Below are 52,493 nucleotides of genomic sequence, written 5' to 3' on the forward strand. Positions count from 1 at the left end.
CCGGCCAGCTGCACGCGCGCGAGGCGCAGCGAAGCGAGCCGCACGGTGGTCGAGTCCATGCCGATCTCCGGATAGATCAGCACGTCCAGCTGCGCGTCGCTCACGGCCTTGGCCCAGGACGTCCAGCCGCCCAGGTCATGGTGCAGGTGCGCGACCCTGGAGGCCGCCCATTTGGTCTCCGCGTCCTCCAGCATGCCGGTGTGGAACAACTGCAGCTCGAACCGGTCCGCATCCAGGTGCTCCACCCATCCGCGCAGCAGCGCATGCCAGACCGAGTGGCTGTGGATGTGCGCGGAAACGATGCCGACCTTGAGCTTGCCGCCACGCGCCGGCGCGGGTTCCGGCACCTTGACCCGGCGCGCCCACTGGCCCATGAGCTCGGTGCACAGCGCGCCGTAGCGCTTGAGGACCTCGCGGTGGTTGTCCTCGATGTAGGCGATGAAGAAAGGCTGTTGCGATCCCACCGCCTCGTGCACGCCTTCGGGCGCCTTGGTGCGGCACCACAGCGCCAGCTTGTCCAGCTCCGTGCCGAAGTCGGCCAGTCCCGCCTGCTGCTCCGAAACGCTCATGGGCACCGCGGGCAGCTGCGACATGACCAGCGCCCAGCGCGCGCGCGCGTGCTGGTTGTCGGCACGCAGCGCAGCCTGGCAGGCGGCACGGGCGCCGGCGACGTCGCCATCGCCGACCAGCGCATTGGCCAGCCAGTACTGCGCGTCGGCATCGCGCGGGCGCGCAGCGACGTAGTCGCGCAGCAGGCGTTGCGCGCCGCTCCAGTTGCGGTCCTGGATGCGCAGCATGGCGAGGTTGAAGGCCGCCTCCACCAGTGCCGGCTGCAGTTCCACCGCGCGTTCGAGCAGCCGTGCCGCCTCGTCGAAGCTGCCTTCGTCCTTGCGCAAGGCGCCCAGGTTGGCATGCGCGACCGCATCGTTCGGGTCGGTCGCGATCGCCTGCTGCAGGTGGCGCGCGGCGGCTTCACGCTGCTGGCGGTGCAGCAGGTCCGCGCCCAGTTCGCTGTGCGCCTTGGCCACGCGCGGACCGCCGCCGCGCACCCGCTCCAGGTGCTTCGCGGCGTCATCGACCCGGCCTTCGGACAAGGCGTGCAGAGCGAGTTCGGCGCGCACCGAGGGCTCGTTGCCCGCCAGCTTCGCGGCGGACGCGAGCGCCTCGCCCGCGGCCTTGCGCCGCCCGACCGACGAGTGCGCGCGCGCGATCACCAGCCAGGCCTGCGCGTCCTTGCGTGCCGGCGCCAGCAGGCGCTCGGCGATCTCGATCGCGTCCTTGCCGCGGCCCCGGTCCACCAGCAGCATCGCCTGCGCCAGCGAGGCCTTGCGGTCGGCGGCATTCTTCTGCAGCCGCTCCTCGGCCAGGCGCTCGGCCTCGACGAAGGCGCCGGCGTGGTACAGCGCCAGCGGGTCGGAGGCCTTGCCGGTGATCCGGGACAGAAACCAGCCCAACATAGTTGTCCTTTCAGCCCTGCGCACGCAGGCGGTCGATCACACCATTGAGCTCGTCGAGCGACCCGAACTGGATCGAGACTTCGCCCATCTCCTCGACGCGGCCGTGCCGCTTCACCCTCTTCTTCACGCGCACTTCCACCTGCGCGGTGAGCAGGTCCGAGAGCTCCTCCTCGATGCGGCGCAGGTCGCGCGACTTTTCCTTCTTCGGCTTGGGGCTCGTCAGGCTGAACTCCGCGCCCAGCTTCTTGACCAGGCTTTCCGCCTCGCGCACCGACAGCTTCTTCTGCGCGATCTGGTTGGCGGCGGTGATCTGCGCGGCGCGTTCCAGCGCCAGCAGCGCGCGCGTGGCCCATGTCGATGTCGCCCGCCATCAGCATGGTCTGCACCGGGTCGGCCAGGTTGAGCAGGCGCAGCAGGTTGGAGGCGGCGCTGCGCGAGCGGCCGACGGCCTGCGCCGCCTGTTCGTGCGTGAGGCCGAACTCCTTCACCAGGCGCTGCAGGCCATGCGCTTCTTCCAGCGGGTTGAGGTCCTCGCGCTGGATGTTCTCGATCAGCGACATCGCCGCGGCGGCTTCGTCGGGCACGTCGCGCACCAGCACCGGCACGCTGTCCAGGCCCGCGAGGCGCGCGGCGCGGAAGCGGCGCTCGCCCGCGATGATCTCGTACTTGCCCGCGTGCTCGCCATCGCCCAGGCGCCGCACCAGGATCGGCTGCATGATGCCCTGCGCCTTGATCGACTCCGCGAGTTCGTAGAGCGCGCCCTCGTCCATGCGCGTGCGCGGCTGGTACACGCCGGGCACCATGTCCTGCAGCATCAGCGATGCAGGCTGGCCCGGACTCGGCCCCGTGCCCTCGCCGCTTTCCGTGGCGTGCTCCTGGACCTTGGGTCCGAGCAGTGCTTCCAGGCCGCGGCCCAGGCCCTTGGGTTTCTTGGTCACCATCTCTATCAGTCTTTCATGAGGTCCTGCAGCAGGACGTGGCCTTCGGGCCAGCTGGCCAGGCCGGAATCGGCGTTGATGTGGCCGCAGTCGCCGTAGTCCATGAACTGCGCGTTCCAGGCGTGCGCGAACAGGCGCGCGCGCTCGAACTCGCAGTGGGGATCGTCGCGGCTGGCCAGCAGCACGGAGGGAAAGGGCAGCGCCTGCAGCTCGATCGGCGACCACGAGGGCAGCAGCTCGCGCACCTGCGGCCGCTCGACGTCGCCGGGCGCGACCAGCAGCGCGGACTTCACGCGCGCGGTGTTCCGTGAGTGCGCCGCCCAGGCCGCGACGAGGATGCAGCCGAGGCTGTGCGCCACCAGCACCGCGGGCTCGTCGCAGGAGAGCACCATGTCCTCCAGCCGCGCCACCCAGTCGCCGCGCAAGGGCCGCAGCCAGTCGTGCTGTTCCACGCGGCGATAGCCGTGGCGCTGCTCCCAGAGGGTCTGCCAGTGTTTCGGACCGCTCCCCTCCCACCCCGGGAGGACCAGCACATTGCTTGGCTTCACTGCTCTTGTTTATGTAGCAAGGAGGTGAGGCTGACGGCGTTGTCGGCGGGTGTGGCCGCGCGCGTGGCGGGCGGGTTGCGCATGCTCCCGAGCCGGTCCACCATCTCCTTGGCGAATTCCACGAAGGCCTGGCTGCCGCGCGCGGCCGGATCGAAGGCCACGCCGGGCAGGCCGTAGCTCGGGGCTTCGGCCAGGCGCACGTTGCGCGGGATCACCGTGTTGAACACCTTGTCGCCGAAGTGCGCCTTGAGCTGGTCGCTCACCTGCTGCTGCAGCGTGATGCGCGGATCGAACATCACGCGCAGCAGGCCGATGATCTCCAGCTCCTTGTTCAGGTTGGCGTGCACCTGCTTGATGGTGTTCACCAGGTCGGACAGGCCTTCGAGCGCGAAGTACTCGCACTGCATCGGCACGATCACGCCGTGCGCGGCGCACAGGCCATTGAGCGTCAGCAGCGACAGAGCCGGCGGGCAGTCGATCAGGATGAAGTCGTACTCGCTGGCGACCTGCGCGATCGCTTCCTTCAGCCGGCGCTCGCGGCGCTCGACGTCCACCAGTTCCACTTCGGCGCCGGCCAGGTCGCGGTTGGCGCCCAGGATGTCGTAGCTGCAGCCGGCTTCCTTCAGCCGCTCGCTCTGCACGCGCGCCTCGGCCACGGTGGCCGACTCCAGCAGCACGTCGTACACGGAGTATTTCAGCTGGCGCTTGTCCACGCCCGAACCCATGGTGGCGTTGCCCTGCGGGTCGAGGTCCACCATCAGCACGCGCTGGCCCACCTTGGCCAGGCCCGCGGCCAGGTTCACCGCCGTCGTCGTCTTGCCAACCCCGCCCTTCTGGTTGGCGACGCAGAAAATCTTTGCCATGGGATCCTATTTGCTGACCGCGAGCTTCACGCCGAAGCCGATGAGGAAAACGCCCGCCACTTTCTCGAGGACCCGGCCGATGCGCGGGTTGGCGCGCATGCGCTCCGCCAGGAAGTGCGTGAGCAGGACGGCGACCAGTCCGTAGAGGAAGGTGAGGACCGCGATCGTCGCGGCCATCACGGCGAAGGTCAGCATGCCCTGGTGCCGCGCCGGGTCGACGAACAGCGGGAAGAAGGCCATGTAGAACACGATGGCCTTGGGATTCAGCAAGGTAATGACGGCGGCCTGCCGGAAATAGTGGCGCGGTTCGATGTGCAGCACCGGCGCGTCGCCCGGCTTGGCCAGCAGCATCCGGAAGCCGAGCCAGGCCAGGTAGGCGGCTCCCAGCCACTGGACGGCGGAAAAGGCGGCGGGATAGGTGACCAGCAGGGTCGCGACTCCGGCGACCGCGGCCCACATCAGGACCTGGTCGCCGGCAATGATGCCGAAGGTGGCGCCCAGTCCGGCGGGGACGCCGCCCTTGCCGGTGGAAGTGATCAGGGCCAGGTTGCCCGGGCCGGGGATGGCGAGGAAAACGAGGATCGCGACGACGAACGCGCCGTAGTCTGCAACGCCAAACATGGATCCCCTCCTCCTGATGAAGGCTGAGTTTACCGTCAGGCCTTCGCGGAACCTGTGTCGCTTTCCTCACGCGGGGGTTTGCGCATCCAGACAATGCAGCGTTCCGCCGACAGTTCCGGCACGCTCAGCTGTTCCACGTGGAACACTTCAGCTGCCGCAGGCAGCTCGGCGATCTCTTCCGTGGGGACCTTGCCCTTCATGGCGAGCCAGACCCCCTGCTCGGCCAGGGCGCCGCCGGACCAGGCGACGAAGTCGGGCAGCGAGGCGAAGGCCCGGGAACTGATCACGTCGTACGGTCCGGCCAGGTTTTCCACCCGGTCGTGCACGCCGCGCAGGTTGGGCAGGCGCAGCTGGGCTGCCGCCTGCTGGACGAAGGCGGCCTTCTTGCCGACCGTGTCCACGCAATCCACCTGGACTTCGGGGCAGCAGATGGCGATGACCGCGCCGGGCAAGCCAGCGCCGGAACCCACATCCAGCAGCCGCACAACCCTGCCCCCGGTTTGCCCGCGCAGCGGATTCACCACCGCCAGGCTGTCGAACAGGTGCTGGACCAGCATCTCGTCCGGCCGCACGGCGGTCAGGTTGTAGACCTTGTTCCACTTCGCGATGAGCTGCTGGTAGGCCAGCAGTTGCTCGACCTGCTGCTCGGTGAGCGCAAGCTGGAGCTGTCCGGCGGCCGCCTGCAGTCGGGCCGCGGTGTCGATCACTGCCATCATGCGGCGGCCTGCCCGGTCTGGTTCGCGGCTTCGTTGAAGCCCTTGAACTTGTTCTTCTTGAGGTGCACCAGCAACAGGGAGATCGCCGCCGGGGTGACGCCCGAGATCCGGGACGCCAGCCCGAGCGTTTCCGGCCGGTGCTTGTTGAGCTTCTGCCGCACCTCGATGCTCAGCGCCGCGACCTGCATGTAGTCCAGCTCGGCCGGCAACTTCAGGTTCTCGTAGTAGGCCGCCCGCCCGATCTCGTCCTTCTGCCGCTCGATGTAGCCCGAGTACTTGGCCGCGATCTCGATCTGCTCCACCACCGGCGCATACAGCGCGCCCAGTGTTTCACGTGAAACAGCATCGCCACGCCAGCGCCCGGACTCCAGCGACATCAGCTGTTCGTAGCCGACATCAGGCCGGCGCAGCAGGTCGCCCAGGTTGTATTCGTGTTCGATGGAGGTCCCCAGGACACGCTGCGTCTCCTCCGCCGAGACGATCCGGGGTTCACCCAGGTCGCCTTCAGCCGCTCTGTTTCACGTGAAACAGCATCGCGCTTGCGGCAGAACGCGTCCCAGCGGGCATCGTCCACCAGGCCCATCTTCCGGCCGGCCTCGGTCAGGCGCAGGTCGGCGTTGTCTTCCCGCAGCTGCAGCCGGTACTCGGCCCGGCTGGTGAACATGCGGTAGGGCTCGGTCACGCCCTTGGTGATGAGGTCGTCGACGAGAACACCGAGGTAGGCCTGGTCACGGCTGGGCAACCAGGCGCCCTCACCTTTCACCAGCAGCCCGGCATTGATGCCGGCGAACAGGCCCTGGGCCGCCGCCTCTTCATAACCGGTCGTGCCATTGATCTGGCCGGCAAAGAACAGTCCGGCAATCGCCTTGGTCTCGAAGCTGCTCTTCAAGCCGCGGGGGTCGAAGTAGTCGTACTCGATCGCATAGCCCGGCCGCAGGATGTGCGCATGCTCCAGTCCGGGCAGCGTCCGCACCAGGCCCAGCTGGATGTCGAAGGGCAGGCTGGTCGAGATGCCGTTGGGGTAGAACTCGTTGGTCGTCAGCCCTTCCGGCTCCAGGAAGACCTGGTGGCTGGACTTGTCCGCGAAGCGGTTGATCTTGTCTTCCACGCTCGGGCAGTAGCGCGGGCCGACGCCCTCGATCCTGCCGGTGAACATCGGGCTGCGGTCGAAGCCGGAGCGGATGATGTCGTGGGTGCGCTCGTTGGTGTGCGTGATCCAGCACGGCACCTGTTGCGGGTGCATCGCGGCCGAGCCCATGAAGCTGAACACCGGCACCGGGTCCAGGTCGCCCGGCTGCTCCTCGCACCTGGAAAAGTCGATGGTGCGACCGTCGATGCGCGGCGGCGTCCCGGTCTTCAGCCGCCCCTGCGGCAGCTTCAGCTCCTTGAGCCGGGCCGACAGCGAGACGGCCGGCGGATCCCCTGCCCGTCCAGCGGCATAGTTCTCCAGGCCGACGTGAATCTTGCCGTCCAGGAAAGTGCCGGCCGTCAGCACGACGGCGCGGGAACGGAAGCGGATGCCGATCTGGGTGACGGCGCCGACCACCCGGTCGCCCTCCACCATCAGGTCGTCCACGGCCTGCTGGAACAGCGTGAGGTTCGGCTGGTTCTCCAGCCGCCGGCGGATCGCCGCCTTGTACAGGATGCGGTCGGCCTGGGCCCGGGTCGCACGGACCGCCGGCCCCTTGCTGGAGTTGAGGATGCGGAACTGGATCCCGGCCTCGTCGGTGGCGATCGCCATCGCGCCACCCAGCGCGTCGACTTCCTTGACCAGGTGCCCCTTGCCGATCCCGCCGATCGAGGGATTGCAGGACATCTGTCCCAGGGTCTCGATATTGTGGGTGAGCAGCAGCGTGCGGCAACCCATGCGCGCGGACGCAAGGGCTGCTTCGGTGCCGGCGTGGCCGCCGCCAACGACGATGACGTCGAATTCTTCGGGGTAAAGCATGGGTGGGCGCCGAACCGGGCGCGGGGTGGCCAAGGAGCTGGCCGTTCACAGGAGGGGGTGATTTTACGGGCGGGGCCGCGATCCTGCCCGCTGTGATGCAATGCGCCCATGAAAGTCCTCGTCTTCGCCGGCAGCACGCGCCTCGCGTCCTTCAACCGCAAGCTGGCCCGCGAGGTGGCGGCGATGGCGCGCGCCGGCGGGGCGGAGGTCACGCACCTGGAACTGGGCGACTACGACATCCCCATGTACAACGCCGACCTCGAGGCGCGCGGCACGCCACCGGACGTCATGAAGCTCAAGCAGTTGTTCTACGAGCACCCGGCCTGGCTCATCTGCACGCCGGAGTACAACGCCAGCTACCCCGCCCTGCTGAAGAACACGCTCGACTGGCTGTCCAGCCCGGTCAAGGGCGACGCGGTCTGGAACGACGACTTCCGCTTCAGCCGCGGCAAGGTGGTGGGCGTGCTGAGCGCTTCGCCCGGCGCGCTAGGCGGGCTGCGCTCGCAGAGCCACTTGGTTCCGCTGCTGCTGAACCTGCACTGCTGGGTGGCGCCGCAGACCTACGCCCTGGGCCGCGCCGGCAGCGCCTTCGACGCCGACGGCCACTTGGTCGACGAAGCCGCGAAGACCCGCGCGCAGTCCGTGGTGCAACAGGTGCTGTGGGCGGCCGGGCGCCTGCAGCAGGCCTGACCTGCTACAGAAAGAAGAGCAATGGAATGTCGGCCGGGTTGCGGTGCCTGCTGCATCGCGCCCTCGATCACCTCGCCGATTCCCGGCATGCCGCAGGGCAAGCCGGCCGGCGTGCGCTGCGTGCAGCTGGATGACGAGAACCGCTGCCGGATCTTCGGGCGGCCGGAGCGGCCGGCGTTCTGCGAGGGACTGCAGCCGTCGGTGGAGATGTGCGGCGAGACGGATGCTCAAGCGATCCGCTGGTTGACGGCACTCGAGCGCGCCACGTCGCCGTAGGCTGGTGGTGAGCGCAGCGAACCCCAGCATCGCGCACCAGCCGCTGGGGTTCGCTCGCGCTCACCACCAGCCTACGAATCCACCAATCATCGATCCACTCCAGCCGCTTCGAGCAAGGCCACCGACGCAATCGCGATCCGCCCATACCCCAGCGTCACCGCCCCCGCCTGCGCCAGCGCCTGCAACTCCTTGCTGAGCGTCTGCCGCGACACGCCCAGCATCATCGCCAGCGCCTCCTGCGACACGGGCACCACCGGCCGCGGCTCGCGTGCCTGGGTGGCGTCGCCCCGCGCCAGCAGCAGCAGGCGCCGGGCGACGCGGGCACGCGTCGAACGCAGTGTTGCGTCCTCCACCATCCCGTACAGCGAGCGCACGCGCGCGGCGAGCATGCGGCACACGGCCTGCGCGAAGGCCGGCCGCTTCATCAGGCGGTCGAAGGCGGGCCGCGGCAGCGCCAGCAGCTCCGCATCGCTCACCGCCGTCGTCGTCGTGCGTGCGCGGCTGCCGGTCGATCAGCGAGATCTCGCCGAACCAGTTGCCCGCTTCCAGCACCACCAGGATCGCTTCCTTGCCGTCCTCGCGCAGGCTCGAGGCCTTGATGCCGCCACTGAGCACGCCGTAGAAGGCGCCACTCCCGGGCGGCACCTCGTCGCCCTGGCGGAACAGCATCTCGCCCGGCGCGAGCCGCAGGCGCTCGCTGCCGGCGAGCAGCACGCGGCGCTCCGCCAGCGGCAGGCCCGCGAACCAGGGGTTCACGTTCAGGTGCCGCAGGAGCTCGGCGGTGGAAGCGGGGGACACGCGGGTGACAGGCCCAGGCCAGGAGTTCCCCACATTGTCCAAATCTTGACAGTGGCCGGTCAAGCACGCCCCAAGAATGGGGCGAACAGGAGACAAGTCGTGAGCCAAGCACACAAGGAAACGCCATGAACATCGCATCGCTGCGCGAAGTGGTCAGCGCCGAGGAATGGCAGCTGCGCGTGGACCTCGCCGCCTGCTACCGGCTGGTGGCCCTGTACGGCTGGAGCGACCTGGTGTTCACGCACGTCAGCGCGCGCATCCCCGGGCCCGAGCACCACTTCCTGATCAATCCCTACGGCCTGATGTTCGACGAGATCACCGCGTCCTCGCTGGTGAAGGTGGACCAGGACTGCCGCAAGGTGATCGATTCGCCCTTCCCCGTGAACCCCGCGGGCTTCAACATCCACAGCTGCATCCACCAGGCGCGCGAGGACGCCGGCTGCGTGCTGCACACGCACAGCCGCGCCGGCGTGGCGGTCAGCGCACAGAAGTGCGGCGTGCTTCCGATCTCGCAGCAAAGCACCTTCGTGCTGGCCTCGCTCGCGTACCACGACTACGAGGGCGTCGCGCTGCGCGAGGACGAGAAGCCGCGGCTGCAGCAGAACCTGGGCGAGAAGAACTTCCTCATGCTGCGCAACCACGGCCTGCTGACGGTGGGCCGCACCATCCCGGACGCCTTCCTCTCCATGTACACCTTCGAGAACACCTGCCGCATCCAGATCGATGCGCAGGCGGGCGGCGAACTGGTGTTCGTGAACCCGAAGATCATGGAGGGAATGGCGCAGGTGCTGAAGACCGTCACCGCGGGACAGGGCGCGAACATCGCGTGGCCGGCCTTGCTGCGGCGGCTGGAAAGAACCGACCCGTCGTACAAGACCTAGGCAGCCGCTGAAACGTAGGCTGGTGGTGAGCGCAGCGAACCCCAGCCTACTCGACTCCGGTTGCTCGCTAGATCGCCGCCGCTTCCCTCGCTAGCGCCGGCGCCGGCGTAGGCACCGGCACATGCCGCGGACGCGGGTCGTGCTCCAGCACCATCACTTCCTTGCGCGTCATCTGCAGCTGTCCGAAGATGGTCGCGAAGGCCACGTCCTTGGCGTCGCGGCCGGTGCCGATGCGCACCACGCGGTCCACGGGCGCCATGCCGGTCGGGTCGAACAGCACCCAGTGGCCATCGAGCCAGGCCTCGAACAGCGCGTGGAAGTCCTGCGGCGGCTCGTCGAACCAGACGTAGCCCACGACGATGCGCGCCGGGATGTTCAGCGCGCGGCAGAAGGTGATGCCCAGGTGCGCGAAGTCGCGGCACACGCCGGCGCGCTGCTCGAACACCTGCTGCGCGGTGGTGTTGGAGTTGGTGCTGCCCGGCCTGTAGACGATGTTCCGGCGGATCCACTCCTCCACCGCGCGCACCCGCGCGAAGCCGGAAGGCAGCTCGCCGAACATGCGCACCACCTCGCCGCACAGCACGTCGGACTCGCAATAGCGCGTGGCCAGCAGGTAGGGAAAGATGTCATCGGGCACCTGGCCCACCGGCGTCTCGCGCAGCGAGGGCTCGGGCGGCGGCGTGTGCACCTCCACCTCCGCCTTGTAGTTCACCAGCAGCGGGCCCGGCTGCGCATCGAAGCGGATGAAGCGGTTGCCGCTGCGCGGGTCGGTGTAGCTGTGCGGCGAGACGCCGGAGGAGATGGCCAGCTTCTCGCTCAGGATCTTCTGCGTGGGCCAGTGCGCGGCCTCGATGTTGAAGCAGAAGTGCGTGGGCGACTGGACCTGGTACTCGAGGACCGTTTCGACCGTCGAGAGGTGCATACGGTTCTCCGTGCATTGCTTGGGTGAACCTTCATGCTACCCACGGCCAGCGCGGCAGGCGATAGTCTGCCGTCCCAGCGCGCTGTAGGACGCGCGCCAGCAGAGCTTGCGCTTTACTTGCCGCCGCCGAACAGGCCCTTGAGGCTCTCGCCGATCTTGTCGCCCGCCGTCACGCCCGCCGCCGTGCCGGCGCCGGGAGCGACCAGGGTGCCGAGCGCCGCGCCCACCATCGCGCCGCGCGTGAGCATCACGCTGGGCTCGTCCACCGTGCCGCTCACCGCCAACGGCACGCCGATCGCGCCGGACTGGCGCGAGAGGTCCACCACCACGCGGCCGCTCAGCGCCTTGGCCGGCGAGATCGAGACGTTGCCGTTGGCCGAGAGCGCGCCCGAGGTCGCCACCAGGTTGGTCAGTTGCACCGCCTTGCCCTGCGTCGCCACCTGGCCGGCCAGGGTGTCCAGTTGCGTGATGCCGCCGCGGCTCATGCCCGCCGACTGCACGGCCTTCTGCAGGTCGATGCCCTGCACCAGCGCGTCGCGCACGGTGAACTTCGTCTGCGTGGTGAGCACGTCGGCCAGCTGGCCGATCTCGCGGAAGTCGGCACGCAGGGAGGTCTGCGCCTGCAGCTTGCCGGTGAGCGGCTTGCTCGGCGCGGTCAGCGCCGACACTTCCACGTTGTCGGTGTTCAGGTTGCCGGTGAGCACCTGCGCGCCCGCCGGCTTGCCGGGGCGCAGCTGCAGCCTGCCGGCGATGCGGCCGCCGCCGACGTCGATCGATGCGGCACGGCCCACTGCTCGCCCTCGCGCTTGACGTTGCCCTGCGTGCCGGCCAGGCGCCCCTGCACGACCTTGAACGAGGCCTTCTCCAGCATGCCTTCGGGCGTGAAGTCGCCATCGGCGTTCACCGTGATGCGCTGGCCCTTCTCGTCGATCCAGCTGATGTCGTCGAACACCGCGCGGTGCGGCAGCACCATGGGCGCGGGCTGCCCGCTCGCCTTGGGCGAGGGCTTGCCGGGCTGCTTCTTCTGCAGGGCGGCGCCGAGCGCGGCAATGCCGGTCTGCGGCAGCACGGCCTTGCGCACGATCAGCGTGGCGATCTCCAGCTTGCCGGCCAGCAGGCCCGCCCACACCGGCCGTGCCTCCAGCCGGCCGACGGTGATGGCCGGTCGGGTCTGCACCTGCACGTCGTCCGCGGCGACGGCCGGCAGCGGCCAAAGGTCCACCGACAGGCGACCCAGCTTCAGCGGCACGCCCAGCGCCGCGCTGCCCTCGCGCTCCACGCGCGCGCGAAAATCATCGGTACGCAGCCACTGCTGCAGCGCCAGCGCCACGCCGACCAGCAGCAGCGCGAACGCGGCCAGGAGGATGAACGCCCATTTCAAAAGCTTTGACATGGATCCATTGTGACCAAGCCGGACAGCAGCCCCAAGGCGTGCACGGGTCCCCCGACTTGGCTAGCATCGAATTCTTCGCACCCCGTCCCCCAAGCGCAACACCAGGAAAGCAACAAAGATGAAGCTCTATTACTCCCCGGCGCCTGCTCGCTGTCGCCCCACATCGTCCTGCGCGAGGCCGGCCTGGCCTTCGAGCCCGTGATGGCCCCCACCAAGACGCACAAGCTGCCCGATGGCAGCGACTACTACGCGATCAATCCGCTCGGCTACGTGCCCATGCTGGAACTCGATGACGGCACGCGCCTGCGCGAAGGCCCGGCGATCGTGCAGTACGTGGCCGACCAGGCGCCGCAGAAGAACCTGGCGCCCGCCAACGGCACCCTGCCCCGCTACCGCCTGCAGGAATGGCTCACCTTCATCGGCACCGAGATCCACAAGAGCTTCTCGCCGCTGTTCCAGCCCGCGATGCCGGAAGAGGCCAAGAAGATCTACCGCGAGCGCCTGGCCAACCGCTTCACCTTCGTCAACGGCGAGCTCGCCGGCAAGCAGTACGTGATGGGCGACCACTTCACGGTGGCCGACGCCTACCTGTACACCGTCACGCGCTGGACCAAGCCGATGGCGATCGACACCTCCGCCTACCCGAACCTGATGGCGCACAACGCGCGCGTCGAGGCCCGGCCGGCGGTGCAGGAAGCGCTGAAGGTCGAAGGCCTCCTGAAGTAAAGCCCCGGATGAAGACCCTGTTCGACCCGGTGCAGGTCGGCAACCTGCACCTGCGCAACCGCATCGTCATGGCGCCGCTCACGCGCAACCGCGCGCCCGGCGCCATCCCCACCCCGCTGATGGCGCAGTACTACGCGCAGCGCGCCGCCGCCGGCCTGATCATCAGCGAGGCGACCGCCATCACCCAACAGGGGCAGGGCTACGCCGACGTGCCGGGCGTGTACGGCACCGAGCAGCTCGATGCCTGGAAGCAGGTCACGCAGGCCGTGCACGCGCAGGGCGGGCGCATCTTCTGCCAGCTCTGGCACGTGGGCCGCGTCTCGCACGTGGAGCTGCAGCCGGAGCACCAGTTGCCGGTCGCGCCCTCGGCGCTGGTGGCGAAGACCAAGACCTACCTGATCCGCGACGGCGTGGGCGCCTTCGTGCCCACCTCGGAGCCGCGCGCGCTGGACGCCGAGGAGGTGCCGGGCATCGTGCGCGACTTCCGCCATGCCGCGCGCAACGCGCTGCTCGCCGGCTTCGACGGCGTGGAGGTGCACGGCGCCAACGGCTACCTGGTGGACCAGTTCCTCAAGACCGGCGCCAACCAGCGGCGCGACGACTACGGCGGCTCGATCGAGAACCGCGCGCGCTTCCTGCTGGAGGTGATGCGCGAAGTGTGCGAAGAGGTCGGCCGCGAGCGCGTGGGCCTGCGCCTGTCGCCGGTGACCACCGCCAACGACATCGCCGACGACGATCCGCAGCCGCTGTTCGACTACGTCGTCAAGCAGCTGGCGCCGCTGGGCATCGCCTACCTGCACCTGATCGAGGGCGCCACCGGCGGACCGCGCGAAGTGGAAGGCCGCCCCTTCGACTACGAGGCGATGCGGCGCGCCTGGCGCGATGCCGGCGCCAAGGGGGCCTGGATGGTGAACAACGGCTACGACCAGGCGCTGGCCGAGCAGGCCCTGGCGGAGGGCGCGGACCTGGTGGCCTTCGGCCGGCCCTTCATCGCCAATCCCGACCTGGTGCAGCGGCTGCGCAGCGGCGCGCCGTGGAACGCGGTGGAGAAAGCCACGCTGTACGGCGGCGGGGCCAAGGGCTACACCGACTATCCCGAACTGGCCAATTGACTCAGCCCGGCCCGACCCCGATCGGCGCCGGCGTGCGCATCACGATGCGGGTGAACAGCCGGTCGTAGACCGGGTCGCGGTCGCCGCCGCCGGCCAGCGGGTCGTCCACGTGGGTGGCGAAAGCGGCGTTCAGCTGCGCCCAGTCGCTTTCGGTGAGGTGCTTCTGCGCCACCGGCAGCAGTTCCGTCTCCTCGGTGCGCATGTGCGTGAGGTAGAACTCCACGTACTTGCGCGCCGCGTCCTGGAAGGCGGCGCGGCGGCTGTCGCCCAGCAGCTCCCACGCCAGCAGCAGGTGCTGCAGCTCGCGCACGCGGCACTCGCCGGACACGTGGTCGGCCTCCAGCTGCTCGATCACCCCCATCAGCTCGGGCGCCACGCGCGCGATCTTGGGGAACAGCAGGTCCGATTCCTTGGGATGGTGGCGGCGCTCGGGGAACTCGTCGATGTAGAACAGCATCGCGCGCAGCACGTCGAAGAAGCGCTCCGGCTGTTCGTCGGGGTCGCGTTCCATCATCTGCAGCAGCGAGCGCAGCACGGCGGATACCGCGGCGTGCTCGTCGCGGATCACTTGCAGGGCAGGGCGTGGCATGGGGCTTGTCTCCTGCTTCGAGGTTGTCACGGGCCGCGGCCGGGCCCGTTGATCCACATCAACGGCCGGGAAGGCGCCAGCGTTTGAGCAGTAGCGCGTTGGTCAGCACGCTGACGCTCGAGAGCGCCATCGCCGCGCCGGCGACGACAGGGTTGAGGTAGCCCAGCGCCGCCAGCGGGATGCCGGCCACGTTGTAGAAGAAGGCCCAGAACAGGTTCTGCCGGATCTTCACCACGGTGCGGTGCGAGATCTCCAGAGCGCCCGCCACCAGGCCGACGTCGCCGCGCATCAGCGTGACGCCGGCCGCGTGCATGGCCACGTCGGTGCCGGTGCCCATGGCGATGCCGACGTCGGCGGCGGCCAGCGCCGGCGCATCGTTGACGCCGTCGCCCACCATCGCCACCACCTGGCCGCCGCTGCGCAGCGCCGCGACCCGCTCGGCCTTCTCGCCGGGCAGCACCGGCCTGCACTTCCGCCGGCTGCAGGCCCAGGCGGCGCGCCATCACGTGGGCGGCCGTGCGGTTGTCGCCCGAGATCATGACCAGGCGCACGCCGCGCTGGCGCAGCCTCTGCAGCGCCTGCGCCGCGCCCGGCTTGGGCTCGTCGGCGAAGGCCATCACGGCGCGCAGGGCCAGCCCCTCGGTGATGCGCTCCACCAGCGCCGAGAGCGTCGCGCCCTCCCCTGCAACCGCTGGACTTCGCCATGCAGCGCGCCCAGCGGCACCTTCAGTTCCTCCAGCCAGCGCAGGCTGCCGATGAGGTAGCTGCGGTTGCCGACCTCGCCTTCGGTGCCGCGGCCGGCGACCGCGCGCACGCTGTCAGGGTCCGCGATCGCGATGCCGCGCTCGCGCGCCGCGTTCACCACGGCACGTGCCAGCGGATGCTCGCTGCCGCTTTGCAGGCTGGCGGCGGCGGCCAGCTGCGCGGGCTCGTCCAGCCCGGGCGCCACCGCGAAGGCCACCAGCCGCGGCTGGCCCAGGGTCAGCGTGCCGGTCTTGTCGAAGGCCACGGTGTCCACGCGGTGCGCGAGCTCCAGCGCCTGCGCGTCCTTGATCAGGATGCCGTGGCGCGCGGCGACACCGGTGCCGGCCATGATGGCCGCCGGCGTGGCCAGGCCGAGCGCACAGGGACAGGCGATCACCAGCACGGCCACCGCATGGATCAGCGCCGCCTCGACGCCCGCACCCACCGCCATCCAGCCGCCGAAGGTCAGCGCTGCGATCACCAGCACCACCGGCACGAACACCGCCGACACCTGGTCCACCATGCGCTGGATCGGCGCCTTGGCCGCCTGCGCGTCCTCCACCAGCCGGATGATCTGGGCCAGCACGCTCTCGTGGCCGACCGCCGTGGCCCGCATCAGGATGCGGCCCTCGCCGTTGATGCTGCCGCCGGTGACGCGCGCGCCCACGCCCTTGCTCACCGGCAGGGGCTCGCCGGTCAGCATGGACTCGTCGACGTGCGTGTCGCCCTGCTCCACCAGGCCGTCGGCCGGCACGCGCTCGCCGGGGCGCACCACCAGCTGGTCGCCGGCCAGCACTTCGGCCAGCGGCAGGTCGGCCTCGCCGCCAGAGCGCAGCACCACGTGCGCGACTTCCGGCCGCAGGGCCTGCAGCGCGCGGATCGCGGTGGTGGTCTGGCGCTTGGCGCGCGCCTCCAGCCACTTGCCCAGCAGCACCAGCGTCACGACCACCGCCGAAGCCTCGAAGTAGAGATGGCTGCTGCCCTGCGCCAGCCACAGCCACATCGACAGGCCCCAGCCGGCCGTGGTGCCGATGGCCACCAGCAGGTCCATGTTGCCGGTGCCGGCCTTCAGCGCATGCCAGCCCGCCCGGTAGAAGCGTGCACCCAGGATGAACTGCACCGGCGTGGCCAGCAGGAACTGCAGCCAGGCCGGCAGCATCCAGTGCCGCCCGAGCAGGTCGCCGACCATGGGAACCACCAGCGGCAGCGACAGCAGCATGCCGATCGCCACCGGCGCGAAGCCGGCCCAGGGCGAGAGGTCCTCGGGCGCATCCTCGCGCACGGCGTGCGGCTCGTAGCCGGCATTGCGCACGGCGCGCCGGATCTGCGCTTCCATCTGCTCGGAGGGGGCGAAGGTGACGCGCGCCGTCTCGGTGGCCAGGTTGACCACGGCGTCGTCCACGCCGGGTACCTTCTTCAAGGCGCGCTCCACGCGCGAGACGCAGGAGGCGCAGGTCATCCCCGAGACGCCGAGGTCCAGGGTGGCGGGGGCGGTGGTGGCAGTGTCCATGGAATGCATGTTCAACCTTGCCATGATGGCAAGGTCAAGCCTTGACGTGGATCAACCCTGCGGGACCAGGGGACACCCGCGCGGGCCGATTGACCTTACCATGGTGGCAAGGTTCACGCTCCGTGCTCCTCAACCATGTTCAGAAAGGGATTCATCATGAACCAGACCTTCCAGGTGCAGGGCATGAGCTGCGGCCACTGCGTGGGCGCCGTCACCCAGGCGGTGAAGTCGGTCGACCCCCAGGCCGAAGTCAAGGTGGACTTGTCGAGCGGCAAGGTGGAGGTGCAGTCGCAGCAGGACCACGCGGCGATTGCCAGGGCGATCGAGGAAGAAGGCTACAAGGTCGCTGCGTGAAGCCAGCCGCTTCCAGTGCCGCCTGGCCGGTGAACATCGGCGATGCGGCGCGGCTGTCCGGCGTGTCCGCCAAGATGGTGCGGCACTACGAAAGCCTGGGGCTGCTGCCGCGCGTGGCGCGCACGGACAGCGGCTACCGGCTGTACAGCGAGGCCGACGTGCACACCCTGCGCTTCATCAAGCGCGGCCGCGACCTCGGCTTCTCGATGGAGGAGATCGCGGAACTGGTGGGCCTGTGGCAGAACCGCCGGCGCGCCAGCGCCAACGTGCGCCGCGTCGCGCAGAAGCACGCCGAGGACCTGGCGCAGCGCATCGCGGCGATGCAGGAGATGCAGAAGACGCTGCAGCACCTCATTCACTGCTGCCATGGCGACGAGCGTCCCGAGTGTCCGATCCTCGAGGAGCTCGCCCGGTAGGCTGGTGGTGAGGCTCAGCCGAACCCCAGCACCTTTCGGCGCATCGCTGGGATTCCTGCGTCACCCCAGCCTACGAGGCCGGATTACTTCGGCGTGGCCTTCTGCCGCTCCGCCGCCTCCAGCGCCTTCTGGAACTCCAGCTCTTCGCGCGAGATCGCGCGGCGCATGATGCGGTTCGGGCCGGCGCCCATGGTGCGCGTGTCGATGCCCGAGCGCTCCTGCGCCTGCTGCATCGCTTCCCGCTGGGCCAGCACCGGCTCGTCCATCAGGATCACCGCGCCCATGCTGTTGCGCTCCTGGGCCGGCGTCGGCGCCGTGTCGGTCATGGTGATGGGCTGGACCTGGGCGATCGCGCCGCCCGCGAGCAGTGCGCCAGCCAGCACCCCGGCGGCGGCTCGCACGAAATCCTGGTACTTCATGGTGCACTCCTTGGGTTCGTTTCCGTTTGCTTGGGTGCACTGTGGTCCTGCCCGTCCGTGCTGTCCGTCGCTAGGCGTGGACGCTTGCCGTAGGACCGCGGCGACCCAGCACGTACACCCCAGCAAAACCGGTTTCTTTACACAGCCGCAACCCAGCGGTATTGGATGGGTTACACCCGGCGCCCAGACTGCGGAGCAACGGGCCAGGCAAACGGCCCCGCCACCCTCGAAAGGACTTGAAGATGAAATCGCTGCACCGCCACCTGATCGCCGCCGCCTTGCTCGGTGCCCTCGGCCTGGGCGCCATCGCCCAGACCCAGACCCCGCCTTCCGGTGAGCACCGCGGCCACATGATGCAAGGCGAGCGCGGCCGGCACGACCCGGCCAGGATGGAGGAATTCCGCGCCCGCATGCAGGAGCGCATGGCCAAGCGCCTGGGCGAGCTGAAGCAGAAGCTGCAGATCACCTCCGCGCAGGAAGGCGCCTGGACCGCCTGGACCACCGCCATGGCCCCGACGAAGATGCAGCGCCCGGACCGCGCCGAGTTCGCCAAGCTGACCACGCCGGAGCGCATCGACCGCATGCGCGCCCACCGTGCCCAGCGCAACGCCGACATGGACAAGCGCATGGACGCCACCAAGACCTTCTACGCCACCCTGTCGGCGGAGCAGAAGAAGACCTTCGACAGCGAAGGCATGCGCTTCATGCGCGGCGGCAAGCGCGGCATGGGCGGCCACGGCCGCCACGGCGCCTGAGCGCAGCCCGCGCCAACGAAAAAAAGCCAGGCAGTGCCTGGCTTTTTCATGCGCAAGGATCCCGCTCAGTACGAGAACACGTAGTAGGGCTGGCCCACCACCACGGTGTGGGGGATGGTGTAGCTGCCCACCACCAGCGGGGCGTTGTCGGTGGTCGCGTTGGGCGCGCCGCCGGTCATGGTGCTGGCTTCACCCGCGCGCGCCGGCACGTTGAAGGTCGCGGCCGCCTGCGTGCGCTGCTGCTGGCTCACCAGGCCGCCGTTGTGCACCAGGTGCGAGTTCGTGCGCATCTGGGTCATCGCGGTCGTGCGGTCCCAGTTGATGTTCGGCTGCACGTACACCAGCGGGGACTGGACGGTCGTGACGGTCATGGAAGAAGGGGCGGCGCCGAGGACGGTGGTGTCGATCGAGCTGTCCATGGAGCTGTCGAGCGCCAGGGTGTCGGCACCGGTTTCGCCCAGTTCCACCACCGTGCCGTCCGGATAGAAGATGGCATCGGCCTGGGCCATGCCGGCCACGGCCATGGAAGCGGCGGCCAGAAGGGAAAGAGACAACTTTTTCATGGGAACTCCGTATTGGTCTGTTTGTGGATGCCCGGCCTGGCCGGGTGCGTAGGAACCAGTTTGGAGCGATCCCATCCCGGCCGTATCGGACGCGGGTGACCATCGCCGTAGGACGTCCCGCGCCGGCCGTACGCCTGCCCCGGGAGCTCACGGAAAGTGGCTGAGCCTCAGAGGCGCTTGACGTAGCGCAGCTGGATGAAGTCCTGCCCGGGGTTGGGATGCCTGATGCCGGCGTTGGAGACATGCACCCAGCGCACGCCGATCTCGTGGCCGCCGTTGCTGCCGCCGAAGCTGTGGCCCACGCCCATCATGTCGAAGAAGTTCCACCGGGTGCTGAAGCTCTTCTCGGGGGTGACGAACAGGCGGTCCATCCAGCTCGCGCCGATGCCCAGCTCGATGAACCAGGGCGAGGCGCCGCGCTCCAGCCGCATGCGCAGCGAGGGCAGCACCACCAGCTGCGTGATCGACTGGCGGCTGCCGCCGGACTCGCGCGCGTCCCAGTGGTTCACCATCACCTCGGTGTGCGCCGTCAGCTCCGCCTTGCGGCGCATGCGCTCGAAGTCCCAGTCCCAGATCACGCCGACGCCGGCGATGCGGCTGCCGTGCGTGCCCGGGCCCGCCTGGACCGAGACTGCGTCCGGCCGCAGGTCGAGGGCGTGCGAGGGAAGCGAAGCAGCGGCCAGGACGGCCGCTGCCAGGAGAGGACGTGGGGCTTGTTCTTCATCGTTTTCATGGCCTGTCAGTGTGGGCGAGGGCGTCGGCATGCGGTGGTGCCTCAGCCTTGCGCACGCCAGTGTGCCCTCGAAAAGCGAAAGCCGCCTACCTCCGCAAGGGGAGGCTCCGGCAGGCGCGCAGGCACGGGTCCTACAGGCACCGACCGCCGCGCAGGTGCTGTGCGCGACGGCCGCCGGCCCGCCCTTCTCTCGCAGCGGGCCGCCACACGATCTTGGCCTTGCGTCCTACTTCGGCCGCGCAGCTGGGCACTTACAAAAGTCGTCCCACCGCAGAACGAAGAAGCAACGCCCATGAGCGACCTCAGCCTGCCCATGACGCCGGCCACCGAGCAGAAGGTGGTGGCCGCGCAGTTGACGGTGATGACCGTCAACATCCACAAGGGCTTCACCACCTTCAACCGCCGCTTCATCCTGCCCGAGCTGCGCGACGCGGTGCGCAAGGTGGGTGCCGACCTGGTGTTCATGCAGGAAGTGCTGGGCATGCACGACGCGCACGGCAAGAAGTGGGAGGACTGGCCCGAGGGCGGGCAGTACGAATTCCTGGCCGACAGCATCTGGCCGCAGTTCGCGTACGGCCGCAACATGGTCTATCCCAAGGGCCACCACGGCAACGCCGTGATGTCCAAGTTCCCGATCGTCCACTACCAGAACCACGACGTGTCGGTGGCGGGCCCGGAGAAGCGCGGGCTGCTGCATTGCGTGCTCAAGGTGCCCAACTGCACGCACGACGTGCATGCGATCTGCGTGCACCTGGGGCTGGCGGAGTCGCACCGGCAGCAGCAGCTGGACCTGCTGTGCAAGATCACGCACACCGAGGTGCCCGCCGAGGCGCCGCTGATCGTGGCGGGCGACTTCAACGACTGGCGCCGCCGCGCCAACGAGATCCTGCTGCGCGAGGCGGGGCTGCGCGAGATCTTCGTCACGGCCTACGGCGAGCCGGCCAAGACCTTCCCGGCGATCTTCCCGGTGCTGTCGCTGGACCGCATCTACGTGCGCAACTGCTCGGTGCACCTGCCCGTGGTGCTGCCGCGCAAGCCCTGGTCGCACCTGTCGGACCACGCCCCGCTGGTCGCCGAAATCCACCTGTAAGGCGGCCATGGAACAGAGACGCTGGATCCCCGGCAACCAGTTCGAACTGCTCGAGAACGGCGAGGAGTTCTTCCCGCGCGTGTTCGCCCGCATCGCCAACGCGAAGAAGGAAGTCATCGTCGAGACCTTCATCCTGTTCGAGGACAAGGTCGGCCTGCAGCTGCACGAGGCGCTGATCGCCGCCGCGCGGCGCGGCGCGCAGGTGGACATCACCATCGACGACTGGGGCTCGCCCGACCTGTCCGAGCGCTTCCTCGGCTCGCTGCGCGAGGCGGGCGTGCGGGTGCATGCGTTCAACCCGGGGCGGCGGCCCTTCGGCCTGCGGCCGCACCTGCTGCGCCGCATGCACCGCAAGATCGTGGTGGTGGACCGCGAGGTGGCCTTCGTCGGCGGCATCAACTATTCGGCCGACCACCTGGCCGACTTCGGTCCCGAGGCCAAGCAGGACTACGCGGTGGAGATCCAGGGCCCGCTGGTGGCCGAGATCCACCGCTTCTGCCATGCCGCGCTGGCCGAGGGCCTGCGCTACGGCGGCCAGCAGCGCCAGTGGTGGCGCTGGCGCAAGCAGTTGCGCGCCGCGCCCGAGGAGCATCCGCCCGCCGGCCCCGCCGACGCCTTGTTCGTGGTGCGCGACAACCGCCGCCACATGAAGGACATCGAGCGGCACTACCTGATCGCGATCCGCGCGGCCAGGAAGCGCATCGTGATCGCCAACGCCTACTTCTTCCCCGGCTACCGGCTGATCAAGGAGCTCAAGCGCGCGGCCCGCCGCGGCGTCGACGTGCGCCTGGTGCTGCAGGGCGAGCCCGACATGGCGTTCGTGAAGACCGCCGCCGGCATGCTGTACCACCACCTGCTGCGCGCCGGTGTGCGCATCTACGAATACTGCGAGCGGCCCCTGCACGGCAAGGTGGCGGTGATGGACGACGAGTGGTCCACCGTGGGTTCGAGCAACCTCGATCCCATGAGCCTGTCCTTCAACCTCGAGGCCAACGTGATCATCCGCGACCGCGCGTTCACGCACACGCTCAGCGCCAAGCTCGAGAAGCTGATGTGCAGCGCCTGCAACGAGATCACCATCGAAGGCCTGGGCGAGCTCAAGGGCTGGGCGCTGGTGCACAGCTTCCTGGCCTACCACTTCACCCGCCGCTATCCGCGCTGGGCGCAATGGCTGCCGCGGCACGTGCCGCGCCTGGTGCCGGCCGCCGCGCAACCGGGCAACGCCCTGCCGCCCGCCTTCGCAGGACTGAAGGAGAAGGCCTGATGCGCAACCACCCCTGGTGGCCGTGGGTCAAGCGCATCGTCGGAACCGTGTTCGTGGCGGCGGTCGCCTTCCTCCTGGTGCGCTATGCGCGCAACGTGGACTGGGGCGAGGTGAAGCAGAGCGTGCTGGAGCTGCCGCGGTCCACGCTGATGACGGCCTTCGTGTTCGCCGCCGCGAGCCACCTGGTGTACAGCCTGCTGGACCTGGTGGGGCGCCACTATACGGGGCACCGGCTGTCCAAGCGCAAGGTGATGCAGATCAGCTTCATCAGCTATGCCTTCAACCTGAACCTCGGTTCGCTGGTGGGCGGCATCGGTTTTCGTTACCGTCTGTACGGCAAGCTGGGCATCCGCTACAGCCAGATCACGCGCATCGTCACCATGTCGATGCTCACCAACTGGCTGGGCTACATCCTGCTGGCCGGCCTGGTGTTCACGATCGCCCCGCTGCAGTTGCCGCCGCACTGGTCGCTCGATAGCGAGGAGCTGCGCATGCTGGGCGTGGGCCTGCTGGCGTTCAGCGTGGTCTACCTGCTGCTGTGCGCGTTCTCGCCGCGCCGCAGCTGGACCGTCCGTGGCCACGAGATCGAGCTGCCCACGCTGCGCATGGCATGCGCGCAGCTGTCGATCTCCTGCACGCACTGGCTGACCATGGCCGCCGTGCCCTGGGTGCTGCTGCAAGGGCAGGTGGACTACCCGACCGCCCTGTCCGTGCTGCTGATGGCTGCCATCGCCGGCGTCATCCTCCACATCCCGGCCGGCCTCGGGGTCACGGAAGCCGTGTTCATCGCCCTGCTGTCGCACCGGATTCCCGAGCACCAGCTGCTGGGCGCGCTGCTCGCCTACCGCGCCATCTTCTACCTCACGCCCCTGATCGCCGGTGCCCTGCTCTACCTGAAGGTGGAGATGAGGACACGCAAGCACGCGCCCGCGGCATGAAGCAATTGCATACTTTGAACCCCCATGACGAGTGATCGCGCCCACAATCGCGTGCATGGAAACGAACACGCCATCCACGCCGGCATCGCCCGCGCTCTTCAACCCGCTGTCGGGCTGGGAAGCTGCGAGCCGCTGGAACGCCGCCACCTGGGACTGGATGGCGCAAGGCTTCCGCCAGTGGATGACGTTGATGACGACCACCCCCACTCCCCCGCTGCTCCCCACCCCGCAAGCCAGGACGACCGATCTGCTGGATCGGCCGGTCGCCGGCGCGGAACCCAAACGCCCGGTGCGCGTCAAGGCAAAGACCAAGCCCCGGGCCCGGCCCAAGGCGCGAGTGCGAGGTTGAAGTCATGACAGGCGAAGCGGGCATGGAAGCGAAACTGGCAGGACAGGTCGATCTGGCGGGCTTTCGCTCCGAGGTGCGGCAACTGCTCGCGCACCAGGTCCCTCCCGAAGAAGTGCAGTGGCAGCTCGAAGCGCCTGCGGACCTCTACATCGACGCGCAATCGCCGCAGGCCAGCCGCCCGCGCAACGTCGCCCGCGCCGCCACGGCGATCGTGCCGGCGTCCTTCACGCGCCTGTGCGAGTTCGTGGTGCTGCACCGCGACCCGCAGCGCTTCTCGCTGCTGTACCGCCTGCTGTGGCGCCTGGTGCACGAGCCTGGCCTGCGCAATGACCCGGTGGACGGCGACATGCTGCAGGCCCAGCACATGGCGCACGCGGTGCGCCGCGACATCCACAAGATGAAGGCCAACCTGCGGCTGCGCGCCATGCGCGACCCGGACGGCGACGAACTGCAGGCGGGCTGCTACGAGCCTGCGCACCACGTGGTGGAGGCGGTCGCCCCCTGGTTCGCCAAGCGCGTGCCGGCGCGCCGCTGGGCGATCTTCACGCCCGACCGCAGCGTGCGCTGCGAGGAAGGCCGGCTGCTGTTCGGCCCCGGCGTTCCGCCGTCGGAACTGCCGGGCCACGAAGGCTCGCAGGGTGAGTGGCTGGCCTGCTACGAGCGCGTGTTCGCCGCGCACGACCGGCCTGCGGCCACCCCCGCCTGAACGGCCTTACATCCGTCCGCGTTGCTGCGCGTCGATCCCGAGTGTGGCCAGGCGCCGCTCGAAGCGTTCGTCCAGCACCTGCGGCAGGCACAGCGGCTGTTCCGCCGCGGAGATGCGCGGCACGTCGGCGCAGGCCACCGGCGGCAGGGCGTTCATCTGTTCCTCGATCACGCGCGGCCGGCGCAGGTTGAGGCCCGCACCGTCGGAGCCCTGCAGGCCGATGCCGCCCTGCGGCGGCCCCGCCATCGCGCCCAGGCCCGCCTGCGCACCCGGCATCGCGGGCCGTCCCTGGAACACGGCCGATGCATTGGGGCTCAGGTTCATTCCGTTGACCGACTGCTGGCCCCAGGCCTCGAAGGCGATCAGGCCCAGCGCCAGCACGGTGGCGACGGCGATCCAGTGGGTCGGGTGGTGCGGATAGGGTTTCATCTCACGCTCCTTCAAACTTGCTCCAGTGTGGTCGCGCGTGCGGCGCAAGCAAGCGCGCGCGAGGCACATCGTTGCGTAGGAGGGGGATGGCACCCTGACATTCAGTGCGACATGACACGTTTCTGTTACCTCGCCGCTGCTAAACTCCGCGCGCTTTCCACGCCGTACTGATGACCGTTGCACTCGCAGGACGCGCCCCTGCCACATTCGAGATCAAGAGCGCCAACCTGCCTTTGGTGGCTCTGCTGCTGAAGTCCCACGATCTCGATCTGCTGGCCCTCGAACTGCGGGGCCGCTTCGGCGACCTCCCCGATTTCTTCGACCACGACCCGCTGGTGATCGACCTCGCGCCCCTGAAGGGCGGCGAGGTGGACTTCGCCCGGCTGATCGGCCTGCTCAAGCCCTACAACGTGATGCCGGTGGCGGTGCGCGGAGGGACGGAGGCGCAGATGCTGGCGGCGCTGGATGCGGGGCTGGCGGCGGCGGAAGAGGCCAGCGCCCCCACCCCGGCCCTCCCCAGAGGGGGAGGGAGAAAGAAAAGCAGGCGGAGCCGCCGCAGCAACCCTTCCTGCCGCTGGGCGCGCTGGTGATCGACAAGCCGCTGCGCTCGGGCCAGCAGGTGTACGCGCGCGGCCGCGACCTGGTGGTGATGTCGATGGTGAACCCGGGCGCCGAGGTGGTGGCCGACGGCCACATCCACGTCTATGCGCCGCTGCGCGGCAAGGCCATCGCCGGCGCGCGCGGCGACGCCAATGCCCGCATCCTGACCCTGTGCCTGGAGCCCGAGCTGGTCTCCATCGCCGGCGTGTACCGCACCAGCGAACAAGCGCTGCCAGACAACCTCCGCGGCAAGCCCGCCCAGATCCGCCTGCAGGGCGACAAGCTGGTCATGGACCCGCTGAAAACGTAAAGGAAACCCATGGCAAAGATCATCGTCGTCACGTCCGGCAAGGGCGGCGTCGGCAAGACCACCACCAGTGCCAGCTTCGCCAGCGCCCTCGCCCTGCGCGGGCACAAGACCGCCGTCATCGACTTCGACGTCGGCCTGCGCAACCTGGACCTGATCATGGGCTGCGAGCGGCGCGTGGTCTACGACTTCGTCAACGTGATCCACGGCGAGGCGACGCTGAACCAGGCGCTGATCAAGGACAAGAATTGCGACAACCTGTTCGTGCTGGCGGCTAGCCAGACGCGCGACAAGGAAGCCCTGACCAAGGAAGGCGTGGAGAAGGTCCTCACCGACCTGGCCGGCATGGGCTTCGAGTACATCGTGTGCGACTCGCCGGCCGGCATCGAGACCGGGGCGCTGATGGCCATGCACTACGCCGACGAGGCGCTGGTGGTGACCAACCCCGAGGTGAGCTCGGTGCGCGACTCCGACCGCATCCTGGGCATGCTCGCTTCCAAGACGAAACGGGCGATCGAGGGCAAGGAGCCGATCAAGGAGCACCTGCTGATCACCCGCTACAACCCGAACCGGGTGGACCAGGGCCACATGCTGTCGCTGGAGGACATCCAGGACATCCTGCGCATCCCCCTGATCGGCGTGGTGCCGGAGTCCGAGTCGGTGCTGCAGGCCTCCAACCAGGGCACGCCCGCCGTCCACCTCAAGGGCACGGACGTGAGCGAGGCCTACCAGGACATCGTCGCCCGCTTCCTGGGCGAGGACCGGCCGCTGCGCTTCGTCGACCCGCAGAAGGCGGGGCTCCTGAAGCGCCTGTTCGGGAGGAAGTGATGAGCTTGTTGACCTTCCTGCTGGGGGAGAAGAAGAAGACGGCCAGCGTCGCCAAGGAACGGCTGCAGATCATCCTGGCCCACGAGCGGGTGGGGCGGAACGCGGGCGGCGCGCCCGACTACCTGCCCGCCCTGCAGCGTGACTTGGTGGCGGTGATCAGCAAGTACGTGAAGATCGACCCGAGCCACCTGAAGGTGAACGTGGAGCGCCAGGACAACCTGGAAGTCCTCGAGGTGAAGATCGAGCTGCCCGAGGTAGCACGCTAACACTGTCAGGATTGACAGGATTGACATAAGAGGCTTGTCAAGAGATAAAGCACGGATGAGCAGTCCCGTCGTTGTTCGTGTATCGCATCGCTATAGCGCTCCTGCTGAACGCGTTTTCGATGCCTGGTTGACACCGGGGCAAGCCTCCCGCTTCCTGTTCCGCACCCGCACCGGCAACGTCATGCGCTGCGAGATCGTCCCCGAGATCGGTGGCGGCTTCACGGTGACGGACCGGCGCCCCGCCGCCGACGGCGACGAAAGCGTCTTCGACGTTGTGCACATGGGCAAGTACACCGAGCTCACGCGGCCCAAGCGCATCGCCTTCGACCTCACCGTGCTGACCTACACCGAGGACACCACCAAGGTGGTCGTGGAGATCGCACCGCTGGGCCCGCAGGCCTGCGAGATGACCCTGATCCACGAACTGGGCGCCACCGAGGCCGCCCGCATGGTGGAAGAGACCACCCGCAAGGGCTGGCTCAACATGCTGCAGCTGATGGAACGCGAGCTGTTCCCCGGCGCGTCGGCGTGCATCTCTAGCGCCTAGGCGTTGCTCCCTAGCCGCACTGTCAACGACAGTGCTGGCCTGCCGTTGTGGGTAGGTGGAGAATCCATCGGCATGACACTCGCCATCGACAGCTACGTCACCGGCAACGTCGTTGCGGCCAGCCTGGAGCCGCAAGCAGTGGGGAAATGTGACCCCTGGCTGCGCCGCCTGCTCACCGGCGCGCAGTTCTTCGTGAAGCAGAAGGATGGCCGCTGGGCCCCGCAGGGCTGCCAGCTCGGGCGGGCCTGCTGCTTCGACTTCAGCGACCTGCACGAGCCGGTGGCACGCGGCTAGCTCAGGGCTTGCGGCCCGTGCGGCTGTTGGGGCCGCCCTTGTCGCCCTGGCCGGCGCGTCCCGTGCGCAGCTGGTTCTGGTTCGACTGGCCGCCGATGTGGTCTTCGCGGTCGCTGCGGCTCTCCGGCGTGCGCCGTCCCTCGTTCTTCTGCGTCGGCGCCTGGTTCCCCATCTTGTTGGTGTCGTTCTCGTTCTTGCCCGTCATGGCCGGCTGCTTGTCCTGGGGCTGGTTCTTGTAGCGGTGCGTCATTGCGATCTCCTTGGATGAAAAATGGGGTCAGCCCTGGCCCTTGGGCTCGAGCTGCTTGCGGTGCATCTGGGCGACCACCTGGGCGGGCAGCACCTTGCTCACGGCCACTTCCAGCCGGTTCCTCAGGCCGGCCACCACGTCGGCCTCGCCCTTGACCATGGCCTTGAAGCCGGCTTCGGCCACCCGCATGGGATCGGCCTTCTTGCCGGCGCCCACCTTGGTGTCCAGCAGGTCGGCCCGGGCGAAGAACTCGGTGTCGGTCACGCCCGGCATCAGCAGGCTGACCGTCACCTCGGTTCCCTTGAGTTCGTTGCGCAACGCATGCGCGAAGGAATCGATGAAAGCCTTGGTTCCGTTGTAGACCGCCTGGAAGCTGCCCGGCTCGAAGCCGGCGATCGAGCCGGTCACCAGGATGCGGCCGCTGGCGCGGGCCACCATGCCCCGCGCGACGTGCTGCACCAGGTGCAGCGTGCCGGTGATGTTGGTGTTGATCACGTGCAGGATCTCGCCGAAGTCCTGCGACAGGAAGGAGCCGCCCAGGCCGTGGCCTGCATTGGCCATGAGCGCATCGACCTCGCGCTCGCCGATCGCCTGGATCAGGTGTGCTGCACGCCGGCCGTGGTGGCCAGGTCGCACTGCACGGCCTGCACCCGCGCGCCGAGCGACTCGAAATCCATGACCGCCTCGCCCAGCGGCTGGTCCGCCGCCACGACCAGGTCGTAGCCGTGCCGTGCCGCGCAGTGCGCCAGGCAGTAGCCGATGCCGGAAGAGGCACCGGTCACCACGGCCAGCGGCCGCGGCGCCTTGAGTTCAGCCATAGAGTCCTCCGTCTTGGATGACCCATTCTGGGAAGCGGTGCGCGGTGGTGATGTCAGACACCGCCTCTCGTCCCGGGAGGGCTGTTCCTCCCTCCCCCTCCGGGGAGGGCCGGGGTGGGGGCACAGGTTGAGGGTCGCTGCCCCCTACCTCATCCCTTCTTCACGAAGCACATCGCCTCGATCTTGTGCCCATCGAGATCGCGCACGAAGGCCGCGTAGTAGTTCTCCGTGTACTCGGTGCGGAAGCCTGGCTTGCCTTCGTCCTCGGCGCCCATCTCGATCGCCGTCTTGTGGAAGGCATTCACCTGCGCCTGCGACAGCGCGTTGAAGCACACGTGCACGCCGTTGCCCGGATTGGCCGCGGCCCCGTCGAAGGGCAGCTGCACCCAGAACTCGGGAAACTCGCGGCCGTAGCCTGCGCCCTCGTCGAACTCCATCACGCAGCGGATCTCCAGCGCCCCGAGCACCGCGTCGTAGAAGCGCTTGGCGCTCGGGAAGTCGTTGGTGCCCACGGAGACATGCGAAAGTGCGTTCACGGGTGTCATTGGCGAAGCTCCATCGTTGGTGGCCGAGCCATCACTGTAGGCTGGCGGTGAGCGCAGCGAACCCCAGCGCCCATCTCCCTTGACCTGCATCAGGTCTTGCCCCACGGCCGAGCAAGCTTCCACACACTTGTTACGGGACAGTCGTCATCCCGTTCCGTAGAGTGAGCCCGACAACAAGGAAAGGGGACTCCATTGCAGCTTGCCCTGATCGAGGCTGCAGGCCCTGGCCTGCAGCTGTCCGCCTCCCCCGCGAAGCGGCCCGCATCGTCCGCCCCTGGGCCATCCTGGCCTGGGGTGCCGTCGCCTACCTGGCGTACACCGCCTATGACAGCCTGCCGCTGCTGTTGCACCACCAGGCGCGCGCCGTGGCGGTCGTCACTTCGGCCGTCATTCCGCGCGCCGCGGCGCCCGCTGCCCCGGCCCGGCCCCTGCAGATGGTGAGCAAATGCATCGACGACGGCGGCACCACCTACTCGGACACCGAGTGCGCGCCGGGCGTGCACGCTGAACGGATCATCCTGGCGCCGACCGCCACCGCCGGGGTCCCGCCGGCCAACCCCTGCAGCAGCAGGTGTGCAGCGAGATCGCCGACCAGGTCCACCGCATCGAGGTGAAGGCCAGCCTGGCACCCTCGGGCGCGGACCATGCCTGGCTGGAGGCACGCCGGCAGGAAGCCCGCACGGAACAGGCCCGCCTGGGCTGCTGAATCCGGATCTCCCTGGCTTGCGTACTGAGGTGAGGCGCACACGCGCCCCCGTCCACGCAACCTGGAGATCCTTCGATGATCCGTCCCGTCCTCGCCTGCACCGCCCTCGCCACCCTGGCCGCCTGCGCCAGCCCGCCCCTGGCCCTGCGCGCCTACGACCAGGGCAGCCTGCCCCAGGCCGTGCAGGTGCCCGCAGCGCACCGCGTGGCCATGGAGACCGTGGGCACCGGCACCATCACTTATGAATGCCGCGCGAAGGCCGATGCGAGCGGCGCGCACGAATGGTTCTTCGTCGGCCCCGACGCCCGCCTGGCGGACCGCGGCGGCCGGCTGCTCGGCCGCTACTACGGCCCGCCCGCCACCTGGGAAAGCATCGACGGCTCCCGGGTGACGGCGACGCAGGTGGCGGTGTCGCCGGCAGGCACGGGCAACATCCCGCTGCAATTGGTGAAGGCCAATCCGGCCATGGGCCAGGGCGCCATGGCCGGCGTCACCTATATCCAGCGGGTGGCCACGCAAGGCGGCGTCGCTCCGGCCATGCCTTGCTCCGCAAGCAACCTGGGCGCGCGCCAGGTGGTGCAGTACCAGGCGGACTACATCCTGTACAAGGCGATGTGAGGCGCCCGCAGTCCGCTGCTAGCGCCCCAGCGGACTCACCCCGATCAGCACGCGGTGCGCCCACATCGCGAACACCGCCCAGGCCACCACGCCCACCACCACCGTGAGGATGGTGCGTGACAGTGGACCGGCATCGATCACCGTGGCCAGCGTGCGCTCGCGCCGGCGCGCCGCGCGATAGTCCAGAACGGCCCAGACGAGGAAGGATCCGAACAGCAGCAGGTCGGCCAGCGTGTTGTTCGAGATCAGGTGCGCCAGGGCCCAGACCTTCACGCCCAGGATCATCGGGTGGCGCGCTTTCGCCTTGATCGCGTTGCCCGGCACGTAGGCGGCCACCAGCAGCACGAAGGCGGCCAGCGTCAGCAGCGAGGCCAGGTGGCGCGTCCACACCGGCGGCTGGTTCCACAGGATCACGGGGTTGTGGCGCGCCAGGCCGTAGCCCCACACCAGCAGCGCGAAGCCGGCGACCGACAGCACGGAGTACAGCAGCTTGTACTCCTTCTCGCCGAAGCTCTCCATGGTCTGCGTGCGCCAGCCCTCGGCAAAGATGCGCGTCGAATGCAGACCCAAGAACAGAACCAGACCCAGCACGAGTGCGGCCATGTCGCTTTCCCGAAATTCACTCAAGCGGCGGACTCTACGCCATCGCGCATCCGGTCCCAAGCCCTGCGCCGATCACCGGGCCTGGGCTGTCCGCGGATGTCTTATGGAAGTTCATGTTCAAGATAGTCGTAGTAGCTAAGGGAGGGCCCGCGGTGTGGACAACCCTTCTTTCCGCTTTTGCCATCAAGCACTTGCGTGCGCTTGACCACTGTGTGCAGCCCTGCGTCGGAGCTGTCCTACAAAAAGGGACAACATCGCCGATCCGCCCCGGGGTGTGGATAAGCCATGAGTTGTGCCGGAACGCTCCACAGGCTTGTCAGACCGAAAATAAATTTCGGCCGCTGCGTGGCGTGTCGCAGGCGGGCGACGAGGGCCACAAAACGCTTGCACGATACGCGCGGAGGCTTCAGCATCGCGCGCCAAATCGAAAGCAGCCCCTGCATGCGCAACCTGTTTCGCGTGGTCTTCGTCCTGTATGTCCCCTTCCTGGCGGCGTGCGCCTGGATCTTTGCCACCGACAACGGCGGCGGCGGTCCGTACCAGATCGCCAAGGCGCTGGGCGCCATCGGCGCCGGCCTGCCGTGGACGCTGGCGGTCTTCGTGCTGTACCCGCCGCACGCGGGGCCGTGGCTGCTGTACGCGCTGTCCGTCGCCGGGGCCCTCGTCAACCTGTGGCTGCTTGCGCGCTACGCCGGGTGGCTGCCTTCGCGCCGCACCGCGTAGGCTGGTGGTGAGGCCCGAGCCGAACCCCAGCATCATCCCGCCGACGACTCAGGTCTTTTTGGGCGACCATGAAATTCGAAATCCAGACTTTCGAATTTCATGGTGAGCGACGCTCCCCAACCGAACGACAGGCACGGGCTCAGGCCCGGTCCTGCCCCGCGCGCTCCTTGCGCCTGCCCGCGAACGGGTAGGCGCTGCCGCCCGCGCCCGCCTTGGCCGGGAACTTCAGCGACAGCAGCATCGTCGCCGCCAGCACCGCCACCGTGGCCCCGAGCGACCACGCCACCGGCACCTTGTAGATGTCGATCAGCAGCATCTTCGCGCCGATCAGCACCAGCACGATCGCCAGCCCGTAGGACAGCAGGTGGAAGCGCTCGTGCATGCCCGCCAACAGGAAGTACATCGCGCGCAGGCCCAGGATCGCGAACACGTTGGAGGTGAGCACGATGAAGGGGTCGGTGGTGATGGCGAAGATCGCCGGGATCGAATCGACCGCGAAGATCACGTCCACCACGCCGATCAGCAGCACCACCACGAACAGCGGCGTGGCCATGCGCACGCCGTCCACGTGCGTGAACAGGCGCTCGCCGTCGAAGTCCGGCGCCACCTTCATGCGCCGGTTGATCCAGCGCAGCACCGGATTGCTGGCCAGGTCCGGCTCCTGGCCGGCGGCCCACCACATCTTGATGCCGGTGAACACGAGGAAGGCGCCGAACACGTAGAGGATCCAGTGGAACTGCGCGATCAGCCAGGTGCCCACGAAGATCATCACCGCGCGCAGCACCAGCGAGCCGATGATGCCGATCATCAGCACCCGCTTCTGGAAGGCGGGCGGCACGCCGAAGTAGGTGAACAGCATCAGGAAGACGAAGATGTTGTCCACCGCCAGGGCCTTCTCCACCAGGTAGCCGGTGACGAACTCCAGCGACTTGTCGGCGGCCACTTCCTGCCGCGCGGCGTCGCCCGAAGTGCCCCCAGGTACCAGTACATCCAGCCCACGAACACCAGGGACACCGCCACCCACACGGCGGACCAGATGCCGGCCTCGCGCATGGAAACGGTGTGCGCGCCCTGGCGATTGAGCGTCACGAAGTCCACCACCAGCGCCACCACCACGAAGGCGGCGAACAGGACCCACATCGTGGGCGTCGCAGTCATCATCGCGTTCTCCTATGTTCTTTCCCGGTTTTCCTCCCTCTCCCCCTGGGAGAGGGTTGGGGTGAGGGCATCCCAAGGCACACTTCCCCTGAAATGAGCACCCCCTCAACTACCGCCACCTCTACTACTTCTGGGTCGTCGCCAAGGAAGGCGGCATGTCCCGCGCCGCCGCCCGCCTGGACATGGCGGTGCAGACGGTCAGCGCGCAGGTGCGCGCGCTGGAACAGTCGCTCGGCCACTCCCTCTTCAAGCCCGCCGGCCGCGGCATCGTCCTCACCGAGGCCGGCGCCGCCGCCATGGCGCTGGCCGACCAGGTCTTCCAACTGGGCGAACAGATCCCCGCCGCCGTGCGCGACGCCGTCAGCGGGCAAGGCTTGCGCCTGGCCGTCGGCATTTCCGACGGCTTGCCCAAGCTCGTTGTGCGCCACCTGCTGCTGCAGCCCGTTCTGCACGACCCGCGCGTGCGCCTGCTATGCCACGAGGACGAATTCGAACGCCTGCTGGCGGACCTCGCGCTGCACCGCCTCGACGCCGTGCTCTCCGACCACCCCGCGCCGCCCAATCCCAACCTGCGCCTCTACGGCCACAAGCTCGGCGACGCGCCCATGGCCTGGTTCGCGCCGGCGGAAGTCGCGCGCAAGTGCCGGAAGCCCTTCCCCGAGTGCCTGAACGAACTGCCGGTGCTGCTGCCCACGCACCATGCGGCGGTGCGCGCGCGGCTGGACCAGTGGTTCGAGCGCCATCACCTGCGCCCGCGCATCGCCGGCGAGTTCGAGGACAGCGCCCTGCTCGCGGCCTTCGGCCGCAACGGCATGGGCGCCTTCCCCGCCTCGCGCTGGTCGCACGAGGAACTGCTCCAGGACAAGAAGGTGCGCCTGCTCGGCGAGACCCCGAGGTGGTGGAGCACTTCCACCTGATCACGGCGGAGCGCCGCATCCACCATCCGCTGGTGGCGCAGCTGCTCCCTTCAGCCCGCTGACGGTCTTGCTCCCTCCCCCTCCGGGGGAGGGCTGGGGTGGGGGCGCTCCCGCAGGGACTTACCCCTGCTGGATCCCCGCAATCACCCACCCGCCGAACCCGCTCTTCGGCTTGGCCAGGTGCCACACCTCGTTCAGGTCTTCGGGCACCGCGCCGTGCTGCTCGCGGATGCTGCCGGTGAAGCGCACGCTGACCACGTACTGCCCGCCTTCTTCCGCCACGTCCAGCACCTGCGACGTCAGGCCGAACACCTCGGTCTTCTGCGGCGCGTCCCCGCGCTCCGCGATCTCGCCGCGCACGATCTCGAACATCTCGGACGACAGGTAGTCGCGCAGCCGGTCCAGGTCGCGCGCATCGTTGGCCGCCTGCAGCGCCATGAACTGGTCACGCGCCGTGCGCTCGAAGCCCGCGGTGTCGAAGTCGGCCGGGATCGTCCCCGTCACCCCCGCGGAGGCGGGGGCCCAAGGCGTTGCGTTCCCACCGAGGCGAGAGCCGATCAGCGACCCACCCGATGCGGCCGTCGTCGGCTCGACACTGCGATACGCCACGTCCTGCGCCTGCGGCTGGCGGAACACGCCACCCATGCCACCCGCGCCGGCACCGGCCATCGCGCCCGCCTGCGCCGCAGCGCGCTTGCGCATCACGAAGCCGACCACCAGCAGCACCGCCATCACCAGCAGCGCGATGGTCAGCATGTTGGCCAGCGCCCCGCCCAGGCCGAAGTGCGAAGCCAGCGCCGCGATGCCGAGACCCGCCGCGATGCCGGCAATCGGGCCCATCCAGCTGCGCTTGGCCGTCGCTGCCGCCGCAGCGGGCGCTGCCGCAGCAGCCGTCCCGGCCATCGGCGCAGCCTGCGTCGGCGAGCCGGCCGCGCCCGGGCCGGCCGTGTTCGCCGGCGCCGTCACGTTCTGCCGCTGCATGCCGGCGGACTTGCCGCCGCCCAGGCGCTTGGCCCCATCCAGGGCCGCGGTCATGCCGACCGCCAGCACCAGGGTCATCAGGGCGAGTGTCTTTTTCACTAGGGTCTCCTTCACGTTGAGATGCGGCGACGGTACGCGCATCGGTCTGATTGAAAAAGCAGAAGTTCGCTGCACGAGACTCAGGAAAAAGCTGTGGGTTGACGGTACGTGCCGACGGAACCAGAATGGAACCATTCCGGAACCGGAGCCCACCATGCCCAACCTGTCGATCAAGGACGTTCCCGAGGACGTGGCCGAAGCCTTGCGGCAGCGGGCATCCCGCAACCATCGCTCGCTGCAGGGCGAGCTCTGGCCATCATCACCGAGGCCACGCGGCACGCGGCCACCGTCCCGAGCGCGCCGAATCCGCCGCTTCAGGGCTGGCGAAGGGGAACGCGGAACATCGAAGACATAGCCGAGGAACTGCGCGCGAAATATCCGGAGCCCTTCAACGACGCGCCCCTGGGCGTGGACATCATCCGCGCTGACAGGGACAGCCGTTGAAAGCCCCGGCCCGTCCGCATTCCGGGCCATACGTGGCGGAACCACCGCCGGCCTACCTGGCCCGTCCGCCGCTCGTGGTGGATTGCAGCGTGCTGGTTTCCGTGCTGTTCCAGGAAAGCTCGCGCGAGGAGGCAGTCTGCGCCATCGCAGGCAAGACCCTGCATGCGCCGATGCTCCTGGACAGCGAAATGGCGAATGTCGCAGTGAAGAAGTCCCGTGCTGGCGTGCCTGCAGCCGTCGTGGGGGATGCGCTGGCGAAGTACGCGGAGCACACCATCGAGCTTCATCGTCCAGACGTGCAGGCACAGTATGCCCTCGCGATGCGTTACGGACTCTCGGCATACGACGCAGCCTATCTCTGGCTCGCCGGCGCCCTGCAGTCGCCGCTGGCCTCGTTCGATGCACGACTGGTCAAGGCAGCACGCGACTATCTTGCAAGACCCGCCTGACTCGTCATCCCCGCTCCCCCTCGTCATCCCCGCGCAGGCGGGACCCAAGGCGTTAACCCGCAAGTGATACCCCACCACCCCAACTAGGGTCCACGCCAAGCCGCCCCCGCCCCCGCCCGGCCCACAATGGCCGGATGACCCCGCTCGAACCCTGTTCCATGCTCTTCGTCCCCGCGGACCAGGAGCGCTTCCTCGCCAAGGCCGGCCAGCGCGGTGCCGACGCGCTGATCCTCGACCTGGAAGACGCCGTCGCCCGGCCGGCCAAGGCCGGCGCCCGCGCCAACCTCGCTTCCTTCACCCAGCGCCTGAAAAGCGCCGGCGTCCCCATCTACATCCGCGTCAACAACGAGCCCGAGCTGCTCGCCGGCGACCTGCAGGCGGCCGTCGCCGCCGGCTGCGACGGCCTGCTGATGCCCAAGGTGGACACGCCCGAGCAGGTGCTGCAACTCGACGAAGCGCTGCGCAAGCTCGAACAAGAGCACGGCCGCATCCCCGGCAGCATCCCCGTCGTCGCCCTGATCGAATCGCCTCTCGGCATCTGCAACGTCATCGCGATCGCCAAGGCATCGAAGCGCCTGTCCGGCCTGCTGTTCGGCGTGGAGGACTTCGGCGCCGCCATGGGCATGGAGTCGCGCCCCGAAGGCATGACGGGCCCGGCGCAGACCATGGCCATCGCCGCCGCCGCCGCCGGCCTGCAGCCCCTGGGCCTGCCAGGCAGCGTCGCCGACTTCAGCAACCCCGATGCCTACCGCGCACTGGCGACCCACGCCAAGCGCATCGGCATGCGCGGCTCCGTCTGCATCCATCCGGCGCAGGTTCCCATCCTCAACGAGGTGTTCGGCGGCAGCGAGGAAGAAGCGGAGCACGCGCGCCGCCTGCTCACCGCCTTCGATGCATCCGTGGCCGCGGGCAAGGGCGCCGTCGCCCACGAAGGCCGCATGATCGACGAGCCGATCGCGGTGCGCGCCCGCCGCTTCCTGCAGCGGCACGACGCCCTCAAGGCGCGCCGCAACGCCGCCAGGCAGCAGGCCGCGTCATGAGCAACGACAACAAGGAACAGCGCCTGCCCCTGTCCGGCATCCGCGTGCTGGACCTCTCGCGCCTGATGGCCGGCAACATGCTCACCGTGCAGCTGGCCGACTTCGGCGCCGAGGTCATCAAGGTCGAGAGCGCCGAGGGCGACACCCTGCGCCACTGGACCAACGAGGGCAAGCCCCTGTGGTGGAAGGTCTATGGCCGCAACAAGAAGAGCATCTGCCTGGACTTGAAGGACCCCGCGGACAAGTCTGCCCTGATGGCGCTGGTGCCGCAGGCGCACGTGGTGGTGGAGAGCTTCCGCCACGGCGGCATGGAGGCCTTCGGCCTCGGCCCCGCGCAGCTGCACGCGGCCAACCCGCGCCTCGTCATCGTGCGCATCTCCGGCTGGGGCCAGACCGGCCCCTATGCGCAGCGCCCCGGCTTCGGCACGCTGGTGGAAGCCTTCTCGGGCTTCGCCGAGCGCAACGGCTTCCCCGACAAGCCGCCCGCGCTGCCCAACCTGGGGCTGGCCGACATGATCGCCGGCCTCTCGGGCGCCTTCGCCACGCTGGCGGCGGTGCGCGAGGTGGAAGTCAACGGCGGCCAGGGCCAGGTGGTGGACCTGTCGCTGCTGGAGCCCATGATCGGCGTGCTGGGCCCGGACGCCGCGATCTGGCAGCACACCGGCAAGCGCCCGCGCCGCCTGGGCAACCGCGCCGAGAACGCGGCGCCGCGCAACGCGTATCTGTGCAGCGACGGCCAGTGGATGGTGATGTCCGGCTCCACCCAACGCATGGCCGAACGCGTGCTCGCCGCCATCGGCCACCCCGAACTGGCACGCGACGCGCGCTTCAAGGACAACGCCGCGCGCATCGCCAACGTCGAAGTGCTCGACCGGATGATCGGCGACTTCGTGCAGCAAAGGACGCTGCAGGAGAACCTGGCCCACTTCGGAGAACACGAGGTGACGGTGGGCCCGGTGCTCAACGTCGACCAGCTGGTGCAGGACCCGCATGTGCGCGCGCGCGGCGTGATCGTGGACCTGCCCGACCCCGAGGTCGGCAGCGTCGCCATGCATGAGGTCTTCCCGCGCCTGTCGCGCACGCCGGGCCGCATCCGCCGCCCCGCCCCCACGCTCGGCCAGGACCAGGACCTGCTCCCGTAGGCTGGGGTGACTTCAGGAACCCCAGCTCTCCCGCACCTCACACCATCACCGGAGACCCGCCCCATGCCCCCCTTCTCCCCCGCCGCCGCTCCCTCACCGCCGCCCTCGCCCTCACCCCGTTCACTCTTCCCCTCCCCTCCTTCGCGCAAACCTCCCTGCCGAAGACGCTCACACTCCTCGTCCCCCAAGCCGCCGGCGGCTCCAACGACGTCATGGCCCGCGCCGTCGCCGCGCGCCTGTCCCGCGTGCTGGGCCCCGACTTCAACGCGGTGGTGGAAAACCGCACCGGCGCCGGCGGCAACGTCGGCACCACCTACGTCGCGCGGCAGGCGCCCAAGGACGGCAGCACCTGGCTGGTGACGGTGAACAGCACGCAGGCCATCAACCCGGCGCTGTACAAGAACCCGGGCTTCGACCCCATCGCCGACTTCGAGCCGGTGGCCGGCATCGCCCTGGTGCAGCACGCGATCGTGGCCGCGCCCAGCCTGCCGGCGAACACGCTGAAGGATTTGATCGAACTGGCGCGCAAGCAGCCGGGCAAGCTCACCTACGGCTCGTCGGGCAACGGCACCTTCTCGCACCTGCTGATGGAGATGCTGAAGAAGCAGCAGAAGGTCTTCATCACGCACATCCCCTACCGGGGCGTGGCGCCGGCGCTGACCGACATCATCGCGGGCAACGTGAGCTGCATGGTGAGCACCATCCCCGCCTGCCTGCAGTTCATCAAGGGCGGCCAGCTCAAGGCCCTGGCCGTGCCCTCGCTGCACCGCGCCCCGGCGCTGCCCAACGTGCCGCTGGCCAACGAGACGGTGCCCGGCCTGGTGGGCGAGCTGATGGTGCTGATGTACGCCCCCAAGGGCGTGCCGCGGGACATGATCGAGCAGATGCGCCGCGCGGTGGCGGCGGTGCAGGCGATGCCGGAGATGGAGACCTTCTTCACCGCGCAGGGCGCGACGGCGCTGAAGGCGGGGCCACAGGAGCTGGCGCAGTTGACGCGGGAGGAGCTGGCGAAGTGGGGGCCGGTGGTTAGGGAGTCGGGGATGAAGATTGATTGAGGCGGGTATCCCGTCTCCGCGGCATTGAGGCACGGAGGTGTGCATACTCACGCCTGGTGACAACAGATGATGTTCGCCGGCTATGGTCGCGCCCCGAGACATTGGCGGCGTTGCACGTGTACTTGCTTCTCCCTTTCGGGCAGCTTCACCGCAACCATCCGCTTATCAAGCAACTAGCCAGGTGGATTGAGCGTTCACCCAGCTCCGTTGCACTCAAGCTAGTAAATCTGGCCAGCTTGGATCCGCAGGTCGTGGCAAGCGGACGGAGCGGAATGAGGAATGCGTCAGCGCAAGATCAAGAGATCTGGCATCAACTGTCAGCCAACTGGGATGCTGTAGCTCTGGAAGCGGCGGGCGAGTATGAGCGACTTGCCACCGCCCATGGTTTGCCTCGAAACAGCGATGTTGCGGACGACTTGGAGAATTTCGAGGGCACCACGCGCCTCGTCGAGGTTGATGTACGGGTCAATCAGGCACGCTTCAGAAAGGCCGTCCTGGCAAGCTACAACGCAACTTGTTGTATTTCCGGACTCCAACATCCCAGGCTACTAGTTGCCAGTCACATCGTTCCTTGGAGTGAAGACCACCAAAACCGATTGAACCCACGGAATGGTCTCTGTCTCTCTGCACTGCATGACCGCGCCTACGATCAAGGGCTCATAACCGTCATGCCCGACTTCACTGTGAAGGTGTCGCAGGAACTCTCACGCAGAGACTCCAGTGACTTCGGGACCATCGCCCTCTTGCGATTTGACGGCCAGTCGATCCGTCTGCCAGAACGATTCAAGCCGGAGCCATCGTTCCTAGCTGCGCACGCCCGGCGCTTTGGTTTCCTAGCCTCCTAGGCCTTACATGAAGTCCACCGTCGCCTAAGGCCGTTGGGAAAAGACTGCGCGGAAAGTCGCGTCGATGAGTTGCAAGCCAGTGGTGCGGGGATTTCTGTCCCTAAAGGAGGTGCATGCGACGGCAAGAGTGGATGGGGGCCAGACGCGCATCCACGACACACCATTCCCCCTCCCCTAGCAATCCCCCATTGCCATTCCGTCAACACTGCCCACCCCTCCGCCCCTAAAGTTTGGAATCCTCCCAACCAACAACCCCGGAGCATTCCATGGCAAAAGTCCTCGTCCTCTATCACAGCTTCTACGGCCACATCGAAGCCATGGCCGGTGCGGTCGCGCAGGGCGCGCGCAGCGTGGCCGGGACCACGGTGGACCTGAAGCGCGTGCCGGAGACGGTGCCCGCGGACGTGTTCAAGGCCTCGCACGGCAAGGCGGACCAGCAGGCGCCTGTGGCGCTGCCGGCGGAGCTGGCCAACTACGACGCGATCATCTTCGGCGCGCCCACCCGCTTCGGCAACGTGAGCGCGCAGATGCGGACCTTCATCGACCAGACCGGCGGCCTGTGGGCGTCCGGGGCGCTGGTCGGCAAGGTGGGCTCGGTGTTCACGTCGTCGGCCACGCAGCACGGCGGGCAGGAGAGCACGATCCTGACCTTCATCCCGACGCTGCTGCACCACGGCCTGGTCGTCGTCGGGCTGCCGTATTCGGAGCAGCGGCAGATGGGGCTGGAGGAGATCAAGGGCGGCAGCCCGTATGGCGCGTCCACGATCGCGGGTGCGCAGGGCGAGCGGATGCCGAGCGAGCAGGAGCTGGGGATGGCGCAGTTCCAGGGGAAGCATGTGGCGGGGATTGCGAAGAAGCTGTTTGGCTGATCGCGGGGGTGTGTCGCGGTTCGGGCTGCGCCGCTCACCCCGACCTACCAACCACCACGAACCACTTCAAGGCTGCGGCAGGTCGAGGCCCAGGCCCTCGACCGTCTTGCGCGAGTGATCGATCAGGTAGTCCATGAAGGCCCGCGTGCGCGAGGGCATGTACTTGCGGCTCGGGAGCGCGGCCACCATCGCCAGCCGCGCCGTGATCCAGGGCGCCAGCACGCGCTTCAAGGTTCCCGCATGCAGCAGCGGGGCCAGCAGGTCCAGGGGCTGGCTGCTGATGCCGCCGTCTTCCAGCGTGGTGCGCAGCAGCGTGTCGGTGTGGTTGGCGGTCATCACGGCCGGCACTTCCAGTTCCTTGACCGCGTCGTCGTTGGTCGGGTCCAGCAGGCGCATCGGCCCCAGGCGCACGTTGGGCAGGCGCAGGCGCAGCACGCGGTGGCGCAGCAGGTCCTCCGGCACCTTCGGTTCTCCGTGGCGCTTCAGGTAGCCGGGTGCGGCGCAGAACACGGCCTGGGTCAGGATGATGGGACGCGCGATCACGTTCGGGTCCACCAGCGCGGTGCTGCTCATGACGGCCAGGTCGAACTCGTGGACCGCCGGGTCGGGCGAGTCCTCCACGTGCACGTCGATCCTCACGTTCGGGTGCAGCTTCTGGAAGGCGGCGATCGCGGGGCCCAGCGTGTGCGTGGCGGCCACCGGCGGCGCGAGCACGCGCACCAGGCCGCTCATTTCCTGCGTCTCGGCCTGCACCATGGCGTCGGCGTCGTCGATCTCCGCCAGGATGGGACGCAGGCGCTCCAGGTAGCGCTCGCCGGCCTGCGTGAGTGACAGCCGGCGCGTGGTGCGCTGGAGCAGGCGCACGCCCAGGTGCTGCTCCAGGTCGCTCACCAGGCGCGTGACCACCGCCGGCGCCAGTTCCATCCTGCGCGCCGCCGCCGCGAACCCGCCCTCCTCCACGACCTGCTGGAACACCCGCATGGATTGAAGCCGGTCCATCTGCACCTCATCGATTGACGAGGGCGATTATCGACCGGGGTTGCGCTCACTCCTCCAGGAACGCGAGCCGCGGACCCGCCGGCACCACCCGCGTCGGGTTGATGTGCGGATGGCTCATGTAGTAGTGCCGCTTGATGTGGTCGATGTTGACCGTGTCGCGGATGCGGGGCACGCGCACCAGCGCGCGCAGGTAGCGCGACAGGTTCGCGAAGTCCTCGATGCGGTTGCGGTTGCACTTGAAGTGGCCGACGTACACCGCGTCGAAGCGCGCCAGCGTCGTGAACAGGCGCCAGTCCGCCTCGGTCGGCTGGTCGCCCACCAGGTAGGGGCGCTGGCCCAGCTCCGCCTCCACCCAGTCCAGCGCGGCGAACAGGCGTTCGAAGGCGCGCTCGTAGGCATGCTGCTCGGTCGCGAAGCCGCAGCGGTACACGCCGTTGTTGATGTTGTCGTAGACGAAGGCGTTGACGCGGTCGATCTCCTCGCGCAGCGGCGCGGGATAGAGATCCACCCCTTCTTCCTCGCGAAGGCATCGAACGCGTCGTTGAACATGCGCAGGATCTCGCTCGACTCGTTGCTCACGATGCTGCGGGTCTTCTTGTCCCACAGCACCGGCACCAGCACGCGGCCGGTGTAGTTCGCATCGGCCGCGGAATACAGCTGGTGCAGGTAGTCGAAGCCATGCAGGTGGTCGGGCAGCGCTTCGCTGAAGGCCCAGCCCTGCGTCATCACGGGCTCGACGACGGAAACGGAGATCGCTTCTTCCAGGCCCTTGAGCGCGCGCGCCACCAGCGTGCGGTGCGCCCACGGGCAGGCCAGCGACACGTAGAGGTGGTAGCGCCCCGCCTCGGCGGGGAAGGCGGTGGAGCCGTCGGCGCTGACGCGGCCGCGGAACTGCGAGCTGGTGCGGACGAACTCGCCCTGGCTGGCGCGCGTGTCGTACCAGCCGTCGTGCCACTTGCCCTGTTCGAGGAATCCGCTCACTGGTGATCTCCGTTGGCGCTGCGGCGCCACATGGGGATTGGAGCGCGTACTGGACGAGGGATTGTTGCCATATCGTCAACGTCACATGGCGAGTTTGCTGGTTTTTCTTGACGCTTTCGACGCCTAAAGTCCATCCCATGCCGAGAGCGATGTCGCTAGCGGCTCTTTCAACCACCAGGAGACTCGACATGAACCGCACCCTCGCCATCGCCATCCTCGCCACCGCTGCTGCCGCCGGCAACGCCTTCGCCGACGACATCACCGTCGACACCAAGCCCTTCTCTTCGAGCCGCAGCCGCGCCGAAGTGCAGGCCGAAGCCGCCCAGTACCGCCAGTCCGGCGTGAACCCCTGGTCCACTTCCTACAACCCGCTGCGCGGCTTCCAGGGCACGCAGACCCGCGACCAGGTCGTGGCCGACTACATCGCCTCGCGTGACCGCGTCGCCGCGATGACGCGTGAAGACAGCGGCTCCGCCTACCTGGCCCGCCGCGCCGTGCAGGCGCCGGCGACGATCGCCAAGGCGCAATAAGCGCATCCATCCAAAAACTGAAGGAGACATGACATGAGCAAGACAAGCATTCGCCGCGTGGTCGGCACCGACGCCGGCGGGGCCCCGTGTGCTGCTGCGCGTGGTGGTCGGCATCCTCTTCGTCGCCCACGGCGCGCAGAAGCTGTTCGGCTGGTTCGGCGGCTACGGCCTGGAAGGCACGGGCCAGTGGATGGCCTCCATCGGCCTCGGCCCGGGCTACCTGATGGCTCTGCTGGCCGGCAGCGCGGAATTCTTCGGCGGCCTGGCGCTGATCCTCGGCGTGCTGGTGCGGCCGGCGGCGATCGGTCTTGCGATCACCATGGTCGTGGCGATCTTCAGCGTGCACTTCCAGAACGGCCTGTTCATGGACAAGAACGGCTACGAGTACGCACTGGCGCTGCTGGTGGTGGCCGTGTCGCTGGCGATCAGCGGCGCAGGCAAGGCCTCGGTGGACGCGCAACTGCAGCGCGCCTACGCGGACTGACCTTCCTTGCGCGCGGACGGCGCCCTCCGTCATCCCCGCGCAGGCGGGGACCCAAGGCGTCCCAACGAAAGCGGCCACTGGCCGCTCTTCCTTTTGGCCCGTCCGCGGTTGCATTCCGTTGCGATCCCCCACCGCCCATCCCGCCCCGCCCGCACCTCGTCCCCCGCGTGTCCTTTGCGCGACCAATGCGTTGACGCATGAACCCCCACGGCAATCCTTCGCAGTCCCAGGAGGGACGAAACATGAACAGCAAGGCATGGATGGTCGCGGCCGCAGTGCTCGCGGCGGGCTCGGCGCAGGCAACCTGCTACAGGGTCTACGGTGGCGATGGCTCGATGATCCTCGAGAGCTCCACGACGCCGGTGAACCTCTCGCAACCGATCGGCGACACCGTTCCGGAGAAGTTCGGCCAGGGCGCGTTCATGACCGTGTCGGACCTGACGGTGTTCTGCAAGGACCGTCGCGGAGCGGGCGGGCAGAAGACAGTGGCGGCCTTGCAGGGGAAGAAGGGGACGCAGCTGAAGCTGAAGGCACCGAACTCGCGGGAAGCGAAGGAGCTTGAAGCGCAACTGCAGGCACTGGAAGCGCCGGCCAAGCCGCAGGAGCAAGGGGCAGCGCCCGAAGCGGCCGAGAAGGTCGCCGCCGAATAGAAGAGGCGGCGCCCCGCCTTCCTTCCGTTGGTGCCCCACGGCCCAGCAGGCAGGCGTTACAAAGCTCCTTGTCGAAAGTGCCCGGCGTCGATCGTCGTGTCGATGCGGGGGCCGCCTTTCGCGGCCGCGCTACCCAAGGAGATTGGCATGAACTATGTGGATGGATTCGTCATCGCCGTGCCCACGGCCAGCCGCGACAAGTACCAGCGCATCGCGCAGAACGCCGCGGCCGTGTTCAAGGAGTTCGGCGCGCTGTCGGTCGTGGAATGCTGGGGCGACGACGTGCCCGAGGGCAAGGTCACGTCCTTCCCGATGGCGGTCAAGCGCAAGGACGACGAGACCGTGGTGTTCTCGTGGATCGTGTGGCCGTCCAAGGCGGTGCGCGACGAGGGCATGAAGAAGACCATGGACGACCCGCGCATGCAGGAAGGCATGAACCCCATGCCCTTCGACGGCCAGCGCATGATCTTCGGCGGCTTCCAGGTGATCGTCGACGCGTAGCCGGGCACGAGGACGGCGGGTAACCGATTTCATTCGTTGCACCCGCAAACACGCCGCGCGCGGTGCGGTGAGACAGTCGCCGCATGGCAGAGAGTTTCCTGGATTTCGACTTCGGCACGGGCGTGGCTTCGGGTGCGCTCACTGCCTTCTTCCTGTGCGTGGCGGCCCACCTGTGGGTCCAGCGGCTGCTGCCGCTGGTGCGGCGCTTCTGGTATCGGGGCGTAAACATCTCGGGTGAATGGAAAGGGCTGGGCACCGGCTACACGCCCGCGCACGGAGAGTGGAGCGAGCTGGTGCTGGCCCTGCAGCAGGACGGGCGCCAGGTCCGCGGCACAGTCACCTTGCAGTGCCGGTCCGCGGGACACGCGTTCGACGTCCGGCTCCAGGCCACGGGCAAGGTCACCGAGGGCTACGTGGCGCTGAGCCTGTCCCCGACGGGCGAGTCTGTCCCCTCGCCGGCGACCGCGCTGCTGAAGATCGAGGACCGCGGCGCGGCGCTGAACGGGCAGCTGCTGTACCGGCACCCCTTCCTGGACATCGTCGACGTCATCGACATGTCCGTGCACCGCGCCCATTCCGCGGCGTCGGCGCAGCTGCGTCCGGCCGCCGCACCGGCGCCGCATGCCCTGCCCGCGGCCGCGCGCCTGCCGGCCGGCACGGCGCTGGACTGAGCGCCATGCGAGCGTCGCACGTGCTGCGCGCCCTCGCGGCGCTGCTGCTGCTTGCGCTGGCGGGTGCGTCGTTCGCCAGCGGCGAACTCCGGTACGCCGCCGCCGGCGTGGCCATCTTCGCGCTGGTGGAAATCGCCCTTGCCCTGCGTGCCAGGCGCGAACGGACCGCCGCCGTGCGGGACCGCTCGCGCGTGAGCGCCATCCGCGTTGCCTGCAGCGAAACCGAGGGCATCCTCACGATCGCGCTGGCCGGCAAGGCGCAGGGGCACACTGGCGCACCCTATGTGCTGCTCACGCGCACGCTGCCGCGCGGCCCGGCGGGCTCGGACCTGCAGGACGAGCGCCCCTACCTGGAGCTGGGTGCGCCCAAGTGGTCCATGCACGGGGCCATCCGCGAAGCCAGCCTGACGCCGCGGCTGCTGCGCCTGGCCTTGCACCCGGAGGCCGCCGGTTCGCTGGGCGCCGGCGAAGTGCGCGTTGCGCTGCCGGCGGCGCAGGACCCGCGCGCCCTGGAGCGCGCGCTGCGCAAGGTCCTGCGCGGGGTGGCCTTCACCAGCGAGCGCTCGATGCCGGAAGAGGAGGCGCCGGAGGCTGCAGCGGAACTGGCTTGAAGATCGTCAGGAGATCTGGAAGCGCGCCTTCTGCGCCCGCGCGCATTCGTTCAGGATGCGCATCGACCGATCCGCGACCTCGCCGCCCGTCACGAAGGGGTTGGGTCCGGACGGAGTGGCCCGCAGCGCCGCCAGCTTGGCCACGGTGCCGTCGTAGCCGGGGTGGTTGCTCAGCATGACGTCGACGGAGCGCCGGGCGGCGACCTGCCGCATGCGCTCGGTCTGCGCGATGTAGTCGTCGAGCCGGCCCATGTCGCGGCCGAAGTTGAAGGAGGTGCCGCCCCAGATCATGGCGCGGTGCGTGCGGCCGCCGGCCTTGACGTCGAACACGGGCGAGATGGTGCCCAGCGTGTGGCCCGGCGTCACGTGGAAGGTGATGGTCGAATCGCCGAGGGTCAGCGTGTCGCCGTCCTTGATCGCGATGTCGCGCCTGGGCGGGCGCCCCCATTGCGGCGAGTCGAACTCCAGGCCCGTCTCCATCATGTGCCAGTCGATGGCGCTGGCCACCACGCGGCTGCGGTACTTCTCCACCAGCATGGGCGCGCCGCCGTAGTGGTCGCCATGGCCGTGGGTGACCACCACGTACTTGATCTGCGCCGGGTCCAGCCCGAGCTTGCGCATGCCGCCCTCGATGAGGGCGCGCGCCTCTAGCGGGTTGTTGAGCGCATCGATCAGGATCAGCCCCTCGCTGGTCTTGAGCACCCAGGCGCTGACCCAGCCCGAGCCGACGAAGTAGAGGTTGTCGAAGGCCTGCCCCGGCTCGGGCGCGGGCGCCGCGATCATGCGCTGCAGCAGCTGCTCGACGGCCGACCCGCCCGCCCGCTCCGCCGGCTGGGGGCGGCACACCGGCAGCAGGTACTTGAGGTCCTCGCCGGCCAGCGTGGTGGCGCGGGCGACGTGGGCGTCGACGGTGGCCTGGGTCACGGGGGCCGGCGGCGTGGCGCAGGCGGTGAGGGCGGCTGCGGCGATGGCGAGCCAGGCGAGGCGGGTGGTCATGGTGTCTCCTTTGTTCGTGGCGCCCGACGGCGGCGGAGCCATTCTCCGGAGCCGGGGCGGGCGGGTCCAGCGGCATTTGCGAATGGGTCCATGAAGGGCACTTCATGAAGGGGCGCGGCGGCGGTGACAATGATGTGCATGGCCCAAGGCAAGCGCATTTCTGCTGACATTCCCGAGGCGGTGCTCCAGTCCATTCGCGAGCTGGGTGCCGCGGCGAAGCAGGCGCGCTTGCAGGCAGGCGAAGGCCAGGCGGCGGCCGCGGCGCGGCTGGGGGTGCACGTGCAGACCATCGGCCGCATCGAAGCGGGCGAACCCGGCGTCGCCATCGGGCACGTGCTGGGGCTGCTGGCCTTGTACGGGATGACGACAAAGGCGCAAGCCGCGAGGAAACCATGAGCACCCGGGACCTCACCCAGCTGCCCGTCCACGCGCTCTCGCGCCGGTTGCAGGACCAGACACTTTCCCCCGTGGAGGTGGTGGATGCCTACCTGGCGCGCATCGCGCAGAAGGATGCGAAGCTGCACGCGTACACCGAGGTGTTCGCGGACGAAGCGCGCCTGGCCGCGCGCGGCGCTGAAGCGGCCATCCGCTCCGGCCACTCGGTGGGCCCGCTGCACGGCGTGCCGATCGCGCTGAAGGATTTGGTCGAGATCGAGGGCAAGGTGGTCACCGGCGGCTGCGAGGCGTGGACGCAGCGCGTCGCCACGCGCACCGCCACGCTCGCGAAGAAGCTGGTGGCGCAGGGCATGATCGTCCTGGGCAAGACCCACACCGTCGAATTCGCCATGGGCGGCTGGGGCACCAACACGCGTCGCGGCACGCCCTGGAATCCCTGGGACCTGCAGACGGCGCGCACGCCGGGCGGCTCCAGCAGCGGCTCCGGCGTGTCGGTCGCCGCCGGGCTCACGCCCTGGGCGATCGGCACCGACACCGGCGGCTCGGTGCGCCTGCCCGCCTCGTGGTGCGGCATCACGGGACTGAAGACGACCATCGGCCGCGTCAGCACCCATGGCGTGCTGCCGCTGAGCCCGACGCTCGACACGCCCGGGCCCATGGCGCGATGCGTGGAGGACGCCGCGCTGCTCTACGCGGTGCTGCAGGGCGCGGACCCGCTCGATCCGCTCACGCGCGGCCTGCCTTACACCGATCCGCTGCCCACGCTGAAGCGCGGCGCGGCGTGCGTGGCCTGCGCCTGGCGCGCATGCCGGAGGTGGAGCGCCAGCATGCGTCGGCCGAGGTGCTGGCGGCCTACGACCGCTCGCTCGCTGACCTCGAGCGCCTGGGCGCCGAGATCGTGCCGCTGGAGCTGCCCTTCCTGTTCGCCGACATCGCCGCCCACAACCTGCGCATCATGGCGGCGGAGAGCTACACGCTGTACCACGCGCTGGTCGACGACGCATCCGCGCCGCTGGACCCGCACGTGCGCCCGCGCATCGCGGCCGGCCGCAACGTCAGCGCGCGCGAGTACATCGAGGCGCTGCGCATGCGCGACGTGATGAAGCAGCAGTTCGCGCAGGCGATGCAAGGCATGGACGCGCTGCTCACGCCGACGACGATGACCACCGCGCTGCCGCTCGAGCAGGTCGACCAGACCAAGGCGCCGGCGCACTACACGCGCTTCGGCAACTACCTGGACCTCACCGCACTGGCGCTGCCGAACGGCTTCGACGCGAGCGGATTACCAACTTCCCTGCAAATCGTCTGCCGGTCGCTCGACGAGGCGACGGCCTTGCGCGTGGGCTGGGCCTACCAGGATGCGACGGACTGGCACCTGCGGCGGCCGGCGGTGTGATCCCGCCGACGCAAGGAGAGCGGCGCCCGGAACGCTCGCCTACGATGCGCGTAGCTCGTTCCCGGGAGATGCCGACTTGAGAACCGCCCTTTTCCTGCTGTTGGCTGTCGCCCTGGTCGGCGTTGCCGTCCTTGCCTGGCTGGGCCGGCTGCCGCTGAAGGTGCCCCAGGCGAGTCACGATCCCGACACGCCCTTCTACTTCGTCCAGCCGCCCGCGTGGGCCATCGTGTGCGCCGGCCTCGGGATCGGCTTCTTCCACCTGGCCCTCCACGCGAAGTTCTCCTTCTTCGTCATGCTGGCCTTGCCGGCCGGCATCTGGCTGGGCCTGGTGGGCCGGATGATGCTGGCGAGGGCCGAAGCCAGCGGTGAAGAGCAGGCGCCGCTTCCGTGGTCGCAGCGCGAGCTGGCCGGCGCCATCCTGGGAGGGGGTGTGTCGGGGCTGCGGTGTGGATCGTCGCGTCGGTGGGTAGCAATCCGCTTACTACGCTGGTGTCCGTGCCCCTGGTCGTTTACGGCCTCGTCGCCGCGGGGCGCTGGATGGGCGCGGTCGCCGCTGGGGTCGTGGCGGGTGAAATGGCGCGCTGAACCGCAGTCAGGCGTTGAGGTATCCGAGCAACCGCGGCACGACCCGGTTCATCACGTCCAGCGCATATTCCACGTCCTGCGCCGAAGGCTCGATGCCCTGGTACTGGTTGTTCCGCATGAGGTTGGAGACGGTGTCGTAGCCGGCCCCGAGGCGCGTGCTCGCGGAGTTCGCCTTGCGTGCCGCGTCGGCGGCCTTCCCGCCGGAGATCTTCACCCAGCCTTCGATGGACACCGTGTTCACCGGTGCCTTGCGGAAGACCTTGCTGCCTTCCTGCCGGAACTGTTCAGGCTTGCGCAGCACGGACGTCTCCCTTCAGCGGGCAGGGGGCTTCGCAGGAGCTCCAGCACGAAGGCATTCCGGTCAGCGAGCGCCTGCCGCCAGGCCGCGGGCGAGTAGGCCAGCACGTTCACGGGTCGACCCAGTTCGCGGCCTGTCGCCTTGAACAGCGCTTGTGCCTTCAGCTGGGGAAGGTCGGTGAGCAGCAACACGTCGATGTCGCTGGTTGCATCGGATTCGCCCCGCGCGGCGGATCCGAAGATTGCCGCCGCTTCGACCTTTTCTCCCAGCGTCTCAACCTGCTCCGACAACAGCTGGCTCGTGCGGGTGTCCTGCTGCAGCAGCAGCTGTGCGAGGGGGCAAGGCCCGGATCGCGCGAGGCTTGGAAGACCGGCACGCCGCGTTCCATGCGACGCTCGACCAGGCCGACGTCGGCCTACCGGCGCAGCCAGCGGGAGGCGTTGCTCGGGTCGATGCCGGCGAGGGCGGCGAGCTCTCGGGTGCCGAAGGCGCGTGACGGCTGCTCGTACAAGCAACGCAAGGCCTTGTAGCGGCCGGCGCCGCCGAGGAGTTCGGTCATCAAAGCCGTATTCATTGTGGTGGATAGCACAACGGTCGTTGTGAATTCAGCAACGCCGAGCTTCCGCTCCCTTGGGAAGAGAAGGTCCGTCCGTGAAAGCCAGTTGCCCTGGCAGTCTCACGTATTCCTGAGCCTGCACGGACTGGCTGAAAGTGGCGCTGCTTGGCAAGGCGAAGGGGCGGCGTTCGAACGCGCCCTACGTCCTGCTGTCGCGCCGACTGCTCGGCGCGCCCGGTGCGGAGCTACGTGACGACCGACCTTGCCTTGAGCTCGGCGCGCCGAAGTGGTCCGTGCATCGCGGCATCCGGGAGGCGTGCCTGACGCCGCAGGAGTGGGGTGAAAAGTACACTGCGAGTTGTAACTCCACCGCAGTTTCCATTGGCGTTACAAATATGTTGTGCTACAGTAAATCGCACCTTACGGTGTCCGCGTGTCCACTTTATTCATTGTTCTAACGAACTGCACCGCGCGCAAGCGGGGTGGGTTCCCTCCGTTTCGATTCTCCAGTTCGTTGCTCGGCAGCGATCTGCCGGGAACCGCAAGACGCTGGTCCGCACAGTTAGGCGTTCATCGACCGCAGATTCCTGCGTGTCAGCTTTACGCCGGTCGTTCGATCGCAGATGCCAAACGTGTCGCGGACCATCTGGCCGCGTCGTTGTATGTTGCGTCTGCCGGCTACGGACTCATTAATGCAAACCAATTAATCGCCCCGTACGACCTTACTGCATCTGATTCGGATTCAGGTCTGCAGTCGGCCCTACACCATCATGAAGCTTCGACAACTCATTGGTGGGATGCTTTATGTGGGGCCAAAGGCGTGGCAGAGCTTTTCTTGTTGAGCACCGTGAGGCTGTTCTGCTCGCCGCTCTTCCCGCAAGTTACGTCGCAATGCTTGAGGCCGACTTGCTGCGGATACCAGCGCAATGCCTCCCGCGCCTTCGCCTCTTCACTTCGGCCGTCGGTGGCCGGCAATTGCCCAAGAAATTGGTGCCGGCCTTGCTGCCATACGATGATCGACTAGAGGTAATCGAGGGGTACACAGGTACTCGCGCGGACTTTCCTCAGAGGGCACTCAGGCATTTTGTTGAGGAACTCCGCGGACACCAAATGGACCAGATCTCCGGACGGAAGGTCGTGGAGAAGGCGCTCGCACGGAAACGGGTCCCAACAGCGATTGTCAGATCGCGTGCCGACGATGCGCAAGTCAAGAAAATGATTCGCGACCAATGGCGCGCCACAGGGGGCGCAGTTCGGTCCTCCTGCGGTACCTGCGCGACGACGCGCTTGTCGCGTGTGAGCAAGGTCGCTTTGCTCGCCTGTGGCGCGAAGTACGTCACGAGCGCGCCGCGAAAGTGGCATGACAGTGCGGGCATGACTCAGACTGGTGTGTCTAACGAAAAGCACGAGGTGGTTGTTCGTGCCTTGCATACGGTTCAGGGACGGCATTGACGTTTACGCGTTCTTTGTCAGGGGCGCTGACATCGTTAGCCTGGCAGACATTTCGCGCATCAGCCGAGACGAGAATGACAGCTTGAAAGGCTTCCAACGCCCGGAGATCCGTTCGCACGTGAAGGGCATCGTGGAGTACCTGAATCAGGGCACCATCCTGTTCCCCAACGCCATTATTTTGGCGCTTTCGCCTCAGGTTCACTTCGCTGCGTCGCGCGGTACGCGCCCCATAGGCGACGAAGGAATTGCCCAAAGCGGCACTCTCACGATTCCTGTCCTGGAAGAAGGAAAGCGTGCCGCGTGGATAGTGGATGGACAGCAGCGGTCGCTGGCGCTTTCACAAGCTGAGAACCGGGATATTCCGGTCCCCGTCGTTGGGTTTGTCTCCAACCGTCTGGATGTCCAGCGCGAGCAGTTCATCTTGGTCAATAAGGCGAAGCCTCTGCCAGGCCGCCTTATCAACGAACTATTACCCGAGACGGGTAGCGTTCTGCTTCCAAGAGACCTCAGCGTACGGAAGGTTCCCGCGGAGTTG

The 52,493-nt window shown here is 68.4% G+C and carries 62 protein-coding genes and 9 pseudogenes (2 of these 71 cut by a window edge); 39 read left to right on the top strand and 32 right to left on the bottom strand.

Annotated features, from left to right (window positions below; translation table 11 throughout):
• The 7 genes and pseudogenes from HK415_RS18460 to mnmG all read right to left on the bottom strand — a co-directional run.
• A protein-coding gene (locus HK415_RS18460) for a tetratricopeptide repeat protein (RefSeq protein ID WP_171561795.1) crosses the window boundary here: on the bottom strand, nt 1–1,457 show its 5' portion. The gene continues 259 nt to the left of window position 1, outside the view; the window shows 1,457 of its 1,716 coding nt (coding positions 1–1,457); its start codon is at nt 1,455–1,457; its stop codon lies beyond the left edge, outside the window.
• Nucleotides 1,458–1,467: 10 nt separating this feature from the next.
• A pseudogene (locus tag HK415_RS18465) lies at nt 1,468–2,398 on the bottom strand (ParB/RepB/Spo0J family partition protein).
• 5 nt (nt 2,399–2,403) lie between these two features.
• Nucleotides 2,404–2,943 (bottom strand): RBBP9/YdeN family alpha/beta hydrolase, encoded by a 540-nt coding sequence (locus HK415_RS18470; RefSeq protein WP_171561799.1) that lies wholly within the window; start codon nt 2,941–2,943, stop codon nt 2,404–2,406.
• Entirely contained in the window at nt 2,940–3,806 is an 867-nt protein-coding gene (locus HK415_RS18475) for a ParA family protein (RefSeq protein WP_171561803.1), read from the bottom strand. Before HK415_RS18475 ends, HK415_RS18470 begins: the two co-directional genes overlap by 4 nt.
• A gap of 6 nt (nt 3,807–3,812) precedes the next feature.
• On the bottom strand, nt 3,813–4,427 hold the full coding sequence (locus tag HK415_RS18480) for a LysE family transporter (RefSeq protein WP_171561805.1): 615 nt from the start codon (nt 4,425–4,427) through the stop codon (nt 3,813–3,815).
• A 35-nt stretch (nt 4,428–4,462) separates the two neighbouring features.
• Nucleotides 4,463–5,140, bottom strand: a complete 678-nt coding sequence (rsmG, locus tag HK415_RS18485) for a 16S rRNA (guanine(527)-N(7))-methyltransferase RsmG (protein WP_171563549.1) — start codon at nt 5,138–5,140, stop codon at nt 4,463–4,465.
• A pseudogene (gene mnmG / locus HK415_RS18490) lies at nt 5,140–7,091 on the bottom strand (tRNA uridine-5-carboxymethylaminomethyl(34) synthesis enzyme MnmG). Before mnmG ends, rsmG begins: the two are co-directional and overlap by 1 nt.
• Before the next feature lie 108 nt (nt 7,092–7,199).
• Between mnmG and HK415_RS18495 the strand changes: the two are divergent.
• Both HK415_RS18495 and HK415_RS18500 read left to right on the top strand, forming a co-directional pair.
• Nucleotides 7,200–7,781, top strand: coding sequence for an NADPH-dependent FMN reductase (locus tag HK415_RS18495; RefSeq protein ID WP_171561810.1), 582 nt, complete (start codon nt 7,200–7,202; stop codon nt 7,779–7,781).
• A 21-nt stretch (nt 7,782–7,802) separates the two neighbouring features.
• Nucleotides 7,803–8,057: a YkgJ family cysteine cluster protein gene (locus HK415_RS18500; RefSeq protein ID WP_171561813.1), complete on the top strand. Its 255-nt coding sequence runs from the start codon at nt 7,803–7,805 to the stop codon at nt 8,055–8,057.
• 86 nt (nt 8,058–8,143) lie between these two features.
• On the opposite strand, the gene HK415_RS26565 is transcribed toward HK415_RS18500, so the two are convergent.
• Nucleotides 8,144–8,533: a Crp/Fnr family transcriptional regulator gene (locus HK415_RS26565; RefSeq protein WP_309246747.1), complete on the bottom strand. Its 390-nt coding sequence runs from the start codon at nt 8,531–8,533 to the stop codon at nt 8,144–8,146.
• Between the two features lie 73 nt (nt 8,534–8,606).
• Nucleotides 8,607–8,993 (bottom strand): annotated as a pseudogene (locus HK415_RS26570) (hypothetical protein); the annotation flags it as partial.
• Between HK415_RS26570 and HK415_RS18510 the strand changes: the two are divergent.
• The gene (locus tag HK415_RS18510) at nt 8,981–9,736 is read left to right on the top strand and encodes a class II aldolase/adducin family protein (RefSeq protein WP_171561818.1); all 756 of its coding nucleotides are present in this window, start codon (nt 8,981–8,983) and stop codon (nt 9,734–9,736) included. The pseudogene HK415_RS26570 and the gene HK415_RS18510 sit on opposite strands and share 13 nt — an antisense overlap.
• Before the next feature lie 67 nt (nt 9,737–9,803).
• Here HK415_RS18510 and HK415_RS18515 read toward each other — a convergent pair whose 3' ends face one another.
• The 3 genes from HK415_RS18515 to HK415_RS25495 form a co-directional block, all read right to left on the bottom strand.
• A complete protein-coding gene (locus HK415_RS18515) occupies nt 9,804–10,658 on the bottom strand; it encodes a transglutaminase-like domain-containing protein (protein ID WP_171561821.1) in 855 nt (284 codons plus the stop codon).
• Between the two features lie 113 nt (nt 10,659–10,771).
• Nucleotides 10,772–11,449 carry a hypothetical protein gene (locus HK415_RS25490; protein WP_253261946.1) on the bottom strand — a complete coding sequence of 226 codons (678 nt, stop codon included), beginning with the start codon at nt 11,447–11,449 and terminating at the stop codon, nt 10,772–10,774.
• Entirely contained in the window at nt 11,344–12,051 is a 708-nt protein-coding gene (locus HK415_RS25495; RefSeq protein ID WP_253261947.1) for an AsmA family protein, read from the bottom strand. Before HK415_RS25495 ends, HK415_RS25490 begins: the two co-directional genes overlap by 106 nt.
• 118 nt (nt 12,052–12,169) lie before the next feature.
• Here HK415_RS25495 and gstA point away from each other — a divergent pair.
• Nucleotides 12,170–12,777: pseudogene (gene gstA / locus HK415_RS18525) on the top strand (glutathione transferase GstA).
• 8 nt (nt 12,778–12,785) lie between these two features.
• Nucleotides 12,786–13,889, top strand: coding sequence for an alkene reductase (locus tag HK415_RS18530; protein ID WP_171561828.1), 1,104 nt, complete (start codon nt 12,786–12,788; stop codon nt 13,887–13,889).
• Nucleotide 13,890: 1 nt separating this feature from the next.
• Here HK415_RS18530 and HK415_RS18535 read toward each other — a convergent pair whose 3' ends face one another.
• Together HK415_RS18535 and HK415_RS18540 are read right to left on the bottom strand one after the other, a co-directional pair.
• A complete protein-coding gene (locus HK415_RS18535; RefSeq protein ID WP_171561832.1) occupies nt 13,891–14,478 on the bottom strand; it encodes a hemerythrin domain-containing protein in 588 nt (195 codons plus the stop codon).
• Between the two features lie 58 nt (nt 14,479–14,536).
• Nucleotides 14,537–16,741, bottom strand: a pseudogene (locus HK415_RS18540) (heavy metal translocating P-type ATPase).
• A gap of 147 nt (nt 16,742–16,888) precedes the next feature.
• Here HK415_RS18540 and HK415_RS18545 point away from each other — a divergent pair.
• Nucleotides 16,889–17,086, top strand: a complete 198-nt coding sequence (locus tag HK415_RS18545) for a heavy-metal-associated domain-containing protein (protein WP_171561836.1) — start codon at nt 16,889–16,891, stop codon at nt 17,084–17,086.
• Nucleotides 17,083–17,502, top strand: a complete 420-nt coding sequence (cueR, locus tag HK415_RS18550) for a Cu(I)-responsive transcriptional regulator (RefSeq protein WP_309246748.1) — start codon at nt 17,083–17,085, stop codon at nt 17,500–17,502. Before HK415_RS18545 ends, cueR begins: the two co-directional genes overlap by 4 nt.
• A gap of 83 nt (nt 17,503–17,585) precedes the next feature.
• Here the strand turns inward: cueR and HK415_RS18555 are convergent, their stop codons facing one another.
• A complete protein-coding gene (locus HK415_RS18555) occupies nt 17,586–17,921 on the bottom strand; it encodes a hypothetical protein (RefSeq protein WP_171561840.1) in 336 nt (111 codons plus the stop codon).
• A gap of 242 nt (nt 17,922–18,163) precedes the next feature.
• Here HK415_RS18555 and HK415_RS18560 point away from each other — a divergent pair, with 242 nt between their 5' ends.
• Nucleotides 18,164–18,676, top strand: coding sequence for a Spy/CpxP family protein refolding chaperone (locus HK415_RS18560; RefSeq protein WP_171561843.1), 513 nt, complete (start codon nt 18,164–18,166; stop codon nt 18,674–18,676).
• A gap of 65 nt (nt 18,677–18,741) precedes the next feature.
• Here HK415_RS18560 and HK415_RS18565 read toward each other — a convergent pair whose 3' ends face one another.
• Together HK415_RS18565 and HK415_RS18570 are read right to left on the bottom strand one after the other, a co-directional pair.
• A complete protein-coding gene (locus tag HK415_RS18565; protein WP_171561846.1) occupies nt 18,742–19,239 on the bottom strand; it encodes a hypothetical protein in 498 nt (165 codons plus the stop codon).
• Nucleotides 19,240–19,406: 167 nt separating this feature from the next.
• Entirely contained in the window at nt 19,407–20,003 is a 597-nt protein-coding gene (locus HK415_RS18570) for an acyloxyacyl hydrolase (protein ID WP_171561849.1), read from the bottom strand.
• 282 nt (nt 20,004–20,285) lie between these two features.
• On the opposite strand from HK415_RS18570, the gene HK415_RS18575 reads away from it, so the two are divergent.
• Genes HK415_RS18575 through HK415_RS18595 form a run of 5 tightly spaced genes read left to right on the top strand, consistent with a single transcriptional unit; the run spans nt 20,286 to nt 24,319 of the window.
• Nucleotides 20,286–21,062 (top strand): endonuclease/exonuclease/phosphatase family protein, encoded by a 777-nt coding sequence (locus HK415_RS18575; RefSeq protein WP_171563551.1) that lies wholly within the window; start codon nt 20,286–20,288, stop codon nt 21,060–21,062.
• A 7-nt stretch (nt 21,063–21,069) separates the two neighbouring features.
• Nucleotides 21,070–22,326 carry a cardiolipin synthase ClsB gene (gene clsB, locus HK415_RS18580; RefSeq protein ID WP_171561852.1) on the top strand — a complete coding sequence of 419 codons (1,257 nt, stop codon included), beginning with the start codon at nt 21,070–21,072 and terminating at the stop codon, nt 22,324–22,326.
• Nucleotides 22,326–23,264: a lysylphosphatidylglycerol synthase domain-containing protein gene (locus tag HK415_RS18585; protein WP_171561856.1), complete on the top strand. Its 939-nt coding sequence runs from the start codon at nt 22,326–22,328 to the stop codon at nt 23,262–23,264. Before clsB ends, HK415_RS18585 begins: the two co-directional genes overlap by 1 nt.
• A gap of 55 nt (nt 23,265–23,319) precedes the next feature.
• A complete protein-coding gene (locus tag HK415_RS18590) occupies nt 23,320–23,613 on the top strand; it encodes a hypothetical protein (protein ID WP_171561858.1) in 294 nt (97 codons plus the stop codon).
• A gap of 4 nt (nt 23,614–23,617) precedes the next feature.
• Nucleotides 23,618–24,319, top strand: coding sequence for a TIGR03915 family putative DNA repair protein (locus HK415_RS18595; protein WP_253261948.1), 702 nt, complete (start codon nt 23,618–23,620; stop codon nt 24,317–24,319).
• Nucleotides 24,320–24,325: 6 nt separating this feature from the next.
• Here HK415_RS18595 and HK415_RS18600 read toward each other — a convergent pair whose 3' ends face one another.
• The gene (locus tag HK415_RS18600; protein WP_171561861.1) at nt 24,326–24,748 is read right to left on the bottom strand and encodes a hypothetical protein; all 423 of its coding nucleotides are present in this window, start codon (nt 24,746–24,748) and stop codon (nt 24,326–24,328) included.
• Nucleotides 24,749–24,918: 170 nt separating this feature from the next.
• On the opposite strand from HK415_RS18600, the pseudogene minC reads away from it, so the two are divergent.
• The 5 genes and pseudogenes from minC (at nt 24,919) to HK415_RS18625 (ending at nt 27,590) form a co-directional block, all read left to right on the top strand.
• Nucleotides 24,919–25,658, top strand: a pseudogene (minC, locus tag HK415_RS18605) (septum site-determining protein MinC).
• A gap of 9 nt (nt 25,659–25,667) precedes the next feature.
• A complete protein-coding gene (gene minD / locus HK415_RS18610; RefSeq protein WP_171561865.1) occupies nt 25,668–26,483 on the top strand; it encodes a septum site-determining protein MinD in 816 nt (271 codons plus the stop codon).
• Nucleotides 26,483–26,749 (top strand): cell division topological specificity factor MinE, encoded by a 267-nt coding sequence (minE, locus tag HK415_RS18615; protein WP_171561869.1) that lies wholly within the window; start codon nt 26,483–26,485, stop codon nt 26,747–26,749. The genes minD and minE overlap by 1 nt, the downstream gene beginning before the upstream one ends.
• Before the next feature lie 55 nt (nt 26,750–26,804).
• On the top strand, nt 26,805–27,296 hold the full coding sequence (locus tag HK415_RS18620; protein ID WP_256373064.1) for an SRPBCC family protein: 492 nt from the start codon (nt 26,805–26,807) through the stop codon (nt 27,294–27,296).
• Nucleotides 27,297–27,368: 72 nt separating this feature from the next.
• A complete protein-coding gene (locus HK415_RS18625) occupies nt 27,369–27,590 on the top strand; it encodes a hypothetical protein (protein ID WP_171561875.1) in 222 nt (73 codons plus the stop codon).
• 1 nt (nt 27,591) lies between these two features.
• On the opposite strand, the gene HK415_RS18630 is transcribed toward HK415_RS18625, so the two are convergent.
• From HK415_RS18630 to HK415_RS18640, 4 genes are all read right to left on the bottom strand, one after another.
• Nucleotides 27,592–27,840 (bottom strand): hypothetical protein, encoded by a 249-nt coding sequence (locus HK415_RS18630; protein WP_171561876.1) that lies wholly within the window; start codon nt 27,838–27,840, stop codon nt 27,592–27,594.
• Between the two features lie 27 nt (nt 27,841–27,867).
• Nucleotides 27,868–28,476, bottom strand: a complete 609-nt coding sequence (locus HK415_RS18635; RefSeq protein ID WP_309246749.1) for an SDR family NAD(P)-dependent oxidoreductase — start codon at nt 28,474–28,476, stop codon at nt 27,868–27,870.
• The gene (locus HK415_RS26575; RefSeq protein WP_309246750.1) at nt 28,437–28,658 is read right to left on the bottom strand and encodes an SDR family NAD(P)-dependent oxidoreductase; all 222 of its coding nucleotides are present in this window, start codon (nt 28,656–28,658) and stop codon (nt 28,437–28,439) included. The genes HK415_RS18635 and HK415_RS26575 overlap by 40 nt, the downstream gene beginning before the upstream one ends.
• Nucleotides 28,659–28,807: 149 nt before the next feature.
• Entirely contained in the window at nt 28,808–29,203 is a 396-nt protein-coding gene (locus HK415_RS18640) for a VOC family protein (RefSeq protein WP_171561877.1), read from the bottom strand.
• A gap of 571 nt (nt 29,204–29,774) precedes the next feature.
• Between HK415_RS18640 and HK415_RS25960 the strand changes: the two genes are divergently transcribed.
• Together HK415_RS25960 and HK415_RS18645 are read left to right on the top strand one after the other, a co-directional pair.
• A complete protein-coding gene (locus HK415_RS25960) occupies nt 29,775–29,909 on the top strand; it encodes a hypothetical protein (RefSeq protein WP_256373065.1) in 135 nt (44 codons plus the stop codon).
• A gap of 75 nt (nt 29,910–29,984) precedes the next feature.
• Nucleotides 29,985–30,527, top strand: a complete 543-nt coding sequence (locus tag HK415_RS18645) for a DUF3455 domain-containing protein (protein ID WP_171561878.1) — start codon at nt 29,985–29,987, stop codon at nt 30,525–30,527.
• 18 nt (nt 30,528–30,545) lie between these two features.
• Here HK415_RS18645 and HK415_RS18650 read toward each other — a convergent pair whose 3' ends face one another.
• Nucleotides 30,546–31,130 carry an NnrU family protein gene (locus HK415_RS18650; protein WP_171561879.1) on the bottom strand — a complete coding sequence of 195 codons (585 nt, stop codon included), beginning with the start codon at nt 31,128–31,130 and terminating at the stop codon, nt 30,546–30,548.
• Nucleotides 31,131–31,571: 441 nt separating this feature from the next.
• Here HK415_RS18650 and HK415_RS18655 point away from each other — a divergent pair, with 441 nt between their 5' ends.
• The gene (locus tag HK415_RS18655) at nt 31,572–31,853 is read left to right on the top strand and encodes a hypothetical protein (RefSeq protein WP_171561880.1); all 282 of its coding nucleotides are present in this window, start codon (nt 31,572–31,574) and stop codon (nt 31,851–31,853) included.
• Nucleotides 31,854–31,992: 139 nt separating this feature from the next.
• Here HK415_RS18655 and HK415_RS18660 read toward each other — a convergent pair.
• A pseudogene (locus tag HK415_RS18660) lies at nt 31,993–33,014 on the bottom strand (TerC family protein).
• A 152-nt stretch (nt 33,015–33,166) separates the two neighbouring features.
• Here HK415_RS18660 and HK415_RS18665 point away from each other — a divergent pair.
• Complete coding sequence (locus HK415_RS18665; protein ID WP_309246751.1) at nt 33,167–33,928, top strand: LysR family transcriptional regulator; 762 nt, start codon at nt 33,167–33,169, stop codon at nt 33,926–33,928.
• Between the two features lie 120 nt (nt 33,929–34,048).
• Here the strand turns inward: HK415_RS18665 and HK415_RS18670 are convergent, their stop codons facing one another.
• Nucleotides 34,049–35,008: a Tim44 domain-containing protein gene (locus HK415_RS18670; protein ID WP_309246752.1), complete on the bottom strand. Its 960-nt coding sequence runs from the start codon at nt 35,006–35,008 to the stop codon at nt 34,049–34,051.
• Between the two features lie 154 nt (nt 35,009–35,162).
• Here HK415_RS18670 and HK415_RS27250 point away from each other — a divergent pair, with 154 nt between their 5' ends.
• The 7 genes from HK415_RS27250 (at nt 35,163) to wrbA (ending at nt 40,852) form a co-directional block, all read left to right on the top strand.
• Nucleotides 35,163–35,363: a FitA-like ribbon-helix-helix domain-containing protein gene (locus HK415_RS27250; protein ID WP_373684617.1), complete on the top strand. Its 201-nt coding sequence runs from the start codon at nt 35,163–35,165 to the stop codon at nt 35,361–35,363.
• 166 nt (nt 35,364–35,529) lie between these two features.
• Nucleotides 35,530–35,901 (top strand): type II toxin-antitoxin system VapC family toxin, encoded by a 372-nt coding sequence (locus tag HK415_RS18675; RefSeq protein WP_309246859.1) that lies wholly within the window; start codon nt 35,530–35,532, stop codon nt 35,899–35,901.
• A 134-nt stretch (nt 35,902–36,035) separates the two neighbouring features.
• Entirely contained in the window at nt 36,036–36,941 is a 906-nt protein-coding gene (locus tag HK415_RS18680) for an HpcH/HpaI aldolase/citrate lyase family protein (protein WP_171561882.1), read from the top strand.
• Entirely contained in the window at nt 36,938–38,083 is a 1,146-nt protein-coding gene (locus HK415_RS18685) for a CaiB/BaiF CoA transferase family protein (RefSeq protein ID WP_171561883.1), read from the top strand. The genes HK415_RS18680 and HK415_RS18685 overlap by 4 nt, the downstream gene beginning before the upstream one ends.
• Before the next feature lie 212 nt (nt 38,084–38,295).
• Nucleotides 38,296–39,138, top strand: coding sequence for a Bug family tripartite tricarboxylate transporter substrate binding protein (locus HK415_RS18690; protein ID WP_171561884.1), 843 nt, complete (start codon nt 38,296–38,298; stop codon nt 39,136–39,138).
• 236 nt (nt 39,139–39,374) lie between these two features.
• Nucleotides 39,375–39,983 (top strand): HNH endonuclease, encoded by a 609-nt coding sequence (locus HK415_RS18695; RefSeq protein WP_171561885.1) that lies wholly within the window; start codon nt 39,375–39,377, stop codon nt 39,981–39,983.
• 266 nt (nt 39,984–40,249) lie between these two features.
• The gene (wrbA, locus tag HK415_RS18700) at nt 40,250–40,852 is read left to right on the top strand and encodes an NAD(P)H:quinone oxidoreductase (RefSeq protein WP_171561893.1); all 603 of its coding nucleotides are present in this window, start codon (nt 40,250–40,252) and stop codon (nt 40,850–40,852) included.
• A gap of 66 nt (nt 40,853–40,918) precedes the next feature.
• On the opposite strand, the gene HK415_RS18705 is transcribed toward wrbA, so the two are convergent.
• Both HK415_RS18705 and HK415_RS18710 read right to left on the bottom strand, forming a co-directional pair.
• Nucleotides 40,919–41,851: a LysR family transcriptional regulator gene (locus HK415_RS18705; RefSeq protein WP_171561895.1), complete on the bottom strand. Its 933-nt coding sequence runs from the start codon at nt 41,849–41,851 to the stop codon at nt 40,919–40,921.
• 46 nt (nt 41,852–41,897) lie between these two features.
• Nucleotides 41,898–42,832: pseudogene (locus tag HK415_RS18710) on the bottom strand (glutathione S-transferase family protein).
• Between the two features lie 188 nt (nt 42,833–43,020).
• On the opposite strand from HK415_RS18710, the gene HK415_RS18715 reads away from it, so the two are divergent.
• The 6 genes from HK415_RS18715 (at nt 43,021) to HK415_RS18740 (ending at nt 46,279) form a co-directional block, all read left to right on the top strand.
• Complete coding sequence (locus tag HK415_RS18715) at nt 43,021–43,362, top strand: DUF4148 domain-containing protein (protein WP_171561897.1); 342 nt, start codon at nt 43,021–43,023, stop codon at nt 43,360–43,362.
• Nucleotides 43,363–43,450: 88 nt separating this feature from the next.
• Nucleotides 43,451–43,846 carry a DoxX family protein gene (locus HK415_RS18720; RefSeq protein ID WP_171561899.1) on the top strand — a complete coding sequence of 132 codons (396 nt, stop codon included), beginning with the start codon at nt 43,451–43,453 and terminating at the stop codon, nt 43,844–43,846.
• A gap of 197 nt (nt 43,847–44,043) precedes the next feature.
• Nucleotides 44,044–44,496, top strand: coding sequence for a hypothetical protein (locus HK415_RS18725; RefSeq protein WP_171561901.1), 453 nt, complete (start codon nt 44,044–44,046; stop codon nt 44,494–44,496).
• A gap of 147 nt (nt 44,497–44,643) precedes the next feature.
• The gene (locus HK415_RS18730; RefSeq protein WP_171561907.1) at nt 44,644–44,997 is read left to right on the top strand and encodes a DUF1428 domain-containing protein; all 354 of its coding nucleotides are present in this window, start codon (nt 44,644–44,646) and stop codon (nt 44,995–44,997) included.
• An 83-nt stretch (nt 44,998–45,080) separates the two neighbouring features.
• Complete coding sequence (locus HK415_RS18735; protein WP_171561908.1) at nt 45,081–45,668, top strand: hypothetical protein; 588 nt, start codon at nt 45,081–45,083, stop codon at nt 45,666–45,668.
• 5 nt (nt 45,669–45,673) lie between these two features.
• Nucleotides 45,674–46,279: a hypothetical protein gene (locus tag HK415_RS18740; RefSeq protein ID WP_171561909.1), complete on the top strand. Its 606-nt coding sequence runs from the start codon at nt 45,674–45,676 to the stop codon at nt 46,277–46,279.
• A 6-nt stretch (nt 46,280–46,285) separates the two neighbouring features.
• Here HK415_RS18740 and HK415_RS18745 read toward each other — a convergent pair whose 3' ends face one another.
• Nucleotides 46,286–47,275, bottom strand: coding sequence for an MBL fold metallo-hydrolase (locus HK415_RS18745; RefSeq protein WP_171561910.1), 990 nt, complete (start codon nt 47,273–47,275; stop codon nt 46,286–46,288).
• 138 nt (nt 47,276–47,413) lie between these two features.
• Here HK415_RS18745 and HK415_RS18750 point away from each other — a divergent pair, with 138 nt between their 5' ends.
• Nucleotides 47,414–47,671 (top strand): helix-turn-helix domain-containing protein, encoded by a 258-nt coding sequence (locus HK415_RS18750; protein ID WP_171561912.1) that lies wholly within the window; start codon nt 47,414–47,416, stop codon nt 47,669–47,671.
• Nucleotides 47,668–49,067: pseudogene (locus HK415_RS18755) on the top strand (amidase). Before HK415_RS18750 ends, HK415_RS18755 begins: the two are co-directional and overlap by 4 nt.
• A 195-nt stretch (nt 49,068–49,262) precedes the next feature.
• On the opposite strand, the gene HK415_RS18760 reads toward HK415_RS18755, so the two are convergent.
• The 4 genes from HK415_RS18760 to HK415_RS18775 all read right to left on the bottom strand — a co-directional run bounded on the left by HK415_RS18760 (nt 49,263) and on the right by HK415_RS18775 (nt 50,509).
• A complete protein-coding gene (locus tag HK415_RS18760) occupies nt 49,263–49,484 on the bottom strand; it encodes a hypothetical protein (protein ID WP_171561914.1) in 222 nt (73 codons plus the stop codon).
• A gap of 175 nt (nt 49,485–49,659) precedes the next feature.
• Nucleotides 49,660–49,953: a hypothetical protein gene (locus HK415_RS18765; protein ID WP_171561917.1), complete on the bottom strand. Its 294-nt coding sequence runs from the start codon at nt 49,951–49,953 to the stop codon at nt 49,660–49,662.
• Nucleotides 49,890–50,240, bottom strand: a complete 351-nt coding sequence (locus HK415_RS27255) for a nucleotidyltransferase domain-containing protein (protein ID WP_171561918.1) — start codon at nt 50,238–50,240, stop codon at nt 49,890–49,892. The genes HK415_RS18765 and HK415_RS27255 overlap by 64 nt, the downstream gene beginning before the upstream one ends.
• Before the next feature lie 125 nt (nt 50,241–50,365).
• Nucleotides 50,366–50,509 (bottom strand): MarR family transcriptional regulator, encoded by a 144-nt coding sequence (locus tag HK415_RS18775; RefSeq protein ID WP_171561921.1) that lies wholly within the window; start codon nt 50,507–50,509, stop codon nt 50,366–50,368.
• Between the two features lie 430 nt (nt 50,510–50,939).
• On the opposite strand from HK415_RS18775, the gene HK415_RS27260 reads away from it, so the two are divergent.
• On the top strand, nt 50,940–51,530 hold the full coding sequence (locus HK415_RS27260; RefSeq protein ID WP_373684618.1) for a DUF6884 domain-containing protein: 591 nt from the start codon (nt 50,940–50,942) through the stop codon (nt 51,528–51,530).
• Nucleotides 51,531–51,926: 396 nt separating this feature from the next.
• A protein-coding gene (gene dbpB, locus HK415_RS18780) for a DGQHR domain-containing protein DpdB (RefSeq protein ID WP_309246860.1) crosses the window boundary here: on the top strand, nt 51,927–52,493 show its 5' portion. Its footprint extends 531 nt past the window's final position; only the first 567 of its 1,098 coding nucleotides appear in the window; it begins with the start codon at nt 51,927–51,929; the stop codon falls past the right edge of the window.

This window comes from Ramlibacter montanisoli, assembly GCF_013087525.1.
GTDB lineage: Bacteria > Pseudomonadota > Gammaproteobacteria > Burkholderiales > Burkholderiaceae_C > Ramlibacter > Ramlibacter montanisoli.

Excerpts from the sequence above, each read along its gene's own strand:
- HK415_RS18475 (WP_171561803.1), bottom strand. The coding sequence starts at position 3,806 with ATGGCAAAGATTTTCTGCGTCGCCAACCAGAAGGGCGGGGTTGGCAAG.
- HK415_RS18480 (WP_171561805.1), bottom strand. The coding sequence starts at position 4,427 with ATGTTTGGCGTTGCAGACTACGGCGCGTTCGTCGTCGCGATCCTCGTT.
- rsmG (WP_171563549.1), bottom strand. The coding sequence starts at position 5,140 with ATGGCAGTGATCGACACCGCGGCCCGACTGCAGGCGGCCGCCGGACAG.
- HK415_RS18495 (WP_171561810.1), top strand. The coding sequence starts at position 7,200 with ATGAAAGTCCTCGTCTTCGCCGGCAGCACGCGCCTCGCGTCCTTCAAC.
- HK415_RS18500 (WP_171561813.1), top strand. The coding sequence starts at position 7,803 with ATGGAATGTCGGCCGGGTTGCGGTGCCTGCTGCATCGCGCCCTCGATC.
- HK415_RS18510 (WP_171561818.1), top strand. The coding sequence starts at position 8,981 with ATGAACATCGCATCGCTGCGCGAAGTGGTCAGCGCCGAGGAATGGCAG.
- HK415_RS18515 (WP_171561821.1), bottom strand. The coding sequence starts at position 10,658 with ATGCACCTCTCGACGGTCGAAACGGTCCTCGAGTACCAGGTCCAGTCG.
- HK415_RS25495 (WP_253261947.1), bottom strand. The coding sequence starts at position 12,051 with ATGTCAAAGCTTTTGAAATGGGCGTTCATCCTCCTGGCCGCGTTCGCG.
- HK415_RS18530 (WP_171561828.1), top strand. The coding sequence starts at position 12,786 with ATGAAGACCCTGTTCGACCCGGTGCAGGTCGGCAACCTGCACCTGCGC.
- HK415_RS18535 (WP_171561832.1), bottom strand. The coding sequence starts at position 14,478 with ATGCCACGCCCTGCCCTGCAAGTGATCCGCGACGAGCACGCCGCGGTA.
- HK415_RS18545 (WP_171561836.1), top strand. The coding sequence starts at position 16,889 with ATGAACCAGACCTTCCAGGTGCAGGGCATGAGCTGCGGCCACTGCGTG.
- HK415_RS18555 (WP_171561840.1), bottom strand. The coding sequence starts at position 17,921 with ATGAAGTACCAGGATTTCGTGCGAGCCGCCGCCGGGGTGCTGGCTGGC.
- HK415_RS18560 (WP_171561843.1), top strand. The coding sequence starts at position 18,164 with ATGAAATCGCTGCACCGCCACCTGATCGCCGCCGCCTTGCTCGGTGCC.
- HK415_RS18565 (WP_171561846.1), bottom strand. The coding sequence starts at position 19,239 with ATGAAAAAGTTGTCTCTTTCCCTTCTGGCCGCCGCTTCCATGGCCGTG.
- HK415_RS18570 (WP_171561849.1), bottom strand. The coding sequence starts at position 20,003 with ATGCCGACGCCCTCGCCCACACTGACAGGCCATGAAAACGATGAAGAA.
- HK415_RS18575 (WP_171563551.1), top strand. The coding sequence starts at position 20,286 with ATGACGCCGGCCACCGAGCAGAAGGTGGTGGCCGCGCAGTTGACGGTG.
- clsB (WP_171561852.1), top strand. The coding sequence starts at position 21,070 with ATGGAACAGAGACGCTGGATCCCCGGCAACCAGTTCGAACTGCTCGAG.
- HK415_RS18585 (WP_171561856.1), top strand. The coding sequence starts at position 22,326 with ATGCGCAACCACCCCTGGTGGCCGTGGGTCAAGCGCATCGTCGGAACC.
- HK415_RS18590 (WP_171561858.1), top strand. The coding sequence starts at position 23,320 with ATGGAAACGAACACGCCATCCACGCCGGCATCGCCCGCGCTCTTCAAC.
- HK415_RS18595 (WP_253261948.1), top strand. The coding sequence starts at position 23,618 with ATGACAGGCGAAGCGGGCATGGAAGCGAAACTGGCAGGACAGGTCGAT.
- HK415_RS18600 (WP_171561861.1), bottom strand. The coding sequence starts at position 24,748 with ATGAAACCCTATCCGCACCACCCGACCCACTGGATCGCCGTCGCCACC.
- minD (WP_171561865.1), top strand. The coding sequence starts at position 25,668 with ATGGCAAAGATCATCGTCGTCACGTCCGGCAAGGGCGGCGTCGGCAAG.
- minE (WP_171561869.1), top strand. The coding sequence starts at position 26,483 with ATGAGCTTGTTGACCTTCCTGCTGGGGGAGAAGAAGAAGACGGCCAGC.
- HK415_RS18620 (WP_256373064.1), top strand. The coding sequence starts at position 26,805 with ATGAGCAGTCCCGTCGTTGTTCGTGTATCGCATCGCTATAGCGCTCCT.
- HK415_RS18625 (WP_171561875.1), top strand. The coding sequence starts at position 27,369 with ATGACACTCGCCATCGACAGCTACGTCACCGGCAACGTCGTTGCGGCC.
- HK415_RS18630 (WP_171561876.1), bottom strand. The coding sequence starts at position 27,840 with ATGACGCACCGCTACAAGAACCAGCCCCAGGACAAGCAGCCGGCCATG.
- HK415_RS26575 (WP_309246750.1), bottom strand. The coding sequence starts at position 28,658 with ATGGCTGAACTCAAGGCGCCGCGGCCGCTGGCCGTGGTGACCGGTGCC.
- HK415_RS18640 (WP_171561877.1), bottom strand. The coding sequence starts at position 29,203 with ATGACACCCGTGAACGCACTTTCGCATGTCTCCGTGGGCACCAACGAC.
- HK415_RS18645 (WP_171561878.1), top strand. The coding sequence starts at position 29,985 with ATGATCCGTCCCGTCCTCGCCTGCACCGCCCTCGCCACCCTGGCCGCC.
- HK415_RS18650 (WP_171561879.1), bottom strand. The coding sequence starts at position 31,130 with ATGGCCGCACTCGTGCTGGGTCTGGTTCTGTTCTTGGGTCTGCATTCG.
- HK415_RS18655 (WP_171561880.1), top strand. The coding sequence starts at position 31,572 with ATGCGCAACCTGTTTCGCGTGGTCTTCGTCCTGTATGTCCCCTTCCTG.
- HK415_RS18665 (WP_309246751.1), top strand. The coding sequence starts at position 33,167 with ATGTCCCGCGCCGCCGCCCGCCTGGACATGGCGGTGCAGACGGTCAGC.
- HK415_RS27250 (WP_373684617.1), top strand. The coding sequence starts at position 35,163 with ATGCCCAACCTGTCGATCAAGGACGTTCCCGAGGACGTGGCCGAAGCC.
- HK415_RS18680 (WP_171561882.1), top strand. The coding sequence starts at position 36,036 with ATGACCCCGCTCGAACCCTGTTCCATGCTCTTCGTCCCCGCGGACCAG.
- HK415_RS18685 (WP_171561883.1), top strand. The coding sequence starts at position 36,938 with ATGAGCAACGACAACAAGGAACAGCGCCTGCCCCTGTCCGGCATCCGC.
- HK415_RS18690 (WP_171561884.1), top strand. The coding sequence starts at position 38,296 with ATGGCCCGCGCCGTCGCCGCGCGCCTGTCCCGCGTGCTGGGCCCCGAC.
- wrbA (WP_171561893.1), top strand. The coding sequence starts at position 40,250 with ATGGCAAAAGTCCTCGTCCTCTATCACAGCTTCTACGGCCACATCGAA.
- HK415_RS18705 (WP_171561895.1), bottom strand. The coding sequence starts at position 41,851 with ATGGACCGGCTTCAATCCATGCGGGTGTTCCAGCAGGTCGTGGAGGAG.
- HK415_RS18715 (WP_171561897.1), top strand. The coding sequence starts at position 43,021 with ATGAACCGCACCCTCGCCATCGCCATCCTCGCCACCGCTGCTGCCGCC.
- HK415_RS18725 (WP_171561901.1), top strand. The coding sequence starts at position 44,044 with ATGAACCCCCACGGCAATCCTTCGCAGTCCCAGGAGGGACGAAACATG.
- HK415_RS18730 (WP_171561907.1), top strand. The coding sequence starts at position 44,644 with ATGAACTATGTGGATGGATTCGTCATCGCCGTGCCCACGGCCAGCCGC.
- HK415_RS18735 (WP_171561908.1), top strand. The coding sequence starts at position 45,081 with ATGGCAGAGAGTTTCCTGGATTTCGACTTCGGCACGGGCGTGGCTTCG.
- HK415_RS18740 (WP_171561909.1), top strand. The coding sequence starts at position 45,674 with ATGCGAGCGTCGCACGTGCTGCGCGCCCTCGCGGCGCTGCTGCTGCTT.
- HK415_RS18745 (WP_171561910.1), bottom strand. The coding sequence starts at position 47,275 with ATGACCACCCGCCTCGCCTGGCTCGCCATCGCCGCAGCCGCCCTCACC.
- HK415_RS18750 (WP_171561912.1), top strand. The coding sequence starts at position 47,414 with ATGGCCCAAGGCAAGCGCATTTCTGCTGACATTCCCGAGGCGGTGCTC.
- HK415_RS18760 (WP_171561914.1), bottom strand. The coding sequence starts at position 49,484 with ATGGCGCCGGCCAGCTCGCGCTGCGACCACGGAAGCGGCGCCTGCTCT.
- HK415_RS18775 (WP_171561921.1), bottom strand. The coding sequence starts at position 50,509 with ATGACCGAACTCCTCGGCGGCGCCGGCCGCTACAAGGCCTTGCGTTGC.